The sequence below is a fragment of the uncultured Intestinimonas sp. genome (genome assembly GCF_944387725.1).
GTDB lineage: Bacteria > Bacillota > Clostridia > Oscillospirales > Oscillospiraceae > Intestinimonas.
This window is the reverse complement of record NZ_CALXGA010000009.1, coordinates 1-46,664: the sequence shown is the minus strand read 5'-3', so window position 1 is coordinate 46,664 and position 46,664 is coordinate 1. Positions and strand designations below refer to the sequence as shown.

At 64.4% G+C, this 46,664-nt stretch carries 47 protein-coding genes and 2 pseudogenes; 31 read left to right on the top strand and 18 right to left on the bottom strand.

All coding sequences use genetic code 11. From position 1 onward, the window contains the following. A partial coding sequence (locus Q0K09_RS02700) for a transposase (protein WP_294472522.1) occupies positions 1–180 on the bottom strand: 180 nt, incomplete at its 3' end. A 340-nt stretch (positions 181–520) separates the two neighbouring features. Between Q0K09_RS02700 and Q0K09_RS02695 the strand changes: the two genes are divergently transcribed. The 3 genes from Q0K09_RS02695 (at position 521) to Q0K09_RS02685 (ending at position 5,062) form a co-directional block, all read left to right on the top strand. Further along, complete coding sequence (locus Q0K09_RS02695) at positions 521–1,672, top strand: DUF4317 domain-containing protein (protein WP_294472520.1); 1,152 nt, start codon at positions 521–523, stop codon at positions 1,670–1,672. 733 nt (positions 1,673–2,405) lie between these two features. After that, complete coding sequence (locus Q0K09_RS02690) at positions 2,406–3,335, top strand: phosphate acyltransferase (protein WP_294472515.1); 930 nt, start codon at positions 2,406–2,408, stop codon at positions 3,333–3,335. A 389-nt stretch (positions 3,336–3,724) separates the two neighbouring features. Continuing rightward, a complete protein-coding gene (locus Q0K09_RS02685) occupies positions 3,725–5,062 on the top strand; it encodes a methyl-accepting chemotaxis protein (RefSeq protein ID WP_294472513.1) in 1,338 nt (445 codons plus the stop codon). A 303-nt stretch (positions 5,063–5,365) separates the two neighbouring features. Here the strand turns inward: Q0K09_RS02685 and Q0K09_RS02680 are convergent, their stop codons facing one another. From Q0K09_RS02680 to Q0K09_RS02670, 3 genes are all read right to left on the bottom strand, one after another. Next, positions 5,366–5,548 (bottom strand): hypothetical protein, encoded by a 183-nt coding sequence (locus Q0K09_RS02680; protein ID WP_294472508.1) that lies wholly within the window; start codon positions 5,546–5,548, stop codon positions 5,366–5,368. Positions 5,549–5,637: 89 nt separating this feature from the next. Further along, positions 5,638–6,795 (bottom strand): hypothetical protein, encoded by a 1,158-nt coding sequence (locus Q0K09_RS02675; RefSeq protein ID WP_294472505.1) that lies wholly within the window; start codon positions 6,793–6,795, stop codon positions 5,638–5,640. Between the two features lie 15 nt (positions 6,796–6,810). Further along, positions 6,811–7,992 (bottom strand): iron-containing alcohol dehydrogenase, encoded by a 1,182-nt coding sequence (locus Q0K09_RS02670; protein ID WP_294472502.1) that lies wholly within the window; start codon positions 7,990–7,992, stop codon positions 6,811–6,813. A gap of 143 nt (positions 7,993–8,135) precedes the next feature. Between Q0K09_RS02670 and Q0K09_RS02665 the strand changes: the two genes are divergently transcribed. The 3 genes from Q0K09_RS02665 to Q0K09_RS02655 are packed head-to-tail and all read left to right on the top strand — an operon-like array spanning position 8,136 to position 10,373. Next, positions 8,136–8,525, top strand: a complete 390-nt coding sequence (locus Q0K09_RS02665; RefSeq protein WP_294472500.1) for a spore cortex-lytic protein — start codon at positions 8,136–8,138, stop codon at positions 8,523–8,525. Positions 8,526–8,538: 13 nt separating this feature from the next. Beyond that, positions 8,539–9,756, top strand: a complete 1,218-nt coding sequence (locus Q0K09_RS02660) for a peptidoglycan-binding protein (RefSeq protein ID WP_294472497.1) — start codon at positions 8,539–8,541, stop codon at positions 9,754–9,756. Beyond that, positions 9,756–10,373: a peptidoglycan-binding protein gene (locus Q0K09_RS02655; RefSeq protein WP_294472493.1), complete on the top strand. Its 618-nt coding sequence runs from the start codon at positions 9,756–9,758 to the stop codon at positions 10,371–10,373. The genes Q0K09_RS02660 and Q0K09_RS02655 overlap by 1 nt, the downstream gene beginning before the upstream one ends. A gap of 56 nt (positions 10,374–10,429) precedes the next feature. Here the strand turns inward: Q0K09_RS02655 and Q0K09_RS02650 are convergent, their stop codons facing one another. From Q0K09_RS02650 to Q0K09_RS02640, 3 genes are all read right to left on the bottom strand, one after another. Further along, entirely contained in the window at positions 10,430–11,098 is a 669-nt protein-coding gene (locus Q0K09_RS02650; RefSeq protein WP_294472489.1) for a TIGR03936 family radical SAM-associated protein, read from the bottom strand. Beyond that, the gene (locus Q0K09_RS02645) at positions 11,091–12,929 is read right to left on the bottom strand and encodes a TIGR03960 family B12-binding radical SAM protein (RefSeq protein ID WP_294472487.1); all 1,839 of its coding nucleotides are present in this window, start codon (positions 12,927–12,929) and stop codon (positions 11,091–11,093) included. Before Q0K09_RS02645 ends, Q0K09_RS02650 begins: the two co-directional genes overlap by 8 nt. A gap of 192 nt (positions 12,930–13,121) precedes the next feature. Next, a complete protein-coding gene (locus Q0K09_RS02640) occupies positions 13,122–13,337 on the bottom strand; it encodes a hypothetical protein (protein WP_294472485.1) in 216 nt (71 codons plus the stop codon). A gap of 382 nt (positions 13,338–13,719) precedes the next feature. Between Q0K09_RS02640 and Q0K09_RS02635 the strand changes: the two genes are divergently transcribed. The 5 genes from Q0K09_RS02635 (at position 13,720) to Q0K09_RS02615 (ending at position 20,415) form a co-directional block, all read left to right on the top strand. Continuing rightward, a complete protein-coding gene (locus tag Q0K09_RS02635; RefSeq protein WP_294472479.1) occupies positions 13,720–14,484 on the top strand; it encodes a helix-turn-helix domain-containing protein in 765 nt (254 codons plus the stop codon). A gap of 94 nt (positions 14,485–14,578) precedes the next feature. After that, positions 14,579–16,387 carry an FtsW/RodA/SpoVE family cell cycle protein gene (locus Q0K09_RS02630; RefSeq protein WP_365931262.1) on the top strand — a complete coding sequence of 603 codons (1,809 nt, stop codon included), beginning with the start codon at positions 14,579–14,581 and terminating at the stop codon, positions 16,385–16,387. Further along, entirely contained in the window at positions 16,380–17,753 is a 1,374-nt protein-coding gene (locus Q0K09_RS02625) for a penicillin-binding transpeptidase domain-containing protein (RefSeq protein ID WP_294472476.1), read from the top strand. The genes Q0K09_RS02630 and Q0K09_RS02625 overlap by 8 nt, the downstream gene beginning before the upstream one ends. A gap of 170 nt (positions 17,754–17,923) precedes the next feature. Further along, positions 17,924–18,916 carry a UDP-glucose 4-epimerase GalE gene (gene galE / locus Q0K09_RS02620; protein ID WP_294472474.1) on the top strand — a complete coding sequence of 331 codons (993 nt, stop codon included), beginning with the start codon at positions 17,924–17,926 and terminating at the stop codon, positions 18,914–18,916. 2 nt (positions 18,917–18,918) lie between these two features. Further along, positions 18,919–20,415 (top strand): UDP-glucose--hexose-1-phosphate uridylyltransferase, encoded by a 1,497-nt coding sequence (locus Q0K09_RS02615; protein WP_294472471.1) that lies wholly within the window; start codon positions 18,919–18,921, stop codon positions 20,413–20,415. Between the two features lie 160 nt (positions 20,416–20,575). Here Q0K09_RS02615 and Q0K09_RS02610 read toward each other — a convergent pair whose 3' ends face one another. The 3 genes from Q0K09_RS02610 to Q0K09_RS02600 form a co-directional block, all read right to left on the bottom strand. Further along, positions 20,576–20,875, bottom strand: a complete 300-nt coding sequence (locus Q0K09_RS02610; protein WP_294472469.1) for a hypothetical protein — start codon at positions 20,873–20,875, stop codon at positions 20,576–20,578. A gap of 2 nt (positions 20,876–20,877) precedes the next feature. Then, positions 20,878–21,957: a vWA domain-containing protein gene (locus Q0K09_RS02605; protein WP_294472467.1), complete on the bottom strand. Its 1,080-nt coding sequence runs from the start codon at positions 21,955–21,957 to the stop codon at positions 20,878–20,880. Between the two features lie 138 nt (positions 21,958–22,095). Beyond that, positions 22,096–23,028, bottom strand: coding sequence for a S1 RNA-binding domain-containing protein (locus Q0K09_RS02600; protein WP_294472465.1), 933 nt, complete (start codon positions 23,026–23,028; stop codon positions 22,096–22,098). Between the two features lie 157 nt (positions 23,029–23,185). Here Q0K09_RS02600 and Q0K09_RS02595 point away from each other — a divergent pair, with 157 nt between their 5' ends. From Q0K09_RS02595 to Q0K09_RS02585, 3 genes are read left to right on the top strand one after another with little or no spacing between them, the layout of a single operon-like run. After that, positions 23,186–23,380 carry a DUF951 domain-containing protein gene (locus Q0K09_RS02595; protein ID WP_294472462.1) on the top strand — a complete coding sequence of 65 codons (195 nt, stop codon included), beginning with the start codon at positions 23,186–23,188 and terminating at the stop codon, positions 23,378–23,380. Further along, positions 23,377–24,441 carry a histidinol-phosphate transaminase gene (gene hisC, locus Q0K09_RS02590; RefSeq protein ID WP_294472460.1) on the top strand — a complete coding sequence of 355 codons (1,065 nt, stop codon included), beginning with the start codon at positions 23,377–23,379 and terminating at the stop codon, positions 24,439–24,441. Before Q0K09_RS02595 ends, hisC begins: the two co-directional genes overlap by 4 nt. Position 24,442: 1 nt before the next feature. Beyond that, positions 24,443–25,318 (top strand): radical SAM protein, encoded by an 876-nt coding sequence (locus Q0K09_RS02585; protein WP_294472458.1) that lies wholly within the window; start codon positions 24,443–24,445, stop codon positions 25,316–25,318. A 287-nt stretch (positions 25,319–25,605) separates the two neighbouring features. Here Q0K09_RS02585 and Q0K09_RS02580 read toward each other — a convergent pair whose 3' ends face one another. From Q0K09_RS02580 to Q0K09_RS02565, 4 genes and pseudogenes are all read right to left on the bottom strand, one after another. Continuing rightward, positions 25,606–26,202: a hypothetical protein gene (locus Q0K09_RS02580; RefSeq protein WP_294472456.1), complete on the bottom strand. Its 597-nt coding sequence runs from the start codon at positions 26,200–26,202 to the stop codon at positions 25,606–25,608. A 187-nt stretch (positions 26,203–26,389) separates the two neighbouring features. Continuing rightward, complete coding sequence (locus Q0K09_RS02575) at positions 26,390–26,617, bottom strand: hypothetical protein (protein ID WP_294472453.1); 228 nt, start codon at positions 26,615–26,617, stop codon at positions 26,390–26,392. Positions 26,618–26,917: 300 nt separating this feature from the next. Continuing rightward, on the bottom strand, positions 26,918–27,397 hold the full coding sequence (locus Q0K09_RS02570; protein ID WP_294472529.1) for a recombinase family protein: 480 nt from the start codon (positions 27,395–27,397) through the stop codon (positions 26,918–26,920). 287 nt (positions 27,398–27,684) lie between these two features. Then, positions 27,685–27,891, bottom strand: a pseudogene (locus tag Q0K09_RS02565) (hypothetical protein); the annotation flags it as partial. A 53-nt stretch (positions 27,892–27,944) separates the two neighbouring features. On the opposite strand from Q0K09_RS02565, the pseudogene Q0K09_RS02560 reads away from it, so the two are divergent. The 14 genes and pseudogenes from Q0K09_RS02560 (at position 27,945) to Q0K09_RS02495 (ending at position 39,793) form a co-directional block, all read left to right on the top strand. Then, positions 27,945–28,439 (top strand): annotated as a pseudogene (locus Q0K09_RS02560) (acyl-CoA dehydrogenase family protein). A gap of 205 nt (positions 28,440–28,644) precedes the next feature. Further along, positions 28,645–29,712: an iron-containing alcohol dehydrogenase gene (locus Q0K09_RS02555; protein WP_294472451.1), complete on the top strand. Its 1,068-nt coding sequence runs from the start codon at positions 28,645–28,647 to the stop codon at positions 29,710–29,712. A 196-nt stretch (positions 29,713–29,908) separates the two neighbouring features. Next, a complete protein-coding gene (locus Q0K09_RS02550) occupies positions 29,909–31,294 on the top strand; it encodes an ethanolamine ammonia-lyase reactivating factor EutA (RefSeq protein WP_294472448.1) in 1,386 nt (461 codons plus the stop codon). An 11-nt stretch (positions 31,295–31,305) separates the two neighbouring features. Beyond that, positions 31,306–32,670 carry an ethanolamine ammonia-lyase subunit EutB gene (locus tag Q0K09_RS02545; RefSeq protein ID WP_294472445.1) on the top strand — a complete coding sequence of 455 codons (1,365 nt, stop codon included), beginning with the start codon at positions 31,306–31,308 and terminating at the stop codon, positions 32,668–32,670. Positions 32,671–32,889: 219 nt separating this feature from the next. Next, on the top strand, positions 32,890–33,789 hold the full coding sequence (eutC, locus tag Q0K09_RS02540) for an ethanolamine ammonia-lyase subunit EutC (protein WP_294472442.1): 900 nt from the start codon (positions 32,890–32,892) through the stop codon (positions 33,787–33,789). Then, complete coding sequence (gene eutL / locus Q0K09_RS02535) at positions 33,786–34,439, top strand: ethanolamine utilization microcompartment protein EutL (RefSeq protein ID WP_294472439.1); 654 nt, start codon at positions 33,786–33,788, stop codon at positions 34,437–34,439. The genes eutC and eutL overlap by 4 nt, the downstream gene beginning before the upstream one ends. A 10-nt stretch (positions 34,440–34,449) precedes the next feature. Further along, the gene (locus Q0K09_RS02530; RefSeq protein ID WP_294472434.1) at positions 34,450–35,916 is read left to right on the top strand and encodes an acetaldehyde dehydrogenase (acetylating); all 1,467 of its coding nucleotides are present in this window, start codon (positions 34,450–34,452) and stop codon (positions 35,914–35,916) included. 583 nt (positions 35,917–36,499) lie between these two features. Further along, a complete protein-coding gene (locus Q0K09_RS02525; protein WP_294472526.1) occupies positions 36,500–36,802 on the top strand; it encodes a BMC domain-containing protein in 303 nt (100 codons plus the stop codon). A 3-nt stretch (positions 36,803–36,805) separates the two neighbouring features. Then, entirely contained in the window at positions 36,806–37,555 is a 750-nt protein-coding gene (locus tag Q0K09_RS02520) for an ATP-binding protein (RefSeq protein WP_294472432.1), read from the top strand. Positions 37,556–37,571: 16 nt separating this feature from the next. Then, positions 37,572–37,844 carry a hypothetical protein gene (locus Q0K09_RS02515; protein ID WP_294472429.1) on the top strand — a complete coding sequence of 91 codons (273 nt, stop codon included), beginning with the start codon at positions 37,572–37,574 and terminating at the stop codon, positions 37,842–37,844. Then, positions 37,819–38,067: a EutN/CcmL family microcompartment protein gene (locus Q0K09_RS02510; RefSeq protein ID WP_294472427.1), complete on the top strand. Its 249-nt coding sequence runs from the start codon at positions 37,819–37,821 to the stop codon at positions 38,065–38,067. The genes Q0K09_RS02515 and Q0K09_RS02510 overlap by 26 nt, the downstream gene beginning before the upstream one ends. Before the next feature lie 13 nt (positions 38,068–38,080). Further along, complete coding sequence (locus Q0K09_RS02505; protein ID WP_294472425.1) at positions 38,081–38,533, top strand: cupin domain-containing protein; 453 nt, start codon at positions 38,081–38,083, stop codon at positions 38,531–38,533. 462 nt (positions 38,534–38,995) lie between these two features. Next, the gene (locus Q0K09_RS02500) at positions 38,996–39,364 is read left to right on the top strand and encodes a hypothetical protein (protein WP_294472422.1); all 369 of its coding nucleotides are present in this window, start codon (positions 38,996–38,998) and stop codon (positions 39,362–39,364) included. A gap of 147 nt (positions 39,365–39,511) precedes the next feature. Continuing rightward, complete coding sequence (locus Q0K09_RS02495; protein WP_294472419.1) at positions 39,512–39,793, top strand: hypothetical protein; 282 nt, start codon at positions 39,512–39,514, stop codon at positions 39,791–39,793. 113 nt (positions 39,794–39,906) lie between these two features. Here Q0K09_RS02495 and sleB read toward each other — a convergent pair whose 3' ends face one another. Next, positions 39,907–40,584: a spore cortex-lytic enzyme gene (sleB, locus tag Q0K09_RS02490; protein WP_294472417.1), complete on the bottom strand. Its 678-nt coding sequence runs from the start codon at positions 40,582–40,584 to the stop codon at positions 39,907–39,909. 132 nt (positions 40,585–40,716) lie between these two features. Between sleB and Q0K09_RS02485 the strand changes: the two genes are divergently transcribed. Further along, positions 40,717–40,986, top strand: coding sequence for a translation initiation factor 2 (locus tag Q0K09_RS02485; protein ID WP_294472414.1), 270 nt, complete (start codon positions 40,717–40,719; stop codon positions 40,984–40,986). Between the two features lie 333 nt (positions 40,987–41,319). Continuing rightward, complete coding sequence (locus tag Q0K09_RS02480; protein ID WP_294472411.1) at positions 41,320–42,183, top strand: DegV family protein; 864 nt, start codon at positions 41,320–41,322, stop codon at positions 42,181–42,183. Between the two features lie 558 nt (positions 42,184–42,741). On the opposite strand, the gene Q0K09_RS02475 is transcribed toward Q0K09_RS02480, so the two are convergent. From Q0K09_RS02475 to Q0K09_RS02465, 3 genes are read right to left on the bottom strand one after another with little or no spacing between them, the layout of a single operon-like run. Next, positions 42,742–44,547, bottom strand: a complete 1,806-nt coding sequence (locus Q0K09_RS02475) for a right-handed parallel beta-helix repeat-containing protein (protein ID WP_294472409.1) — start codon at positions 44,545–44,547, stop codon at positions 42,742–42,744. Positions 44,548–44,579: 32 nt separating this feature from the next. Then, positions 44,580–45,416: a hypothetical protein gene (locus tag Q0K09_RS02470; protein ID WP_294472407.1), complete on the bottom strand. Its 837-nt coding sequence runs from the start codon at positions 45,414–45,416 to the stop codon at positions 44,580–44,582. Positions 45,417–45,467: 51 nt separating this feature from the next. Further along, positions 45,468–46,220 carry a hypothetical protein gene (locus tag Q0K09_RS02465; protein ID WP_294472403.1) on the bottom strand — a complete coding sequence of 251 codons (753 nt, stop codon included), beginning with the start codon at positions 46,218–46,220 and terminating at the stop codon, positions 45,468–45,470. A gap of 199 nt (positions 46,221–46,419) precedes the next feature. Here Q0K09_RS02465 and Q0K09_RS02460 point away from each other — a divergent pair, with 199 nt between their 5' ends. Beyond that, on the top strand, positions 46,420–46,593 hold the full coding sequence (locus Q0K09_RS02460) for a hypothetical protein (protein ID WP_294472401.1): 174 nt from the start codon (positions 46,420–46,422) through the stop codon (positions 46,591–46,593). Positions 46,594–46,664: the final 71 nt, after the last annotated feature.

Genomic DNA, 46,664 nt, shown 5'->3' with positions numbered 1-46,664 from the left:
AAAATCATGGGGTAACTGCCTCCATTTGCACCCGGAATCCACCAAATACAGCACAGCGTTTGTCAATTCCCGCTTGCGCCATCTGCAATTTCGCATTTCCGTGTAGAGCGGCGCGATCTCCGCCCGCTGTTCATCCGTCAAGTCGCTCGGGTACGCCTTGCGTTTCTTTTCTTTTTTCATATCCGCATTCTACTACTTTTTCCCCATTTGTGAATACGGTTTCTTATTTGCGCTTCGTTTTGCTCATCGCTGCTATAACATCTTGACACCGTCCAGACCAGGCGGCGGGACTTGCATCCGAAAGAGATTTCCGTTACAATAATCCATACCAAACAAAGCCGTGAGTCTGGAAAGCCAAGGCGTTCCAGGCCCATCGGGTTTGTACAGGCGCAAGGTGTTTGGAACCTTCTGTCCAAAACCATTGTACCTCCTGCGGCAAGGTCGATTGCCGTCAGGCGTCTACCCACAAAAGCGTGCCGCCCTTTGGAAGGGCGGCGAAAATTGACAAGTGAGGTGCTCTATGAACCAAAAAGAACTCGGCGAGCTGCGCCGGCGCTTCCGCCCGGAGCGGAGCGCCGTCAGCCGCGTTTACGGCTGTTACGTCAACAGCGCTAGGGAGATCATCTCCGATCTGGACGAATCCCTGGGAACCATGCCCCAGGAGGAGGCTGAGAAATATCTGGGCCTTTTGAAGAAGGCCCTGTCCGGCACGCTGGGCCGGAATTTGATCGACATCGTCTTCACCACCCAGCAGGTGATGGACAGCCCGGAGCACCAGATCCTCACCGGCCTCCGGGACAGCGCCCTGAAGGACGGCGCCCTCCGCCGGACCTTCTACCAGAAAGTCATCGACGCCCTGGACATGGGGGATCGCAACTACCTGATCCTCCTGGCCTATGACGCCTATGACGTGCCCTACCGCTCCCGGGACGGCGGGGACCAGGCCGACGCCTCCGACCAGGTGTTTTCTTATGTGGTCTGCTGCGTCTGCCCGGTGAAGGAGGGCAAGCCGGAGCTGGGCTACTTCCCCGGCGAAAACGAGTTCCATAGCTGTTCCGCCGGACAGGTGGTCTCCCCGCCGGAGCTGGGCTTCCTCTTTCCCGCCTTCGACGACCGGGCCGCCAACCTCTATAACGCCCTCTTCTATGCCCGGAAGCCGGAGGAGCTCCACCAGGAGTTCATCGACGCCGTCTTCCATACCGAGCCCCCCATGTCCGCCGCCGAGCAGAAGGAGGCCTTCCAGACTGCCCTCACGGAGGCATTGGGAGACGCCTGCGGCATGGAGGTGGTTCAGGGCCTCCACGAACAGCTCCGGGACCGGATGGAGCGGCACAAGGAGAGCAAAGACCCGGAGCCCCTGGCCATCACCGCGAAGGAGATCGGCGGCATCCTCCTGGACTGCGGTGTGGAGGAGGACAAGGTGGCTGCCTTCCAGGAGAAATGCGGCCGGGAGTTTGGCGCCGCCGCCCTGAATCCGGCCAACCTCATCGACAGCAAGCGCTTCCAGGTTAAGACGGCGGAGGCCGATGTCCAGGTGGACCCGGAGCACAGCTACCTGGTGGAGATGCGGGTTATCGACGGCCGGAAGTACCTTCTGATTCCCGCCGACGGCGGGGTGGAGATCAACGGACTCCCCCTGGGCGGAGCGGCGGCTCCCGTCCGAGAGCCCTGATCTGCCGCCGGGCGGCGCGGGGGTCTGTGGCCGCTGCGCCGCCGCTGGAGACCTTTGGGAGCCTCTCCCAGCCAGTAAGGGCGCTCTGTTCCCCGGCAGGGGACAGGGCGCCCTTGTATTCGGCGGGTTCCGAGTCCGAACACTGTATTTTATCATTATGTAAACTAATTTGCGCGGTCAGCGGCGTACAGAGCCCCGTTTACAGGGCTGTGGAAAATCGGTGGAAACGTTGACACTTTTATGCAGCACAAGGGATAGAGCCTTGTGGAAAACCCTGTGGAAAATGTGTATAACTTTTTGTAAATCAACCTCCGGGAAGAGATTATGTCTACCTTCTTGCTTTCAGAAACCTGAAAAAAATATTTGATTTCCGAGTCAATATCCCTCCTGCCCGAACTTTTTTGGAAAGGGAATGATATCCAAAAGAATTTTTCTCCGCAGGCGGAGGCCGGACTGGTTTTGATATACAAAACGTAATACATCCCGCCACCCTTGGAAGCAGGGAAGGGGAGGGGGGACGCAGGGCTGCCCATGTGGTTCTTCTATAAAGCGGCTCTCGTTTGACCGCCTGCTTCTGCGCGGCGTGTCAAGGAACCGGACGCGCCCCAAAAAAGAATGCCGCCAGCGCGGACAACGTTGGTTTTTCTGCTTGTCATTGGGGTGGAAATCAGCTATACTGGAAGAGAACTGAGGCTGCGGCGGCAAATCAGAAATGAAGATTGGAGATGACGGCATGGAACTGAAAAATTTTGACGCCATTCTGGAACGCGTCCCCAAGATGTCCCGGCCCATGCGGGTGATCCTGGCCGGCTCCGACAACGAGAACATGCTCCAGGGCCTGTTCACCGCCCAGGAGAAGGGGCTGGCCCAGCCTGTGCTGGTGGGCGACCGGGCCCGGACCGTCACGGTGCTGGAGAAGCTGGGCCTGGAGAAGGAGCCCTACACCATGGTAGACACCCCGCCGGGGCACAACATCACCCAGGCCGCCATTGACATCATCAACTCCGGCGACGGCGACGTGCTCATGCGGGGCAACCTCCCCACCCGGGACTTCCTGATGCCGGTGCTGGACGGCAAAAACGGCCTGCGGACCGACCGGCTCATGAGCCATGTGTCCCTGTGCTCCCTGCCGGAGTACCCCAAGCTCCTGGCCCTGAGCGACATGACGGTCATCATCAAGCCCAACATGACCCAGAAGAAGGCCATCATCCGCAACACCGCCGACGCCCTGAAGGCCTTCGGCTACGAGGACCCCAAGCTGGCCCTGCTGGCCCTGGTGGAGCATGTGACCTTTCACATGCCCGACACCGTGGAGGCCCAGCGTCTGGTGGCTGAGCAGAAATCCCGGCCCTTCGCCGGCTGCGAGCTGTGGGGCCCCATCGCCTACGACCTCATCCTCAGCAAGGAGGCCGCCCGGCTGAAAAACTACGACTGCCCCTGGAGCGGCGGGGGATTTGACGGCATTATCGCCCCGGACCTCTCCACCGCCAACACCCTGGTAAAAAGCTGGCTTATCCACGCCCACGCCGTAACCTGCGGCGCGGTGGTGGGGGCCAAGGTGCCCATCGCCCTCACCAGCCGCAGCGCCGCCGCCCAGGAGACCTATCTCTCCCTGGTCTTCTGCGCCGTGCTGGACCACTGGCGGAAGCAGAACGGGGACTGAGGCGGTTAGGGCTTGTTTGAAAATTGTCAACATGCCCAACCGGCGGGTCTTTTGTCCCCTGGACGGCGCAATTTTTCCTTGAAATCCGCCAGGATTCCTGCGAAAAAATTGCTTGTCAGCGGCCCAAAATCCCTCGCTGCTGGACACATCGCCATTTTTCAAACAAGCCCTAGGGCTTGTTTAAACCTCGTCCATATGCCCAATCGTCGGGCCTTTTGCCCCTTGGACGGCGCGACGCGCCCTGGAAATCCGGCAGGATTCCTGCGGCCCCCATTGTGGGGGTTCAAACAAACCCAAAGCGGTGTCCCCGGCGCATGGGGCACTGGCGTCTGGCCGGCTTCGAGGAACCGACGCCGGCAAATCCTCAGACAGAGAATGGAGGAAATACATTGATTGATCAAAAAAAGGTTCTGAGCAGCTGCTCGCTCATCGTCACTGTCGCCATGGTGCTGTACGCGGTGATCTACGCCCTGTCCGGGAGCTGGATGCTGGTTTTCATGCTGCTGGCCATGGGGGCGGTGCTGCTGATCCCCTGCCGCTTCCTGGCCCGGCCGGAAACCATGAAGGCCCTGTGCACCTTTCTGGTGGTCTGGGTTGACTTCATCATCTTTATGACACAGATCTTCTCCCAGGAGCTGGCGCCGGGCGCGGCGCTGTACGTCTGCTCCATTGCCCTCTCGGCCCTCTTTATGTCGCGTCCACTGGTGCGGCTGTGCTGTGCCAGCAGTGCGGTGCTGTTTGTGGCCGAGTGCGTCATCCTCAGCATCCAGAACAACCAGATGGTGGACTCTCCCATGGTCCTGGGAGAGTGCCTGCTGGCCATTTTTGTGGCATATGTGCTGCTGGACCAGGCAGTTAAAAACAGCATCTATTACCTGTCCGAGGCCCACAAAGAGAAGGACGCCTCCGGCCATCTGCTGGCAGAGCTGGATGAGAAGCAGAAGCAAAATGAGCAGGTCCTCCATCGCCAGCATCAGCTGCTGACCCAGATTGCTCAGGTGTCGGAGCAGGTCTCCAACGAGGCCAACAGCCTGGCCGACCAGTCCGACAGCCTGGCCACGGGCTCCACCAGTCAGGCCGCTTCCATCTCCAGTGTATCGACAGCTGTGGAGAATATCTTTCAGCAGATTTCCGACACCGCCAGCCAGGCCTCCGAGGTCCGAAGCGCTTCAGAGACCATGCTCCGCAACGCCGGCGACGGCGACACCCAGATGCAGGTTCTGCTTTCCTCCATCAGCGACATCGAGTCCAGCGTTCAGTCCATCGAGGCCACCATCAACGCCATCCAATCTCTGGCATTCCAGACCAACATCCTCGCCCTGAACGCCGCCGTGGAGGCGGCCCGCGCCGGGACTGCCGGCAAGGGCTTCGCAGTGGTGGCCGATGAGGTCCGCTCCCTGGCCAGCCGCAGCGGCGAGGCTGCACAGCAGATCATCCAGGTCCTGGCCCGCTGCCGCGAGGCTGTCAACCGGGGCAGCAGTGTAGCCGCCGAGACATCCACCGCCATGGAGCGCATCAAAGAGAGCGTGGAGGATGTGGCCGCCCGGGCCGTCCACATCTCCGACCAGACTGACTCACAGCTGCGCGCGGTCAACGGAATCAAGGATGACCTGGAGCAGGTTTCCGGGATTGTGCAGTCCAACGCTGCGGCTTCGCAGGAGTGCTCGGCCATGGTCCGGGAGCTCTCGGCGCAGGCGCAGCGGCTGGACCTGCTGAGTAAAACCTGAAATCTTTCGCCGGCGCTGTCCGCAATTTTCCGGGCGGCAGGATAAGGGGCATTCTCTCTACATAATGATAATGTGCAGGAAAAAGCCAGTGGGCCTAAGTATACAAGGCCCATTGGCTTTGTTCGTGTGCAGGGGGAAGCCCGCCAACCCCCTGTACGTTCTGTGGGGCATGACAGATGACACAACTGGGCCGGACCGCTGCCGCCCGCAGATGGAATCGCCGGCCTGTTTTTGGAGCAAAAAGGGGAGGACGGGAATCCTCCCGCCCTCCCTGTGGAGCAGCACTGTCTTGTTCCGGCCGATTCAGCAGCAGCAGTTGTTGTTATTGCAGCCGCAGTTGTTGTCGTTGCAGCAGCAGTTGTTGTTGCAGCCGCCGAAGCTCCCGCCTCCGCAGCAGCAGCAGAGGATGATGATGATCAGCAGAATCCAAAGGCATCCGCCGCCGCCAAAGCCGCCGAAGCCACAGCTGTTATTGCACCCCATCATGAAGTACCTCCTGATTGAAAATGGTGGCAGGCTGATTGCCGGCCCCATTTCATCCTATGCGGAGGGGGCGAAGGGGTTCCAGCTGCTTTTCAGGGGAGGCGGGACACCGTCACGGTGGAGCGCACCACCCTGGCCACCGCCCCATCCAGGAGCCCGGCGGCGGTCAGACGGTCCAGAAGGCTCCCGCTGCCGTCCCGGCAGGGGGCGTCCAGGGCGAAGTAGGAGAGGTAGACCACCTGCGCCCTGAGGAAGGGCTCCCCGTTGAGCAGCGCCTCCTCGCCGGGGGTCAGGACCCCCAATTCCACCGCCCGGCTCAGGACGGTGTCCCAGGTAAAGTCCGGGTTTTCCCCGCTGTCCTGGTAGCCCAGGGCCCGGAGGAGGAAGGTCACATACTGCCTGGCGGTGAGGGTGTCATTGGTGCCAAAGATCTGGTTTTCCGCGTCCATCCCCCTGGTGTAGCCCTGCTGGTAGGCGTAGGCCGCATAGGACCGGCACCAGTCGGGCACATCGGTGAAGGGACATGCCGCTGTGGAGGCCAGAGCGGCTTCCTCCTCTCCAATGAGCCGGAGGAAGAGGATCAGGCCCTGGATGCGGGTGGGCGCCGCCTCCAGGTCAAAGCCGGAGCCGTATCCTGTGCCGCTGCCTTGGAAGAGCCCCATAGTCCGCAGCGCGGCAGCCAGGGTGTTGTAGTCGGTGCTGGCGCTTTCGGTGAGGGTGTGGTATCCCTCCAGGGAGAGGACCGCTGTGGGAGAGGTCACCGTCAGGGTGGCCACGGTGTCCTCAGCCACCAGGTAGCGCCGCCCTGCCTCCAGGGCCCCGGTCCCTTTCTCCCAGCCGCTGGTGAGGTCGATGGCCTTGTTTCCGGTGCAGGACAGGCCGGCCGTGCCCGCCAGCAGCAGAAAGCCGGACCCGGCACTCACCTGGATCTGGTCCCCCTCCTTTACCCGAAGGTCGGTGAAGGCGCTGTAGTAGGTCCCGGTCCCGGTCCCGGCGCCGCCCCCTGTCCCCACCCGGGAGGCCAGGGCGCCGTAGGCCGATTTCAGACCGGCGGCGGCCTCCTGGTAGAGGGCGTCGTGGCGCTGCTCGATTCGCTCTACGGCCTTGGTCAGGGTTTGGGTGGTATAGTCTCCGTCCACATAGGACTTGGAGATCAGGGGGTCCGCCGCGCCGCCCCCCGCCGCCAGGGCGGCGGAGCAGCACAGGAGGACCCCGGCGGCGCAGGCCGCCGCCGCGCGTTTGTACTTCATGACAGCCTCCCCGTATCAGCGGTTGGCGGCCTGGTAGACCTCCAAAATGCCCTGGTGGTCCAGGGGGCAGAAGGTTCCGATGGAGCGGCTCCGGCCTCGGGAGCAGCCCAGGGCCAGGGCCTCCAGCTCGGCCTGGGGCAGGAGGCCAATCTCGGAGCCTCCCAGGGTCACCGGCAGGCCCAGACGGCGAAAGAAGTCCTCTGCCGCCCCGATGCAGGCCAGGGAGGCAGCCTCCGGTGCCCCCTCGGTGACCCCGAAGACGGTCCGGCCCAGCCGGGCGAAGCGCTCCGGGTCGGTGGGCCGCACCCGCCGGGCCCAGGCCGGCCACATGATGGTGAGGCTGGCCCCGTGGGCGATGCCGTACCGGCCGGAGAGCTCGTGGCCCAGCTGGTGGACGGAGAAGTCCTTGCCCCGTCCCAGTCCGGTGAGGTCGTTGTGGGAGAGGCTCCCGCACCACATGAGCTCCGACCGGGCCTCGTAGTCGCCGGGCCGCTCCAGGGCCGCAGGGGAGAAGCGGATGACCGTGCGGAGAATGGCCTCGGCCAGGGCGTCGGTGGTCTCGTTACCCGGCACGTTGGAGAAGTAGCGGTCCAGGGTGTGCATCAGGATGTCGGCCGCCCCACAGGCCGTCTGCCAGGCCGGGAGGGTGCAGGTGAGCTCCGGGTTCATGATGGCGAAGCGGGGGCGGTTCAGGGGGGTGTTGCGCCCCCGCTTCTCCCGGGCGGCCTCGTTGGTGATGACGGCGGAGTCGCTGGTCTCACTGCCGGCGGCGGCGATGGTGAGCACGCTCCCCATAGGAACTGTGTCCGCCGGGTCCCGCCGGGCGGTGAAGAAGTCCCACACCCGGCCCTCTGGGTCCCGGAGGCCCAGGCCCACGGCCTTGGCGGTGTCCAGGACGCTGCCGCCCCCCACGGCCAGCAGGAAGTCCACCCCCCGGTCCCGGTATTCCGCGATGGTCTCCTCCACAAAGGCCAGGGCGGGGTTGGGGTGGATGCCCCCCTTGAGGAAATAGGTGAGCCCCGCCTCCTCCAGAGAGCGGGTCACCCGGTCCAGAAGGCCGCTGCGCTGGGCGCTGCCACCGCCGTAGAGCACCAGCACCCGGCGGCCGCCCTCCGCCCGGACCGCCGCTCCCGCCTGGGACTCCGTCCCCCGGCCGAAGAGAATTTTGGTGGGTACATAATAGGTAAAGCTCTGCATAGGACAGTCCTTCCTCCCATATCATATTGAGAAAAGTATATCAAATCGGAGCCCGGCTTGCAATCCCCTCTGCCGCCGGCAACAGCACAGAGCGTTCCGGTCTGCCGCCGGGCCGGAACACAGATCAAGAAGGAGGCATTTGAATGGAAGCACAGGGAACCATCTCCATCCGGGCCTTTACCTCCCGGGCGCAGATTCCCATTCCGGGGGCGGCCGCCGCCGTGACCCGCCCTGCCGGACAAGGGCGGCACCAGCTGGTGGCCCTTCGGATCACCGATGAAAACGGCCTCACTGAGCCTGTTCCCCTCCCAGCGCCCCTCCTCTCCCAGAGTGACCAGCCGGGGGGCGCACAGCCCTTTGCCGTCTGTGACGTGTGGGTGGAGCACCCAGACTACCGGCTCCTCCATGTGGAGAACGTGCAGCTCTTTCCGGGGGTGGAGACCCGCCAGGACGCCGAGCTGATGCCCCTCCCGGAGTACCCGGAGGAGGGGGACATGACCGTCGTGGTGGACGTGACCCCCCAGCCGCTGTAAAAAGGAGCCAGCTATGCCAGTCATCATCACGCCCTACATCCCCCGGACCATCACCGTCCACCTGGGCGCGCCCAGCCAGAGCGCCGAAAATGTGACGGTGAACTTCCCCGACTACATCAAGAACGTGGCCTCCAGCGAGATCTACCCCACTTGGGAGCCCGCCGCCCTCCGGGCCAACATCCTGGCTCAGATCTCCTTCGCCCTCAACCGGGTCTACACCGAGTTCTACCCCAGCCGGGGCTATGACTTCCAGATCACCTCCACCACCGCCATGGACCAGAAGTTCATCCAGGGCCGGAACATCTTCGAGAACATCTCCCGCCTGGTGGATGAGATTTTTGACGACTACCTCCGCCGCCAGGGCTTCACCGAGCCCCTGTCGGCCAAGTTCTGCAACGGCACCACCACCACCTGCGACGGCCTCTCCCAGTGGGGGAGCCAGGCCCTGGCCCAGGAGGGCCTGGACAGCATGTCCATCCTCCGGCAGTATTACGGCGACGACATCGAACTGGTGGTGAACGCACCGGTGCAGGACCTGCGCTCCTCCTACCCCGGCGTACCCCTGCGGCTGGGCGCCTCCGGGCCAGAGGTGGAGGCCGTCCAGGCCGAGCTCAACCGCATCAGCCAGAACTACCCCGCCATTCCAAAAATCAGCCCGGTGGACGGCATCTTCGGACCCCAGACCCAGCAGGCGGTCCGCCGTTTCCAGGAGATTTTCGGCCTCACCCCAGACGGCATCGTGGGCAAGTCCACCTGGTATAAGCTGGTCTTCCTCTATGTGGGGGTTCTGGACCTCTCCGAGCTGGTGAGCCAGGGCCAGCGGGTCTTCGGCCTCGTGGCCACCCAGTACCCCAGCTCCGACACCCCCACCCGGGAGGAGGTCCTGGCCATCCAGTACTTCCTCTCCGTGTACGCCCAGTTTGACCCCGCCGTCCCCGCCCCCAGGCTGGACGGCATCTACGGGCCAGCAACCCAGAAGGCAGTGCGGGCCTTCCAGAGCGCCCAGGGCCTCCCGGCCACCGGGCGGGTGGACGCTGCCACCTGGAACGCCCTCTACAGCGCCTATGAGGGCATTGATCTCACCGTCCTCTCCAGGGAGGTCCTGTTTCCCGCTGAGCTCCAGGGGCTGGAGAGCGCCCCGGAGATCTTTGAGATGAGCACCCGCCTCACCCAGTTCCAGGGCCGGGAGCTCTCCCTGGGGGACCGGGACAGGGAAGGGGGGGGCCAGTGATGCGCAGGGAAGAGGATTTCCTGGGACTGCCCGTCCGCAGCCTCCAGCTGATGCTGGGAACCCTCTCCCGGCGCACACCGGAGCTGCCCCGGCTGGCGCCGGACGGCATCTTCGGAGAGGCCACCCTGGAGGCGGTGATGCGCTTCCAGCGCACCCAAGGCCTCCCGGTCACCGGGCGGGTGGATGGCCGGACCTGGGAGGCCATCGCCGGGGCCTACCGCAGGGCAATCCTGGACCTGGCCCCGCCCCGGCCGGTCCGGGTGTCCCGGGACCGGGACCTCTCCATTCGGGCGGGGCAGAGCTGCCCCAGCATCTTTCTCATCCAGGCCATGTTCCTGGCTCTGGCCCAGGTGCTGGAGGAGGTGGAGGCCGCCCCGGTGAACGGACGGCACACCGGGGCCTCGGTCCGCAACGCCGCCTGGCTCCAGCGCCGGTCCGGGCTCCCGGAGACCGGGCGGATGGACCGGGACACCTGGAACATGCTCTCCCGGCTCTACGAGCTCTTCCTGGCCCGGGTCCCCGCGGGCGGGGTCTGCCCGCCGGAGTTCCCGGCGGGGCGCGGCCCCTCGCCGGCCCTGGAGCGCTTCCCCTGGGAGCCCCGGGACCGGAGCGTCTGAACAGCAAGCGGCGCACGGACGAAGATCCGTGCGCCGCTATCCGTTCCACACCGCCGTCACAGGAAGGGGTTTCCGTCCTGATCCAGGACCTGCTTGCGGTGACAGCTCACATAGTCCGGGGAGAGGCCGGGACACTCCCGGCGGATGGTCTCCACCAGCAGGGTGGGGTTGAGGCCAGGGTTCTGGGCCCGGAGCACCGTGTCCAGAACGATGGCGTCCCGCCGGCTCTCATAGTCCACCCGGCGGATGAGGGGAATGAGGTCCACCTGGACCTGGCCGCTTTTCGCCTTTTTGGACTTCTTGGACACCACCAGTCTCTCCTGGCCCAGCAGGGCCCGGACAGCGTTCTCCGCCCCCACCGGAGCCCCGGCGTCATACTCCAGGGTGATGATGTAGTTGACCCAGCACAGCTCCTTGAAGGGCCGCCCCCCGCTGTAGCAGCGGGAGACGGTAATGCCCTCCGGCAAAACCCGGGTCAGACGCCCCGGCACCTGGGACAGGTCCGCATCCTCTGGAAGGCCGAACTCCAGAATTTCGCACTGGCTGGAAAAGCCCACCGACAGGGGCAGAGCGATGGAGACATAGGCATGGGGGTTGAAGCCCTCGGTGTGGCGGACATGGAGGTCCGCCCGGAGAAAGGCCCGCTGGAAGGTCCGCATCAGGTCCAGGTGGGAGATATACCGGGCCCGGCCCGTTTTGGCGAATTGGATGCGCGTCTCACTCATCGCAGGACCTTCCCTTCTCCAGCAGGCAGTTTGCTCCACAGCCGGTGCACTGCTTCCGGCAGTCTGGGGTGATGACGGCGGTGTAGGCCAGCTCCCGCTCCCGCCACAAGAAATCGGTCCGCACGCCGGTAGACACCCGGATCCAGGGGAGGACTTCCTCCCGGCTCCGGGCCCGGTTGGCGTAAAAGGCCGGGTCCAGGCCGCAGGACTCGAAGGCCCGCAGCCAGCGCTCCAGGTCGAAATACTCGCTCCAGGCGTCGAACTTGGCCCCCTCCCGCCAGGCCGCCTCCAGTACGCCGGCCAGCCGCCGGTCCCCCCGGGCAAAGACAGCCTCCAGGAAGGAGGTGTCCGGGTCGTGCCAGTGGTAGGAGATGGACTTCTCCCGCAGGTTCTCCCGCAGGAGCTTCACCCGGCGCAGGTACTCCTCCCGGGTCACCTGGGGCTCCCACTGGAAGGCGGTGTGGGGCTTGGGCACGAAACAGGCGGTGGAGACTGTGATGCGGCAGCCCCGGCGCTTGTCCGGGGCGGTCTCCCGCCAGAGCTGGAGCACCTTTCTGGCCAGGTTGGCGATGCCCAGCACGTCCTCGTCGGTCTCGGTGGGCAGGCCCAGCATAAAGTAGAGCTTCACCGCGTTCCACCCGCCCAAAAAGGCGGTGCGGCAGGAGGTCATCAGGTCCTCCTCGGTGACGTTCTTGTTGATGGCGTCCCGGAGGCGCTGGGTGCCGGCCTCTGGGGCGAAGGTGAGGCCCGACTTGCGGACGTGCTGAAGCCGCTGCATCAGGCCCATGGAGAAGTTGTCCGCCCGCAGAGAGGGCAGGGAGAGGGAGACCTTGTTGGGCTCACACCAATCCAGCAGGCCGTCGCAGAGGGCCTCCAGGGGCCGGTAGTCGCTGGTGGACAGGCTGGAGAGGGTGATCTCCTGATAGCCCGAGTTTTTGCACGCGGCGATGCCCTGCTCCACCAGACGCCGGGGGTCCCGGGAGCGGACAGGCCGGTAGGCATATCCCGCCTGACAGAACCGGCAGCCCCGGATACAGCCCCGGAAGACCTCCAGCATTACCCGGTCGTGGACGATTTCGGTGGAGGGCACGATGGTCTTCACCGGGAAATAGGACTTGTCGAAGTCCTGGACGATGCGCTTGGTCACCAGTTCCGGAGCCCCCGGCTCGGGGGTGACGGCGGCCACGGTGCCGTCAGGGTGATAGGTCACCTCATAGAGGGAGGGGACGTAGAGCCCCGGGATGCCGGCCGCCGCCAGCAGCAGGTCCCGGCGGGGCCAGCCCTCCCGGCGGGCCCTCCGGCAGAGCTGGATGAGCTCCACCGTCACCTCCTCCCCCTCGCCCAGGGAGAACAGGTCGATGAAAGGGGCCAGGGGCTCCGGGTTGTAGGCGCAGGTGCCCCCGGCGATGACCAGGGGGTGGCTCTCGTCCCGGTCGGTCGAGCGCAGGGGCAGCCCCGCCAGATCCAGCAGGTTGAGCACATTGCTGTAGGCCATCTCATAGCCTAGGGAGAAGCCCAGAATGTCGAAATCCGACACCGGGTCCCCGCTCTCCAGGCCATAGAGGGGCAGGCCCTCCCGGCGCATCTCGGCCTCCATGTCTCCCCAGGGGGCGAAGACCCGCTCGCACCAGACGCCGGGCAGCTCGTTCATCAGGCCGTAGAGAATCCGCACCCCCAGATTGGACATGCCGATCTCATAGGTGTCCGGGAAGCACAGGGCTACCCTGGTATCCACCTTCTTGCGGTCCTTGACCACCGCGTTGTATTCGCCCCCGGTGTACCGGGCCGGCTTTTCCACCCGGGACAAAATGGCCTCCATCGTCTGGTCCATGCCTAACCTCCGCTCAACGTGCGCCCTTGCGCGCGATGTCTCACATGCGATAAAATAAACAGTATAGCAAATGTATATTTTACCCGCTATGCGCAGGATTGGCAAGTCCAAATTCTCACTTTTCCGCTTTTTCTCCTCCCTCCCATGTATTTTCTGACAACGGACTCAGCCGGACCCGGCACGCGGACCCCGTCAATCCGCCCCCCAGCCCTCTGGATTCTGAAGAAAATCCACCACGACATCCCAGAAGTGTTCCGCTGACAGCGCCCCCTCGTTGCAGGCCCTGACCAGCCGGTCCACCCGCCCGCCGTCGGTGGATAGCCGCTCCGCCCGGTGCCCGCTGGTACAGACGATCCCGAACATCACGGGCTTGGAGGTCTCGTCTACACTGCGGGCAAACTTTACCATTTCCTGTTCCATCCTTTCTCGTCTCTCCTTTACACCTCCCGCCGGAAGGCGGAAGGGCTCCTGTTTTTTGCGTCCTTGTGCTATAATGTAGCTGCCGCATCCGCCCCAGGGCGTCCGGCGTTGGGGCTTCCACGGCGGCATCCCGCGCCGGAGCGGGCCTTCCCGCCCGCGCCGCGCGGGCAATCTGGAGCGGCGGTATGGAAACGATACTCCCCCCTTTCTGCCATGAGCCTACCTCATCTTGTGCCGCCCGATTTTCTGGTGACAATATGATGTATTTTCCCATGGTTGTCAAGGGCAATGAAAAAATTGCCCTCTCCGGCTGTGATTTTTAACCGGATTTGGGCAACGGTTGTCGAAGGAAGGAGTGAATTGGTAAAACATGGCTATTTCAGAAAAACTGCTCTATGTCAAACAGAGGTCCGGCTGGAGCGCCGAGGAGCTCTCCCGGCGCTCCGGGGTTCCCCTGGGGACCCTCAACAAGCTCCTCACGGGCCAGACCCGGCAGCCCTCGGCCGCCGCCCTCTACCGCCTCTGTCAGGTGCTGGACATCTCCATGGACTACCTGCTGGACGACCGCGTCCCGGTCCAGGCCCCCAAGGAGGCCCTGGCCGAGGAGGGCGGCGTCCGCTACCTCTCCCAACGGGAGGCCGAGCTGCTGGATGGCTTTGCGGGCCTCACTGAGCACAGCCAGCAGGTGCTGGAGGCTGTGCTGGGCCTTCTGCTCTACCAGTCGCCAAAGGTCTTTTTTGACGGCCCCTCCAGAAAGCTCCTGTGCTTTCAGTCCGTGGCCCGGGGCCGCCGGGGCTCCTTCGGAGAGGGGTTTTATGTCCGTCCCATCCAGACCCTGCTGGACCCTGTCACCCGGGAGGCCGACTTCACCGTCCTCCTCACCAGCAGGGCCCTCTATCCGGCCTTCGGCCCCGGCACCATCCTGGGGGTCAGCCGGGTCCAGCCGGAGCACAACCAGCTCGGCCTCTTCCTGGTGAACCGGGAGGCATTCATCCGCAAGCTCCGCCGGAGCCGGAACAAAACCAAGCTGGTGGCCGTCAATCTGGACTACAAGGACATCTCCCTGGGGGAGCGGGACGAGCTTAAGTGCCTGGGCACCGTTTTAGGGGCGGTGCGGGACTACCGCTGGCTCTGAGGGTCCGGTTTCCTCTCCGGCCCGCCGGACGGAACTTCTCCTGCGTCCCGGGGCCGGAAAATCCACGCGACTGCTTTGGAAAGGAGGGTCCGCCTTGGACCAATACCTCAGCGCCCTGCGGGACTTTGCCGGCACGCTGGCCGCCCTGCTGGGGGACTATCCCCTGGTGGTGGCCTGGTACACCGCTGTGGTGCGCTTTCTCTTCCCCGTTTTGGCCCTGCTGATTTTGGTTCGGAGCATCCGCTCCCTGCTGACGGTGCCCCATCTGCCGGAGGTCTGGGCCTGTCTCACCCTGCCAAACGGCCTCTCCCAGCCGCTGACCCACTGGGAGAACATCCTGGGCCGGTCCGCCGCCTCTGACGTGGTGCTGGGCTATCCCACCGTCTCCCGGCAGCACGCCGCCCTCATCCGGGCCGAGGGCGACCGCTGGACAGTCTACGATCTGGACTCCAAGGGGGGCGTGGTCCTCAACGGCCGGGTGGTGGAGGGCTCCGCCCCGGTGGCCTACGGCGATGTGCTGAGCCTGGGAGGGGTAGAGACCGTCCTACTCCCGGTTCCGCCGGAGGAGCGGGAGCGCCGCCGCCGGAACCGCCGGGAGCGGGAGCGGCCCGTCTCCCCCTGGACGGGGCTCTTCTTCCTCACCGTCTTCCAGGTCCTCACCGCCGGGCAGCTCCTGGCCGCCGCCGGGACCGGCGCCCCTCTGACCATCCCTGCCGCCTTCTTCTGCCTGACGGCGGTGATGTGGGGCTACTTCCTGGCCATGCGGGCCATCCGGCGGGTGGGCTTTGAGATGGAGACCATCGCCTTCTTCCTCTCCACCCTCTCCCTGGCTGTCACCGCCTCCTCTGCCCCGGAGGACCTCTTCAAGCAGCTCATCGCCCTGCTGCTGGGACTCCTCCTCTTCGTGGTGCTGGGGGTCTTTCTCCGGGACCTGGACCGGGTGAAGGCCATCCGCTGGCTTATGGCCGGCGGGGCCATAGGGCTTTTGGGGATCACCCTGGTGCTGGGGGCCCTGGGCCTGGGCCAGAGCCGCTACGGCGCCATGAACTGGATTATCCTGGGCCCCCTGTCCTTCCAGCCCTCGGAGCTGGCTAAGATCTGCTATATCTTCGCCGGATCAGCCACCCTGGAGCGCCTCTTCCGCAAGCGGAACCTGGGGCTCTTCCTTCTGCTCACCCTGGTGTGCATCGGCTTTCTGGCCCTCATGAGCGACTTCGGCACCGCCGCCATCTTCTTTGTCACCTTCCTGGTCATCGCCTACCTGCGCTCCGGGGACTGGACCACCCTGGCCCTTATCACCGGGGCCTGCGTGGCGGGGGCGGGGGTGGTCTGCTCCATCAAGCCCTATATCCTCCAGCGCTTTGCCACCTGGGGACACGCCTGGGAGCAGGCCAGCTCCGGGGGCTACCAGCAGGTCCGCACCATGTCGGCCGCCGCCTCCGGCGGGCTGGTGGGGGTGGGGGCGGGGGAGGGCTGGCTCCAAAACGTGGCCGCCTCCGACACCGACTTGGTCTTCGGGATGCTCTGCGAGGAGTGGGGGCTGGTTATCGGGGTTCTGGCCGTCCTCTCCATCGTCACCCTGGCGGTCTTCGCCGTCCGGGCCTGCCGGGCGGGGCGGTCCAGCTTTTACACCATCGCCGCCTGCGCCGCAACCTCTCTGCTGGTCTTTCAGACCTGCCTGAACGTCTTCGGCTCGGTGGACCTGCTGCCCCTCACCGGAGTCACCTTTCCCTTTGTCTCCAACGGCGGCTCCTCCATGCTGGCCTCCTGGGGCCTGCTGGCCTTTTTGAAGGCCACCGACACCCGGCCCAACGCCAGCTTTGCCATCCGGCTGCCCTCCTGGCGGGAGCCCCCCGTCTTCCTGGGACAAAACCCGGAACAGGAGGTGGACCTGGATGCTTAGAATCGAACGGCGGGCCTCGGTCTGCCTGCTTCTGGCCGCCGCCCTGGCGCTGGGGCTGGCCGTCTTCTGCTTCCGCTTCTTCCAAAACGGGGGGCGGTGGGTCTCCTTCGCCGCCAACCGGCACCTCTACAACAGCAAGGGGGAGCTCTCCCTGGGCCGGGTGCTGGACCGGGACGGGGATGTCCTCTCCTGGGTGGACGAGGACGGCAGCCGGGTCTGGTATGCCAACCGAACCGTCCGGGAGGCCGCCCTCCATGTGGTGGGGGACGCCCAGGGGAAGATCGGCTCCGGGGCTCTGGTGGCCTTTGCCGACAAGCTCTCAGGCTATAACCTCCTCACCGGGGCCTATAGCCCCCTGGGGGCGGGCAACGACCTCTACCTCACCATCGACGCCCATCTCAACTATGTGGCCTACAACGCCATGAACGGCAAAAAGGGGGCGGTGGGGGTCTACAACTACCGGACGGGGGAACTTCTCTGCCTGCTCTCCACCCCCACCTACGACCCCGCCGACCCGCCGGACATCCAGGAGGACGACCCCAGGTATGAGGGGGTCTACGTCAACCGCTTCCTCTCCGGCCTCTTTACCCCCGGCTCGGTCTTCAAGACGGTGACCCTCTCCGCCGCCATGGAAAACCTCCCCGACCTCTTCCAGCGGACCTTCACCTGCACCGGCTCCTTCCAGGTGGGGGACCAGCTGGTGACCTGTCCCGCCGCCCACGGGGAGATGGATATCTACGGCGCCTACACCCAGTCCTGCAACGGGGTCTTCGCCCAGCTGGCCAACGAGGTGGGGGGCGGGGTCCTCCAGAACTACGCCCGGCAGGCCGGCCTCACCGGCAGCTACCGGGTCAGCGGCCTGCGGACAGCGGCGGGGAGCTTCTCCCTGGACGGCCTCACCCCCGGCCAGCTGGGCTGGGCCGCCGTGGGCCAGGCCGGCGACCTGATGAACCCCTGTGCCCTGATGGTCTACATGGGGGCCATCGCCAGCGGCGGGCGGGCGGCGGCGCCCCAGCTGGTCCTCAAAACCGAGACCCCCCTGGGCTTTCCCCCCTCGTTCTATTTCACCCGCCGGACGGAGCGGCTGATCGACAGCGGCACGGCGGAGATCCTGGCCGATATGATGGCCCGGAATGTGGTCGAGGGCTACGGTACCGGGCGCTTCCCCAACATGGACCTCTGCGCCAAGTCGGGCACCGCCGAGGTGGGGGGCGGCAAGTCCCCCACCGCCTGGTTCTCCGGATTCCTGCGGAATGAGGACGCCCCCTACGCCTTCGTGGTGGTGGTGGAGGAGGGGGGCAGCGGCTCCCAGACGGCGGGGAACGTGGCCGCCGCCGTCCTTAACGCCCTGGTGAATGGGGGCTGACCGGCCCCCAATTTATGTCCTCATCAAAAAGGACCGCGCCCCCTTGCAAAACAGCCGGGGAGAGGATACAATAGGGGAGAGATATTTGAGGCAGCACAGCACAAAGAGCGACAAACGGCTTTGCGCGGTGCCGTCCAAGTCATTTGGAAAAGCGGAAAGGAAGGGTTTTTATGGCGATTCTAGTGTTGGGCGGGGCCGGGTACATCGGCTCCCACACCGTGTACGAGCTCATCGATGCGGGCCGGGAGGTGGTGGTGGCCGACAACCTCCAGACCGGCTTCCGGGCCGCTGTCCACCCCAAGGCGAAATTTTACCAGCTGGACATCCGGGACCGGGGCGCTCTGGACACCCTCTTCCAGGCCGAGGAGATCCAGGGGGTCATCCACTTTGCCGCCTCCTCTCAGGTGGGGGAGAGCATGTCCGACCCTCTGAAATACTATGACAACAACCTCTACGGCACCATGGTGCTCCTCCAGTCCATGGTATGCCATGGGGTGAAGAAGATCGTCTTCTCCTCCACCGCCGCCACCTACGGCGAGCCGGAGCGGGTGCCCATTCTCGAGAGCGACCCCACGCACCCCACCAACTGCTACGGCGAGACCAAGCTGGCCATGGAGCACATGATGGGCTGGGTCTCCCAGGCCCACGGCCTGAAGTATGTGGCCCTGCGGTACTTCAACGCCTGCGGCGCCCACCCCTCCGGGGCCATCGGGGAGGCCCACGACCCAGAGACCCACCTGGTGCCCATCGTCCTCCAGGTGCCCAATGGCAAGCGGGACCACGTCTCCATCTACGGGGAGGACTACGCCACCAAGGACGGCACCTGCGTCCGGGACTACATCCATGTCAGCGACCTGGCCCAGGCCCATATTCTGGCCCTGGACTATCTCCTCAAGGGGGGTGAAAACAACGTCTTTAACCTGGGCAACGGCGTGGGTTTCACGGTGAAGGAGGTCATCGACACCGCCCGGGCCGTCACCGGCCACCCCATCCCCGCCCAGGCGGCCCCCCGCCGGGCCGGAGATCCCGCCCAGCTGGTGGCCTCCTCTCAGAAGGCCAAGGACATTTTGGGATGGAAGCCCCGGTACGACGACCTGGCCACCATTATTTCCACCGCCTGGGCCTGGCACAAGAGCCACCCAAACGGTTTTGAGGAGGGCTGAGCATGGAGCGCGACGCGGCCATTGCCCGGCTGGTCACTTACGCCCGGCGGACGGGACTCATTGAGGAGAGCGAGGCGATTTGGGCGGTAAACACCCTGCTGGAGGCCCTGGGGCTGGACAGCTATTCGGCGCCCCAGGAGCCTGTGGAGGGGGACATCGACCTGCCGGAGGTGCTCAAGGCCCTGATGGACGATGCTCACGCCCGGGGCGTGCTCCGGGAGGACTCCATCGTGTACCGGGACCTCTTCGACACCATGCTCATGGGCCGGCTGACCCCCCGGCCCGCCCAGGTCATCGGGACCTTCCGTGCCCTCTGCGCCGAGAGCCCCCGAAAGGCCACCGACTGGTACTATCAGTTCAGCCAGGACACCAACTACATCCGCCGGGACCGCATCGCCAAGGACCGGAAATGGGTGACCTCCACGGAGTATGGTGATCTGGATATCACCATCAACCTCTCCAAGCCGGAGAAGGACCCCAAGGCCATCGCCGCCGCCCGGAGCCTGCCGGCGGCGGACTACCCCCGGTGCCAGCTCTGCGCCGAGAACGAGGGCTATGCCGGGCGGGTGAACCACCCCGCCCGGGGGAACCACCGCATCGTCCCCATCACCATCCACGGCTCCCCCTGGTTTTTGCAGTACTCCCCCTATGTCTACTACAACGAGCACTGCATCTGCCTCAACAGCCGGCATGTGCCCATGAAGATCGACCGGGACTGCTTCGCCAAGCTCCTGGACTTTGTCCGGCAGTTCCCCCACTACTTTGTGGGCTCCAACGCCGACCTGCCCATTGTGGGGGGATCCATTCTGGCCCACGACCACTTCCAGGGAGGGCACTATACCTTTGCCATGGAGAAGGCCCCGGTGGAGACTCCGGTGACCTTCCCCGGCTATGTGGATGTGCGAGCCGGAATCGTCAAGTGGCCCATGTCGGTGGTCCGCCTCACCGCCGCAGACCCGGATCGGCTCATCAACCTGGCCGGCCGCATCCTCACAAGCTGGCGGGGCTACACCGACGAGGCGGCCTTCCTCCTGGCCGAGACCAATGGAGAGCCCCACAACACCATTACCCCCATCGCCCGGCGGCGGGGGGAGGACTACGAGCTGGACCTGGTGCTCCGCAACAACATCACCACCCCGGAGCACCCCCTGGGGGTCTACCACCCCCACGCCGAGCTCCACCACATCAAGAAGGAGAACATCGGCCTCATCGAGGTCATGGGTCTGGCGGTCCTTCCCGCCCGGCTGAAGGAGGAGCTCGCTGCGGTAGCCGGCGCCCTGGTGTCCGGAGACGATCTCCGGGTCAGCCCCCTCACCGAGAAGCACGCCGGCTGGGCCGAGGGCTTCCGGGACAAGTACGCCATCACCCCGGACAACGCCCTGGAGATTGTGGAGCGGGAGACCGGCCTAGTCTTTGCCCAGGTCCTGGAGCAGGCCGGTGTCTACAAGCGCACCGAGGAGGGCAAGGCGGCCTTTCTGCGGTTCCTGGACCAAGTCTGAGACACAGCCCGCCCGGGCCGTGCCCTTTGGGGGCGCGGCCCGGGCTTTTTCGCCGGGGAGAGGGCGCGGCATCACTCCTGCGGCTTGTCCGGCCCGGCGGGAGGACCGGGCAGGGGAGGGATATGTACCACCGCCCGGCGGGCGATGGGGGGGCGGGTCCTTACACGGGGGCCGCCGTATTGCAGCACTGGAAGCCGGCGTCGATGCTGTGGGCGATAAACCGTGCCTTGAAGCGCCGCCGGTCACAGGTGGACAGGGGGGAGCCGCCGGAGACGTCCAGGTCCTCCGGGACCACGAACTTGATGCACCGCACCTGGATATCCCGGCAGTGGGGGCCGCTGTGGGCGGGGATGGTCATGGTCTTCATGCCCCGGGGGTACTCGCTGCCCTGGGAGTCCACCTCGGTGAGAATGGCGGCCAGGGCGGTCCGCTTTCCAGGGCAGATGTTCTTCAGGGTCACGCTCAGCTGGAGGATGCGGCCCTGGGACTCCTGATAGACGTCCCCAGATCCACCAGAACGGTGTCGGCGCAGCCCTCGGCCTCCAGGTCCACGGGGATGGGACAGGGCTCGGTGTAGACCACCCCGCCGCAGTCCACCGTCACCGAGGGGTCGGGGAAGGCGGCCTGGTTCCCCTCCGCATCGGAATAGGTGATGGACTGGTTCACCGGCTTGACCCCGGAGCTCTGGGCCACATGCCGGATGTCAAAGGACAGGGTGGCGCTCTCGCTGGCCGTCACCCCCAGCTCGGAGATGGTCCACCGCAGGGAGCGGCTGTCCAGCTGGGTGGCCGTCCCCTTGCTGGGGGTCAGGATGTTGGCGAGGACGAAGTCGGGCTGGAGCCGCTCGTCGATGACGATGTCGGTGGCCCCCGCTTTGGAGATGTTGGCGGCCAGGGCGGCAAAGAGGGCCTCCAGGTCTGCCGCGTCCGGTGTCACGGCCACATGGGAGGCGTCGGGGTCGGTGGCCCACTCGTTCAGGGCGCTCACGTCCAGGCCGTCCGCCCCCACCAGGCCAATGCAGTAGATAACGATGCCCTGGGCCCGGGCCGCGGCGGCCACAGGGGCGGGAGGCGCACCGGTGGTGGTGTTGCCGTCGGTGAACATGACCATGACCTTAGCGTTGGCCGAGGCCGGGTCAAAGAGCTGGGCGGCGGTGGAGAAGGCGTCGGCGTGGTTGGTGTTCCCGCCGGCGGTGAGCCCGTCCACGGCGGCTTTCAGGCCGGCCACCGAGGTGATAAGCTGGGTGTCATCCGCGGCGTTTCCGGCAAAGCTGACAATGCCGATGCGGCTGCCGGAGCCAATCTGGCCGCTGGGCGCACCGCCGGTGGCCTCGGCGATGATGTCGATGAACTGCTTGGCCCCAGCCTTCATGCTGGCCAAGGGCGCTCCGGCCATGCTGCCGGAGCGGTCCAGAATCAGCACGATGTCGGTGGGGTTGGTGAGGATATCCGGCGTGGCCGTCAGGGCCAGGGTCACCCGCAGGGTCCCGTCGCAGCCGATGCGGTCTGTGCTGAGAACCTTATTAGAATTTGTAACACCCATTCGTGTTACCTCCTTTCGGGGGAAGGACCCCCCAGGGCATCCTATGCGCGGGCGGCGGGATTCGACACAGCTTCCCCTTTTCAGAACATCTGAAGCCACTGTGGGTTCATGGGAACCTCAGGTTTTGGGCCGGTGTGCTCAGACAAATGCCGTCTCCGCCCCGGTCCGGCGGCAGCCCTCGGGGGCGTAGCGCCAGTGGGCCAGGCGGCCGCCGGTGATGAAATAGGTCAGGGGCGGCGGGCCCGGATCCGGGGGCAGGCGGTCGATGACCAGCAGCTTGATCTTCATCCGTTCGGGCAGAATGGCCTTGAGGAAGACCGAGACCCGGTCCCCTTCCCGGAGGTCCTCCCGGGGCTCGGCCAGGCCGGAGAGGTTGGGGAAGAGCTCCACAAAGGCCCCGTACTCCTTGATGCCCCGGACCCAGCCCACCGCCGTCATCCCGGGGGAGATCCGCCGGGCGTTTTCCTCCCAGGTGCCCAGCAGCTCCCGGTGGGTGAGCCGCACGCGGCCCGCCGCCGGGTCGGTGTCCAGCACGGCGGCGAAGATCTCCTGCCCCGGAGTGAAGCGGCAGGCCGGATGGGGAATGCGGGAGACCGAAATGTGCTCGATGCCGATCATGGACGCCAGGCCGCAGCCCATGTCCACGAAGGCCCCAAAGGGCTCTAAGTGGGTGACGGTGCAGGGAATGACCATCCCCGGCCGGAGCCGGGCCATCAGTGCATCCCGGGCCAGGATCTGGGCCCGGCGGCGGGAGAGGCGGACGCGGGGGCCCTCCGGCCCCTCCTCCGCCTCCTCCACCAGGAAGCACACCGGCTTGCCCACCCGGGAGAGGATGGCGATGTCCCGGACGGTCCCCTCAGCCACCCCCAGGGCGGCCTCCTCCCGGGGGATCACCCCTGTGAAGGGGCCCAGGGAGACCGTCAGGTGGTGCTCCGGGCTGCAGGAGAGGGCCTGACCCTCCAAGATGACGCCCCGGTCCCGGGCGGAGCGCAGAGCCTCCAGACTGGCGCAGGCCCCACGGTTTTCCGGCGTGTTCAGGCGCCGGCCCTCGGGGAGAAAGCGGCTGAGCATCCCGCATCATTCCTTTCCGTCGCTGTGTTTTTTCTGGATAGGTCACTATATGCGGCGGGAAACCGGGAATTGACAGGGAGGGCTTGGGAACTTATAATGATATCCGTTCGGTTCCCGAACCAAGGGGAACCCATGCGGAGACGGGAGGCGGTCAGAGATGGATGTGCGTCTGGACGATGTGCTGGAGATGAAGAAGGCCCACCCCTGCGGGAGCAAGCGGTGGCTTGTGCTCCGGGTGGGCATGGACTTCCGCCTTCGGTGCCAGGGCTGCGGCCATGAGGTCATGCTGCCCCGGAGCAAGGCGGAAAAGAGCATCCGCAAGATCTTTCGGGAGGGAGAGGAAGCCACATGAAAAAGCATTGGAGCCGGCGCATCCGGGACATGGTCCCTTATGTACCCGGGGAGCAGCCCCGGGACCGGCAGTTCATCAAGCTCAACACCAACGAGAACCCCTATCCACCCTCTCCAAAGGCCCTGGAGGCCCTTCGGGCCGCCGCCGGGGACAGCCTGCGGCTCTACCCAGACCCGGAGTGCATCGAGCTGCGCACCGCCGCCGCCGCCGTCCATGGCCTCTCCCCGGAGCAGGTCTTTCCCGGCAACGGTTCCGACGAGGTGCTGGCCTTCTGCTTCCAGGCCTTCTTCGACCCGGACCGGCCGGTGCGCTTTGCCGACATCACCTACACCTTCTATGCCGTCTATGCCCGCTATTTCGGCCTGCCGGTGGAGCTGGTCCCCTTGGCGGAGGACTTTACCCTGCCGGTGGAGGATTTTCTCCCTCCTGGCTGCGGCGGGGTGGTGGTGGCCAACCCCAACGCCCCCACCGGTCTGGCGGTGGAGCTGGCCGGCATCCGGCGCATCCTAGAGGCCCACCGGGACCAGGTGGTGCTGGTGGACGAGGCATACATCGACTTCGGCGGCGCTTCAGCCGACGCCCTGGTGGGGGAGTACGACAATCTGGTGGTGGTGCGCACCCTGTCCAAGGGCCACGCCCTGGCGGGACTCCGGGTGGGCTATGCCTTGGCCTGTCCCGAACTCATCGCCGCCCTGCGGTGCGTCCGGGACTCCATCAACTCCTACACCGTGGACCGGGCCGCCCAGGCTGCGGCGGCGGCCTCCATCGCGGACACGGCCTACTTCCAGGAGCGGACCGCCCAGGTGGTTCGGACACGGGACCAGACGGCCCTGGCTCTGCGGGATATGGGCTTTACCGTCACCGACTCCCAGGCCAACTTCCTCTTTGTCCGCCACCCGGAGGTCCCGGCCAAGGTATTGCTGGACGGTCTGCGGGAGCGGGGCATTCTGGTGCGATGGTTCGACCGGCCCCGCATTCGGGACTGCCTGCGGATTACAGTGGGCGCCGACGGGGAGATGTCCGCCCTGACGGCCGCCCTGAAAGAACTCACGGAGGTTTGACATGCGATACGAAGGCGATATCTACCGGCCCCCCGGGGAGTGGAAGAGCTACCTGCTCCAGGCCACGGTGGGCTGCTCCAACAACACCTGCACCTTCTGCAATATGTACCGGGACAAGAAGTTCCACATCCGGCCCATGGAGGACATCCTGGAGGACATCCGCATGGCCAAGGCCTATTACGGCGACGTGCGGCGGGTCTTCCTCTGCGACGGGGACGCCATCATTATGAAGACCCAGGACCTGCTGACCATCCTGGACGCCCTCTACGCCGCCTTTCCCTCCCTGGAAAAGGTCACCACCTACGCCGGCCCCAGGAGCACCCTCACCAAGTCCCCGGAGGACTTAAAACTCCTGCGGGAGCACGGCCTGGCCCGGGCCTATCTGGGGGTGGAGACCGGCTGTGACGCCCTCTTGAAGAAGGTGAAGAAGGGGGTGGACGCCCAGCAGATGCTGGAGGCCGGCCTCCGGCTCCGGGAGGCGGGCATGGACCTGTGGGTGATGATCCTCCTGGGCCTGGCGGGCCGGGGGGAGGAGGCGGAAGAGCGCCACATCCTGGATACCGCCGCTATGATGAACCAGATGAAGCCCCGACACCTCTCCGCCCTGACCCTGAGCCTCTATCCGGGCACCGAGCTCTATGAGGACTGCCAGGCGGGCAGATTCCAGCCCGTGACCCCCATGGACACCCTCAGGGAGGCCCGGCTCCTCATCGAAAAGCTGGAGGTGGACCCCCTCCACTTCACCTGCGACCACGCCTCCAACTATGTGCCTTTGAAGGGAAGCCTACCGGAGGACCGGGAGCGGTTCCTGGCCCAGCTGGACCGGGCCCTGGAGAGCGGCGCGGGGATGCGCCCCGAGTGGACCCGGGGGTTCTGACCGGCGGAAAAACATAGAGGGCGTTGCTCTGGCCCATCTCCGGGAGAAGAGAAGTCTGCCGCTCATCCACCACAGCGTTGACCGCGTCCATTTGGAAGGCTTGGTGGAGTACTCGTACTCCACCAAGCCAGAGACCTGCATTTGCCTTCCGGCGGAATTTCCGCATCACTTCGTTATCGTCCTTGGTGGACGACTGCCTGCCGGCGTCCTCTGCCTTGTTTCGCAAAAATTCCGCTCGAAATCCAATCTCCAATTTCTAACTGGGTGAAGTACCAGTTTCACGGCAATCACGCCTTATTGTACAGGATATAGATGGCCAGCAGCGGCCCTTGGCCCAGGTTTTCTTCCGGGAATTCCTTCTGTAGGCGCTGGTATTCCGCCAGCAGCAGAGGAAGGGTATCCTCTTGTTTTTGGATCCCAAACACCAGGCAGGTCATACTTTGTGCATAAGGGTCCCGAATTTTCGGGTACAGGGTCTTCAGCTGCTCCACATAGGACTGTTCCGCATGGGCCAGGATATATACTGCGGTCTCGATAAACATATCCTGCATACTGGTACAAAATCTGTGCAGCATGGGCGGGATGACGATCTGCTGCATAGTCAGCGCCCGCTTACATAGCATGTGACGGTTTACGATATCGTAGTCGCTCCGCATAAACCGAACAAAGTCCTCGCCGGTCTCAAGATGGGGGATTTCCTCCCGCTCCCGATTGATTTTATCCAAGCGCTGGGCATCCATTTTCTTTCTTGCCAAATCAAACACTTCATTCTCCAGATCCTCATCAAACCCGGCAGTTATGGAAAAATAGGCAATATTGGCAGCGGATAATTGGTCGAGCGGATTCTTTTTGAAAAAACCCTTAGGAAGCTGATTGTATTCCATTTCTTTCCCCTCACTCTAATTTTAATAATATGGTTATCCCTTTGCATCAGCGAATTGCAACTCCTTGCAGCAGAAGGCGTTGGAGCTAATTTATCTATGGTGATATCGCCCTGGAAATACGCAAACTTTACTCTGTTGTATTCGGAATGATTCTTTTTTCTTTGACTCACAGCTATATCAAGAAATTTCAAGCCGGTCGAAAGGGATAACCATATTTTAATAATTTTAATTCAACGCCATGGTCCCGCAGGATGGAGTAGGCGTTGGCCATGGCGGCATCGTCGGCAACGCTGTCACGGGAGATGATGATTTTAGCCGGGGCATATTCCGTCATCTGCTCTATGTCCTCCGGCTGCACATCCCCGGCCAGATAGGCCAGCAGCAGGTAGCCGTCGCCCACGGCATATTTTACCACAGGATAAAGGTCACTGTGGACGTTTCTTTTCGGTGATCAACTTGATTTTACAATCAACTTTTATTTTACAACAAACATTTCCTTTTATCCACCTTTTTTGCAGGGACGGTCAAAAAGGGTATCATATCTGGGAATTTACAGCAATCCTTCTGCTTTTGCGCGGATTGCGTAAAATATTTGGAATGGGTCTGGCTCTTCCGCTATGGTTTCGTTCATCAAAGCCAATCTCCGCTGACCAACCCTTCTATCTAAATACAGCAAACTATTTTTTGCAAGGGCATAATGCCAAGTGAAAAGGTTTTAGATTTTCCAGTGGATTGTAACACTCTCACTGGTAGCGTCAATCTGTGATATGAGTATATCAACCGCCTTGCGCTTATCGTCAAAGCTCACGGACTCCCAGTCATCAAAGACAATGCAGATATTGAGCATCGCCCGGCCCATTGGCGTGGAAGTGTCAAACTTTTCTGTGCAGGACACAAACTCCACATTGTACTGCTTGAACAGTTCCATGAGCTTTGCGAAGTCCACGATGGAACGGCTAATCCGATCCAGCTTGTAGACGATCACCCGCTTAATCAAGCCCAGCTTGATGTCCTGCAGAAGCCGCTGGAAGTCGGGGCGCTCAATGTTCTTGCCAGAGTAGCCCTTGTCTTTGTATTCCTTACCCTCACCGCCTTTAAGCTCATAGCGGCAAAATTCAAATTGACGTTCAATGCTGATTCTGTCCTTTTTGTCAATCGACTGCCGCCCGTAAATTGCATCTATTCTACTATCCATAATTAGGGCTTGTTTGAAACATGTCAACATGCCCAACCGGCGGGTCTTTTGCCCCCTGGACGGCGCAATTTTTCCTTGAAATCCGCCAGGATTCCTGCGAAAAAATTGCTTGCCAGCGGCCCAAAACCCCTCGCTGCTGGACACATCGCCAATTTTCAAACAAGCCCTAAGTACATGAAACCTTAAAATAGAATTTTTTTGCTTTTTATTTCCCTGTCTACTTGACGGGGTGCAGTCCAAAGTGTCCAGAAGTCCAGGCGCAAGCGCCTGTTGTCTGCGTCCCGGAGCTATCGCTCCTGGGCCTTATTTTCCCGCCCGTCCGTATGGCCGAGCAGATGGTCAATGTTCGCCTTGACCGCAACAGCCTGCCACATATCCGCCTGGGCCTTGCGGTATTCAGCATAGAGAGCCTTTTTCTTTTCGGAGCGCTCCCGGCGCTCCTTTTTCAGCGTGTCCATTTTCGGGAGTTACGCGCCACCCAGGAGATCGCTCATAGTACCCTGTCCCGGGCAAGAGGGGCATCCGAGGAGCCGCTGTATCCGAGCTGGTGCTGGAGGATGTGCGCTTACCCAAGACGGCCATCCTGGGCCATCTTGGCGAGGGCTTCAAGATCGCCATGATGGGCCTGGACGGGGGCCGGATCGGCATCGCGGCTCAGGCCTGCGGGGCCGGCGCGGAGGCGGTGAAGTACTCCGGGGAGCGGGTGCGGTTCGGCAAGCCCATCAACGCCAACCAGGGGCTCCAGTGGTACCTGGTGGACATGGATATCCGGGCCGGCGCGGCCTGGCTGCTGACCCTCCGGGCCGCCGGCCTGCGGCAGGAGGGGAAGCCCTGCACCACTGAGGCCGCCATGGCCAAGTGGTACGCCGGCGAGGCCGCCTGATTCTGCTGCGATCTGGCCCTCCAGATTCACGGCGGCTACGGCGACATGAAGGACTACGCCATCGAGCGCATGTACCGGGACGCCCGGATTCTCCGCATCTACGAGGGCGCCTCCGAGGTCCAGAAGATGGTCATCTCCCGGAATCTGCTCAAGGGGTAAGGCTGCGGGAACCAGCCGCTTTGCCTTTGATTCTGCGGGCATGATTTCGGAACAGAAGGACAGTCGAGAAAATCGGCTGTCCTTTTTTATACCCACAGGCGGAGCGCGGCGGCACGAAAGCGAGGGGAGAAATTTTTCTGTACCTGCGATATTTTTCTGCCCTCCTGCCATACTAAGGCCATCAAGGAAAAAGCAGGGGTGGAGCATGGAACGATTTGCGGTCAAGCCCAAAATTTATTTCGGGCCGGAGCCCATGAAGGCCCTGGACGCCCTGGCGGGGAAGCGGGTGCTGGTGGTCACCGACGCCTTTCTGGCCTCCTCCGGACTCCTGGACCGGGTGAAGGCCCGGCTCACCGGGCCGGTGGAGGTTTTCGACCGGGTGGAGCCAGACCCGTCCCTCCGGCTGGTGGCGGAGGGGGTGGCCGCCCTCCGGGCCTTCCGGCCCGACGCGGTGGTGGCCTTTGGCGGCGGCTCCCCCATGGACTGCGCCAAGGCCATGTGTTGGTGCGGGAAGGAGCGCCCGCCCCTCTGGTGCATCCCCACCACGGCGGGCACCGGCAGCGAGGTCACCTCCTTCGCCGTCCTCACCGACACCGACCGGGGGGTGAAAATCCCCCTGGTGGATGACGGCCTGCTGGCGGAGGCCGCAGTTCTGGACCCCGGCCTCCTGGACGGGGTGCCCCCCCAGGTCACCGCCGACACCGGCATGGACGTCCTCACCCACGCCGCCGAGGCCGCCGTGGCCCGGGGGGCCAGTCCCTTCTCCGGGGCCCTGGCGGAACGGGCCTTCGCCCTGGCCGATCAGCGCCTCCCCGCCGCCTACACCGGGGACCGGACTGCCAAGGGGGACATGCTCTACGCCTCCTGTATGGCGGGTATGGCCTTCAACGCCGCCGGGCTGGGGGTGTGTCACGCCCTGGCCCACGCTCTGGGCGGACGGTTCCACCTTCCACATGGGCGGCTCAACGCCCTGCTGCTGCCCCAGGTAATTCTCTTCAACGCCCAGGACCCCCGGGCGGCGGAGGGATACAGCCGGCTGGCCAGGCTCTGCGGCCTGGCTGGGAATCCCCGGGCGCTGGCCGCTGCCCTGACCCGGCTGCGGACCCGGCTGAAGATCGCCCCCCGGCTCCCGGTATCCGCCGGAGACCTCCGGGAGGCCCTGCCCGGCCTTATCCAGGCCGCCCTGGCCGACGCCTGCATCCCCGCCAACCCCCGGGAGGTCCGGGCAGGGGACCTCCAGGCCATGCTGCTGGAAATCGGGGGCGGGGCATGACAGAGACACGAAAATCAGCCGGCATCGACATTGGAACATCCTCCCCACAGGCTGGCAGGCAGCCCGTGGGGAGCCCGATGGATTTTGAAGTACTCGGGGCAAGTGAATTGCCCCTGCGGAAAATCTCCGCTTTGCTCCGATTTTACGCTCTGGCGAGCGCCCCGCGTTGCGGGGCCCCGGTGGTGGAGGTGCCGATATGACAGAAACCCTAAAATCGGTAGGCATCGACATCGGCACCTCCACCACGCAATTTGTGGTGTCCGATCTGACGCTGGAGAATCGGGCCAACCCTTTTTCGGTGCCCCAGGTGGCCATCACCAACCGAGCAGTCACTTACCGCAGCGGTATTCACTTCACTCCCCTGCGCTCCGACACCGTCATCGACGCTGCCGGCGTCCGGGACATCGTAGCGGAGGAGTATGAAAAGGCGGGGCTCCGCCGGGAGGAGGTCCAGACCGGGGCGGTCATCATCACCGGAGAGACCGCCCGGAAGGAGAACGCCCGGGAGGTACTGGCCGCCCTGTCAGACTTCGCCGGGGACTTTGTGGTGGCCACCGCCGGCCCCGATTTGGAGTCCATCCTGGCCGCACGGGGGGCGGGGGCCGACCAGATCTCCAGGGAGCGCCGCTGCCGGCTGCTCCACCTGGACATCGGCGGGGGAACCTCCAACCTGGCCCTTTTTGAAAACGGGGAACTCCGGGACACCGGCTGCCTCAACATCGGCGGGCGGCTCTTGAAGCTGGACCCGGCGGGCCGAATCATTTACTGCTCCCCGGCCCTGGAGGAGTGGACCGGGGGCGGAGCGGTGCCGGCGCCCGCCCTGGGGGACCACCCCGGCCCGGAGGACCTCCAGCCCCTGCTGGAGGCCATGGGGACGGGACTGGAGGGGGCCATCCCGCCAGGGGTGCGGGTGCTCTCCTTTTCCGGGGGCGTGGCCGACTGTATGTGGGACCCGCCGGCGGACTGGCGGGCCTTTGGCGACATCGGGCCCCTGCTGGGCCCCGCCCTCCGGCGGCGGCTGGAGGCCCGGGGCTTCGACCTCCTCCGGGGGGCGGAGACCATCCGGGCCACTGTCATCGGGGCGGGGGCCCACTCGGTGGAGGTCTCAGGCTCCACCATCTACTACCAGGGGGTGGACTTCCCCCTGAAGAACCTGCCGGTGCTCTGGCTGGAGGATCGGGACGCGGCCCTGCCGCCGGAGGCTCTGGGGGAGGCCATCCGCCGAAAACTCGCCTGGTACGCCGACCAGGAGGGCCTCTCCCAGGTGGCCCTGGCCCTGGCGGGGGAGCCCTCGCCTCCCTACCGCCGGGTGACCCAGCTGGCCGAAGGCATCCGGGCGGGGCTGGCCCCTCTGGTCCAGCGGGGCTTTCTCCCCGTGGTGGTGGTGGAGCGGGATTTGGCCAAGGTCCTGGGCCAGGCCATGGGCGGGACGGGTCCCCTGCTGTGCCTGGACGGGGTTTCCGTCCGGGACGGGGACTACATCGACATCGGCGCTCCCGTGGCGGGAGGCGCCGTCCTGCCGGTGGTAGTGAAGACCCTGGCCTTTCAACAAAGCCCCGGACAGTCCGCCGGGGTGCGATAGGAGGAACACTGATGATCTTAAAGACCAAGCTGCTGGGCCATGTCTACGACTTCCACACGGTCCGGGAGGTCATGGCCAAGGCCAATGAGGAGAAGTCCGGCGACCGCCTGGCGGGCATCGCCGCTGAGAACGCCGAAGAGCGGGTGGCCGCCAAGGTGGTGCTGGCCAACCTGACCCTGGCCGACCTGCGGAACCATCCCGCCGTCCCCTATGAGGACGACGAGGTCACCCGGATCATCCAGGACGGGGTCAACGAGAAAATCTATGGGGAGATTCAAAACTGGACCGTCTCCGAGCTGCGGGAGTGGCTCCTGGACGACAGGAACGACGGCGCCGCCGTTCGGCGGCTCTCCCGGGGCCTCACCAGCGAGATGGTGGCGGCAGCTGCCAAGCTCATGAGCAACTTGGACCTCATCTACGCCGCCAAGAAGCTCCGGGTCACCGCCACCTGCAACACCACCATCGGGGAGCCGGGGACCCTCTCGGCCCGGCTCCAGCCCAACCACCCCACCGACGACCCAGATGGCATCATGGCCTCCCTGCTGGAGGGCCTCACCTTCGGGGTGGGGGACGCGGTGCTGGGCCTCAACCCGGTGGACGACTCGGTGGAGAGCGTCACCCGGGTGCTGGAGCGGTTCCAGGCCATCAAGACCCGCTGGGAGATTCCCACCCAGACCTGCGTTCTGGCCCATGTCACCACCCAGATGGAGTGCATCCGCCGGGGGGCCCCCGCCGACCTGATCTTCCAGTCCATCGCCGGCAGCCAGAAGGGCAACGAGGCCTTTGGCTTCACCGCCGAGACCATTGCCGAGGCCCGGGAGCTGGCCCTCCGGGAGGGCACCGCCACCGGCCCCAACGTCCTCTACTTCGAGACTGGCCAGGGCTCCGAGCTCTCCAGCGAGGCCCACAATGGCTGGGACCAGGTGACCATGGAGGCCCGGTGCTACGGCTTTGCCCGGCATTTTCAGCCCTTCCTGGTGAACACGGTGGTGGGGTTCATCGGCCCGGAGTACCTCTATAACTCCAAGCAGGTCATCCGGGCGGGGCTGGAGGACCACTTCATGGGCAAGCTCACCGGTATCCCCATGGGCTGTGACGCCTGCTACACCAACCACATGAAGGCCGATCAGAACGACATCGAGGACCTGGCTGTCCTCCTCACCGCCGCCGGGTGCAACTACTTTATGGGCATCCCCCACGGGGACGACGTGATGCTCAACTACCAGACCACCGGCTACCACGAGACGGCCGCCCTCCGGGAGCTCTTCGGCCTGACGGCCATTCGGCCCTTCCAGGAGTGGCTGGAGAGGATGGGCTTTGTGGAGAACGGGAAGCTCACCCCCCTGGCGGGGGACGGATCCGTTCTGCTGGGGTAGGTAGGGCCCCCGGCGGGGCCGGCAAGCCCGGGCCCGCCGGGGAGAGGACGAACAACGGAATGAATGAGCCCTGCCCGAAGGGCGGGGCAAAGGAATGGAGTTTGAAACGGGCCCCCGGCGGGGCCGGCAAGCCCGGGCCCGCCGGGGAGAGGACGAACAACGGAATGAATGAGCCCTGCCCGAAGGGCGGGGCGAAGGAATGGAGTTTGTGAGGACGACATGAACGAGAAAGAACTGCGCGCTCTGGTGGAGCGAATGGTGGCCGAACGCATGGGGCAGGCCCCCACCCCCCAGGTGAAGGCGGCGGACTACCGCCCCATGGAGCCCGGCCCGGAGGGGGACGGGGGGGAGCTCCCCGACATTGCCCAGGTGGATTTGCGGGCGCTCTACCTGGTCCCCAATCCCCGCAACGGCCCCGCCTTCCTGGACCTGAAGCGCAAAACCCCCGCCAGATTGGGGGTGTACCGGGCCGGGGCCCGGTACAAGACCCAGACCATGCTGCGGATGCGCTGCGACCACGCGGCGGCCCAGGACTCGGTCTTCTCCCATGTCAGCGAGGATTTTATCCAGCGGGGCGGTTATGTCGCGGTCCAGACCCTGTGTCGGGACAAGGACGAATATCTGACCCGCCCCGACAAGGGCCGCCGCTTTGACGAGGCCGCTCAGGCCGTCATCCGGGAGGCCCTGGGCCAGAAGCCCAAGGTGGCCCTGGTGGTGGGGGACGGCCTCTCCTCCGCCGCCATCGAGGCCAACGCCGCCGACTGTATGGAGGCCATCCAGGCCGGACTGAAGAGCTACGGCATTGCGGCCGGGCCCATTCTCTTTGTAAAGTACTGCCGGGTGGGGGCCTCCGACCACATCGGGGCGCTCACCGGGGCCGAGGTGGTCTGTATGCTGGTGGGGGAGCGCCCCGGCCTGGTCACCGCCGAGTCCATGTCGGCCTATCTGACCTACGGGGCCCGCATCGGCATCCCCGAGTCCAAGCGGACGGTGATCTCCAACATCCACCGGCAGGGGACAACTGCGGTAGAAGCAGGGGCTCACATTGCGGAATTGGTGAAAACCATGCTGGAAAGGAAGGCCAGCGGGATCGAGCTGGCAAGGGGGGCGGGGGCATGACGGGAGACCTCATCAAGTGCCATGTCCTCTCCACCCATACCATCGCCAACGTGTCGGAGTCCCTGGCGGAGAAGCTGGGGCTCCCGGAGGGACACCGATCCATCGGCCTCATCACCGCCGACAGCGATGATGTGACCTACTGCGCCCTGGATGAGGCCACCAAGGCCGCCGCCGTAGAGGTAGTCTATGGCCGGAGCCTCTACGCCGGGGCGGCCAACGCCAGCACCAAGCTGGCGGGGGAGGTCATCGGCATCCTGGCCGGGCCCAGCCCCTCGGAGGTCAAGAGCGGCCTCAAGGCGGCGGTGGCCTTTCTGGACAGCGGGGTGGGCTTCCGCTCGGCCAATGCGGACGACTCCATCGTCTACTTTGCCCACACCGTTTCCCGGACGGGGACCTACCTCTCCAAAACCGCCGGGGTGCGGGAGGGGGAGGCCCTGGCCTACCTCATCGCCCCGCCCCTGGAGTCCATGGTGGGCCTGGACGAGGCCATGAAGGCCGCCGACGTGCGCATGGCCGCCCTCTTCGAGCCCCCCAGCGAGACCAACTTCGGCGGCGGCCTCCTCACCGGCACCCAGAGCGCCTGCAAAGCCGCGTGCGAAGCCTTTGCCCAGGCGGTGCTGGGCATTGCGTCCAGTCCACGGGAAGAATAGGAGGAACCACATGCAAATCGACAAAGACCTGCGCTCGGTGCAGGAGGTCCGGGATTTGGTCCACCGGGCCCGGGAGGCCCAGCGGGTCCTCGCCCGCATGAACCAGGAGGAGCTGGACCGAATCACGGCGGCCATCTCCCGGGCTGCGGCGGCGGAGGCCGGACGGCTGGCCGGCCTGGCGGTGGAGGAGACGGGCTTTGGCATCCGGGCCGACAAGGAGCTCAAAAACCGCTTTGCCGCCACCACCCTCTACGACGCCATCAAGGACCAGAAGACCCACGGCATCCTGGCCCAGGACCGGGAGAGGAAGACCATCGACATCGGGGTGCCTGTGGGACTGGTGGCGGGACTGGTGCCCTCCACCAACCCCACCTCCACCGTCATCTATAAGGCTATGATCTGCATGAAGGCGGGCAACCCCATCATCTTTTCCCCACATCCCAGCGCGGCGGGGTGCATCGCCGAGACGGTGCAGGTGGTGGAGCGGGCAGCCCGGGAGGCCGGGGCCCCGGAGGGGGCCATCGCCAGCCTCCCCACCCCCACCATGGAGGCCACCAGCGCCCTGATGAAGCATGACCACACCCGGCTCATCCTGGCCACCGGCGGCGGGGCCATGGTGAAGGCGGCCTACTCCTCCGGCACCCCTGCCATCGGTGTGGGGGCTGGCAACGGTCCGGCCTATATCCACAAGAGCGCCGACGTCCGTCTGGCGGTGAAGCGCATCCTGGACTCCAAGACCTTCGACAACGGCACCATCTGCGCCAGCGAGCAGTCCGTTGTGGTCACCCGGGCCCAGGAGGAGGCCGTCACCGGAGAGCTCCGGCGTCAGGGGGCCTATCTCCTCAGCGACGAGGAGCACAAGCGGCTGTCCAAATTTATCCTCCGGCCCAACGGCACCATGAACCCCGCCATTGTGGGCAAGAGCGTGGAGACGGTGGCCAAGCTGGCCGGACTCACCCAGGTGCCCGCCAGCGCCCGGGTGCTGGTGGCCCGGGAGACAGGGGTGGGCCCCGGCTACCCCTACTCCAACGAGAAGCTGGGCCTCATCCTGGCCTTCTATGTGGAGCCCGACGAGGAGGCCGTCCTCCGGAGGTGCGTGGAGATTCTGGAGTGGGAGGGGGCAGGCCACACCTTTTCCATCCACTGTGAGGACGAGGCCGTGGTGAAGCGCTTCGCCCAAGCCGTCCCCGCCAGCCGGGTGCTGGTGAACACCCCCTCCGCCCTGGGGGGCATCGGGGCCACCACCTGCCTTTTCCCCGCCCTGACCCTGGGCTGCGGGGCGGTGGGGGGCTCCTCCTCCTCCAACAACATCGGCCCCCTGGACCTCATCAACATCAAGCGGGTGGCCTGGGGGGTTCGGGAGCTGGAGGAGATCAGGGGCGGCGGATCTGCCCCCTGGCAGGGCGAGGGCGCCCCCCAGGTGGACGACGCCCTCCTCCGGGAGCTGGTGGACCAGATCGTCAGGAGGCTGACCTGAGATGGGCAGGAAGCGCCGTGACGCCATTCCGTCGGAGCGGGCGGCCCTGGCCCCGGAGGGCCTTGCCCCAGCCGCCGCAGCGGACAACGCCCTGAACGAGGTCCAGGCCGAGGGGACCATGCGCAACCCCTACACCAACCTGATCCAGCAGATGGGGCGGTTCACCGCCGACATGGAGGCCGCCTCCGCCGACGTGCCGCCCCCCTCCGGGGACGAGGTCAAGCCCTTCTCGGCCTCCAAGCGCATCTCGGCCGCCGGGGGCCCCACCGCCTGGGACCCGCCGGCAGCGGAGGGCGCCGGGGACCAGGGGGCGAAGGATGGCTCGAATGCCTCGGACGCCCTGGATGCCCCCGAACAGCCCCCCGGCCCGGCGGCGGAGCCGCCCCCCAAGCAGAAGAAGCCACCCGCCGCCGGGCGGGGCCGGAAGAAGCCCGTCCAGGAGGACATGGCCTCCCTGGCCGCCGCCGTCCTGGGGGGCGGGGGAGGAGGTCCCGCCGCCGTCCCCGAACGGGCGGACCGGGAAACGAAGCAGACAACGGCCCTCCCCAACCGGGAGGCCCATACGGAAAGGAGCACGCAGAACATGGCAAACACAAACGCCCTGGGCATGGTAGAGACAAGAGGACTGGTGGGGGCCATTGAGGCCGCCGACGCCATGGTGAAGGCCGCCAACGTCCAGTTGGTGGGTAAGGAGCAGGTGGGCGGCGGCCTGGTGACCGTCATGGTCCGGGGGGACGTGGGGGCGGTGAAGGCCGCCACCGACGCCGGAGCCGCCGCCGCCGAGAAGGTGGGGGAGCTCATCTCGGTCCACGTCATCCCCCGCCCCCACGCCGAGGTGGACGGCATCCTGCCCCACAAGGCCGGGGAATTTGACCACGAGGGCTAAGGGATGGCCCTCCTGACCGAGGAGCGGGTCCGGCGGATGTCGGACAACGGGACCCGGGGGCCGGTGGTAGTGCGCCGGGAGGACGTCCTCACACCCTCGGCCCGGTCCTGGCTCCGGGAGCACCGGGTGGAGGTGGTCTACCCCCAGGGGGAGACCGGGCGGGAAGCGGGGGCCCCCGCCAGCCCCAAATACCGCACCCTCTTCGGGGCTTCTCTGGAGGAGAAGCCGGAGCACATGACCCACCTGCGGGGCAATCTCCTGGTCTTCAAGGACCACCCCCGCATTGCCTTCCGGGGTATGATCGACCTATTAGAGGGGGAGATCGCCCTGTGCCAGCAGGCCTGCGTCCGGGCGGGGGTCCCCGCCCTGGCGGAGGAGCTGGAGGAGGTGCTGGACTTCGTCCGGCGGTTCATCCGCTTCGACGTGCTGGAGGAGCCCGTGGGGGAGGTGCGGCTGTGCGGCCTGGGGCCCGGGGAGCTGCGGGAGCGCTCCCACTACCCGGAGAAATACTACGGCCAGGGCCACTTCCTCCTCCACTACACCGACTCCCCCGCTCTTCTGGCGGTGAACAAGGTGCGGACCGTGGTGCGCCAGACCGAGCTGGCGGCCTACCGGGCCTTCCGGGACGAGAACGGGGCGGTGACCCGGGAGGACATCCTCCTGGGTCTCAACCGCCTGTCCTCCCTGATGTGGATTTTCATGATCCGCCTCAAGGCCGGGGCTTACGGTCCCCCGGCGGGGGGCGCACAGTGAGAAAGGAGGTCCTCCCATGGACCTGGAGGAGCGGGACGGGGCCCTGGTCATCACCCGCCTGCCGGTGGAGCAGATGGGGGCCCTGGCCCTGGGTCTAGCCCTGACGGACCAGGAGGAGCAGGTGCTCCGGGCCCTCCTGGAGGGGCGGAAGGTGAAGGCCCTGGAGACCGGCCTGGAGTACAAGGAGTACCGAAAGACGGCCCCCCTGGGGGTCTACCAAAAATTCACCTCCCTGGAACGGGAGCTGCGGGAGATGGGTGTCTGTGTGGTTAGGAACCGTCATTGGTAATGTGTGGTGCACGAAAAAGGACCCGGCCCTGACGGGGCAGACCTTCCTGCTGGTGGCCCCGGAGGGGCACCAGGGGCCCGCCTTGGTCTGTTCCGACCTGGCGGGGGCGGGGCCGGGGGACCGGGTCCTCATCACCCGGGGCGGCGGGGCCCGGGTGGCCGCCGGAGCGGCCGTCCCGGTGGACGCCGCCGTGGTGGGCATTGTGGACCGGGTGGAGGCGTGAAAGGAGTGCGGATATGGCAGTGGTAAACAAGGCCGCCCTGGAGGCTCTGGTGCGGCAGGTGCTGCTGGAGAAGCTGGGGGAGGCTCCGGCGGGAAAGCCGGCGGTGCGGACCGGAGGGGTCCGAGCGGTGCCGGCGCCGCAGATCGAGGTCACGGAGGCCGACCGGCTGGACACCGGCCGCAGCGGGGACCGGGTCTGGACGAAGGACCTCTTTTCCCTGGCCGAGGCCCCCCGGCTGGGCTGCGGCCTCATGGTGATGGAGGACACCACCTTCCCCTGGACGCTGACCTACGACGAGATGGACTATATTGTCGAGGGCCGGCTGGATGTGCTCACCGGCGGGGAGACCGTCTCCGCCGGGCCGGGGGAGATCCTCCACATCCCCAGGGGCAGCGAGATACAGTTCTCCGTCCAGGGGCGGGCGCGGTTTTTGTACTTTGTCTACCCCGCCGACTGGCAGAAATAGGACGGCTTCAAAGGGCGTCAAAAGAAAGCAATCGTGTTTTGGGGAAACGGCATGGCCTTTGGGGGTCATGCCGTTTCCCTATTTCAAGTTATTGAAAGCAAGCAAATTTCCCCGCCTCCAGCTTTCTCATCACATCTATGCGTTCCGCCCTGGCCTTTTTCATAAAAGCCTCCTCAACTCCATATTCGCCATGTTATCATGGATGCTGTATGGCTCCGTGAGAAAACCTTTTTGATACAAAATACCTGTTACGGCAGCGCTTCAAATGGCCGCGTCGTCACTGTTGATGTAAATGGCGGAAAGGAGCGCATAGGCCCTCCGGTCCGGCTTGCAGCCTGACAGCATCGCCACATATGACACCTGCCCCGGCGCTTTCTCTATATTTTCTTGTATGACATCCAAATAGCGTGCGTCGCCTAGGGCTTGTTTGAAAATTGGCGATGTGTCCAGCAGGGAGGGATTTTGGACCGCTGGCAAGCAATTTTTTCGCAGGAATCCTGGCGGATTTCAAGGAAAAATTGCGCCGTCCAGGGGGCAAAAGACCCGCCGGTTGGGCATGTTGACATGTTTCAAACAAGCCCTAATTTCTGGTACAGCACGAACGCGATGGCCGCGCTGTTGCTGCTGGGAATCCTGCTGTTCCGCAGCGCGTGTTTCAGCGCTGTGAGTCCGTCATACATCCGCAGCTTTGGTAAAAACCGCGCCAGGCCGGCATTCCCTGATGGAAGCGATTCCATATCACGGTCTCTACATGGGCTCTTTCGCAACGGTATATTTCTTCCATCATTTTGGGGTAATTGCCATCCATCTTTTTTGAGCCAGCCGCATTGATTTGCTCCATCAAATAATGATAGGCTTTCCTGTGTTTCATCCTCACCTCTTGATATTCGCCTCTGGGCTGGCGGTTTTCCGCCTGCTGGCCGGAGAAGGCGTTCCAGCCGGATCGAGCGGTGGGAGTATGAAGGAGGCTGTCATATAATGTTTGTGTATAATCTGAAAAATAAATTGGATGAAATCGGTGTCCCTCCAGATTTATATTCCATTCTGACTGGGGGACTGCTCAATGAGAGATTATGTATCGTGAGAGAGGGGCTGTGGCAGGTATATTACAGTGAACATGGTAAAAAAGCCGGACAAAAGTTTTTTGAAGCGGAAGAAGAAGCGTGTGAATATTTTTGTGACAAGATGAAGCGATATGCGGACGCAAATCGCAATCACAAATGGAATCTTTCCAGGCAGCAGTGGGGGAAAGGCCGGTAGTCAGACCGCAAGGACGGCATCCAGGAAGGCCGTAAAGCGGCCCGGCGGCGTGCGCGTACTCACACCGCCGGGCCGCTGGATATCCTGCGGCGCGGGGGCCGGGGAACGCCGGTTCAGGCGCAGAAGCGATGGCTGCCGATAACCTTGATGAGGGGCCGGGACCAGATCCAGCCGCTGGTGGCGGTGCTGGGGTTGAAGTAGTAGATGGCCCCGCCGCTGGGGTCGGCGCCGTTGAGGGCGTCCTGGGCGGCCCGGACGGCCGACTCTGCCACAGGCTGGTCGATCTGCCCGTCCACCATACAGGTAAAGGCCCCGGGCTGGTAGACCACCCCGGCGATGGTGTTGGGGAAGGAGGGGTGGCTCACCCGGTTGAGGATCACCGCCCCCACGGCCACCTGGCCGCTGTAGGGCTCTCCCCGGGCCTCCGCTGAGATGACCCGGGCCAGCAGGGCCACGTTGTTGTCCTGGGTGGGGGAGGCGCTCTCCCCGCTGCCGCCGCTCATGCCCAGGGCCGCCAGGGTGGCGGGCCCCACAATGCCGTCTGCGGTCAGGCCGTTTTTCTCCTGAAAGAACCGGACCGCCGCCTCCGTCTTGGAACCGAATATGCCGTCCACCGGCCCGTCGAAATAGCCCCAGCGTACCAGCTTCTCCTGAATGGTCCGCACTGCCTGGCCGGAGGAGCCCTGGCGGTAGGCGGCCGCCTGGGCTGACTGGGCCAGCAGAATCACCGCGATGTTGAGCAGAAAGACCAGCGCCAAGGCCCATAGGAGCCGTTTTTTGCTTGTTTCCACGTTTCCGCCTCCCGGAAAAGGTTCTGCCCCTAGTGTACGGAAGAGCGGGAAGGCTTATGCCAGGCGAATAATGGCAGGAAAAGCGGGCCATACTGGAAGGGAAGAACTGGAAAAACCAGAGGAGGGGCACACATGGTAAAAGGTGTCAGCAAACGGGTGATCCTGGTGAAGGAGCCAGACCCGAAATATTTTGAGGAGGCCATCTTCGTCCTGCGGGAGGAGGCCTTCGGCCAGGGGGTCAGCGCCGAGCAGGTCCTGCGGGAGGCCAGGCAGGCGGCCAAGAGCTACCTTCGGGGCAGTACCAGGCCGGGAAAGTGGTTCCGGCAGATTCCGGCCCCGGCCTACGCCGCCGCCGGGGCGCTGGCGGCCACCGCAGCCTGGAGCCTGGCCCTTTTCCTCTGACCGGGCCCTCCGGCCCGGAACAGGGCGGGAGGAGCGGATTTTCCGCCTCTTTTCCGGTCATTGACATTCCTGATGGCATCCCCTATAATGACAATAGATAACCGAACCGTGTTATGTGGCATTAGGGCTTGTTTGAAAATTGGCGATGTGTCCAGCAGCGAGGGATTTTGGGCCGCTGGCAAGCAATTTTTTTGCAGGAATCCTGGCGGATTTCAAGGAAAAATTGCGCCGTCCAGGGGGCAAAAGACCCGCTGATTGGGCATGTTGACATTTTTCAAACAAGCCCTAGGATACGTCAGGGCTCCGGCCCTGTCAAGGGAGGAGATGGGTCGGATGGCCCCCCGAAAGATTGCCCTGCTCACCGATTCCTGCGCAGACCTTGCCCCCAAGCTGGCGGAGGAGCACCACATCCATGTGGTCCCCCTGCGGATTCGCTGTGCCGACGGGGAGTACCGGGACGGCGTGGACATCACCGCCGCCGACGTCTACCAGCGGCTCCGGGCTGGGGAGCTGCCCAAGACCTCCCTGCCCACCGGGGAGGACATCGAGGCCCTGTTCGACCGCCTGGCGGCGGAGGGCTACGACGGGGTCATCGCCGTGATGCTCTCCGGGGGCCTGTCAGGGACCTACAATCTCACCCGCCTCCTGGCCCAGGAGCGCCGGGACCTGGAGATTGCGGTCTACGACTCGGCCAGCGGCTCCCTGGGGGTGGGCATGACCATGCTCCAGCTGGCCGAGGACCTGCGAAATGGGGCCTCCTGGCGGGAGCTCACCAAAAAGCGGGTACCCCAGCTCATCGGGAATACCTACCCCTTCTTCTCGGTGGACACCCTGGAGTATCTCCAAAAAGGGGGGCGCATCGGCAGGGTCGCGGCCCTGGCGGGGACCGCGCTCCAGATCAAGCCCCTCATCAGCTTTGCCCCGGACGGGCAGCTCCAGTCGGTGGCCAAGGTCCGGGGCCGCCGGCAGGTCCAGGACAAGCTCATCGACCTGACGGTGAAGGCCTGCGGGAGCCACCGGAGATACAATCTGGCGGTGGCCAACGGAGGCGCGCCGGAGGAGATGGCCGTCCTCAAGGGGAAGCTGGTCCAGGCCCTGCCCAACTACGACCACCTCCTGGAGGGGGAGCTGGACGGCACCCTCAGCGTCTACATCGGCGACGGCGTTCTGGGCGCCGGAGTTCAGGTGCTGGACTGAAAAAGGGCACGGCTCCATTCGGAGGACCGCCGGGCGGCGGAAGGGACGCCGAAGGGGAGGGGACCGATAGGCGTCTATGCCATTTGTCAAATCAGGGAAGTTTGCGTTTGAAATTCACAAGGATGGGTACTGGCTGGCAAGTGAGGACCGGAACGACAGCGCCTTGGGCTCACCGCCCATCCAGGACGACAATGCACACAGGCGCTCAGCCTGCCTGGGAGCAAATGCGGGATTCTGACCGGATGGAGCACTATTATGACGGCTTGAAGTTTCGGGTCTCCCGCATCACTGACGACAAGATTGTGCTGAATTTCTGCATATGCCGCCCCCAATAGAGGTTTGCCCTGTTCGCGCTGAATTTTACAGGATGCAAAATTTGAGTGAAGCCCCAGGCATTAGGGCTTGTTTGAAAATTGGCAATGTGCCCAGCGGCGAGGGATTTGGGCCGCTGGCAAGCAATTTTTTCGCAGGAATCCTGGCGGATTGCAAGGAAAAATTGCGCCGTCCAGGGGGCAAAAGACCCGCCGGTTGGACATGTTGACATTTTTCAAACAAGCCCTAGAAACTTTCTGCCGCAAAATCCGCCCAGCGGGCCAGAGAGGCGGCGCCGGTCAGGTCAGCACTGTCCGCATAGGCTTCCACGGTGACAGTGTATGCACTGCTTCCGCTGATATAGGCCGTGCCGTCCGTCCCTACGATGGAAACCGGATTGCCCTGCCCATCCACGATAGTCCCCACACAGGACAAGCTGGTCAGCGCGCTGTCGCCGGTCACCACCCAGGTGCTGTCCGCGCTGAGATACAGGTTGGCGTAACCGCCGCCGCCGTTCCCGGCATTGGACTCATCCTGGACAAAGGCCCCGGTGAGGGTGCTCCCGTCGGTGAGGTAGAGGTCCAGCTGGCTGATGGAGTCCCAGATCACATCGCCCTCCAGCACCTGATCCAGAGCGGTAAAGTGGCAGTCCGCCCCATTGGCCCCGGCGGCGCCCCAGCCCCGCTGGCTGCCGTTTCCCGTACATTTCAGCAGAAATTCACTGTCCGCCGCATGGGTGATTTCCACCCCGGAGAGGACAAAGGTGGACTCGGTGTTGGTGGTATAGAACATCCCGCCGTTTTGGGCGGTGAGGGAGCCGCCCACCATCTCAAAGGTGCTGTTGCCCACCTCTGAATCCCCGGACATGCTCTGGTACAAAATCACATTCCAGGTGCAGTCGTTCTGGCTGAGGTCGCCCATATTGCCTGTGAGAGTACAGTCGAACAGGCGGATGGTGTTCAGCCCCTCGATACAGATGGCCTCGGGGCCGTTGGCGGTGAGCTGGGCGTTGTGGACCGTGATATCCGCAGTGCTGTAGACCGCTGGGGAGCCCGTACCATTGGAGGTATAGCTGCCCCCGTCCACCACCATGACGCCGCTGCCCCGGTCAGAGCGGATTGCCGCTGAGGATTCGCCCTGGGTCTCCACCGTCAGATCCCAGGCATAGAGGGCGCCCCCTCCGGCCACATGGATGCCGCCGGAGGTGTCCTGTTGGGTGGAGATGGTGGTATCGGACACATAGGCCGTGCCGCCGCCGTAGGCAAAGACACCAGCCCCGCCCGGGGCGTTGCTGGTAATGGTGCTGTCCGCAATGGACAGCACGCCGCCGGTCACCAGAGCGGCCGTGCCCACGCCATAAAAGCTGGAAGCATCCCCGCCGGAGCTGTTCTCCGAAATTCGGGAGATGGTTACATCCTCCAGGGAGACAGTAATCCCCTCTGTCCCCACCAGAACCGCGTTTTCATCCACGCCGGTGGAGGACAGCGCCTCCCCGGTCACCTCCGTATCGGCGGTGTATGCGTTGGCGGCGTCGTACGCCTCCGGGGCTGAGGATGTGCCGCCCCCCATGCCTCCGCCGGACAGGGTGATGGTCTCGGCTATGCCGTCACGGCCCACAACGGCGGTGACTTCGTTGTTTAAGGAGACATCCTCATAAGAGGAGGCCTGCTGCCCCGGCCCGCCCATGGCCGGGGAGCCGCCGCTGTTGTCCGGCCCGGCCGGAGGCTCTCCCACATCTTCGGGGGCCGCGCCGCCGGCGTCCGGCTCGGCCGGAGCGCCGCCCATCTCCGGCGGGGTTCCGCCCCCAAGGCCACCCGGCTGTCCGGCCATGCCGCCAAAACCCACAAATTCCGTGTCTTCGGTGTAAGGAATCCGAATCTCTCCCTCCTCTGTGGCCAGGGTGAGGTGGTCAAGCCCCATCTCCGTCACAGTCCCGGTATAGGTCTCGCCCGCCTCAGCCGTTGCTGTGGTATCTTCTTCCCCAGTGCCGGTGCAGGCTGCCAGGGATACAACCAGCGCAGCCGTAGTCAACAGGCCCAATAAACGCTTCATTGTTTTTGTCCTCCATATTCTGGTTTAGCTGTTCATGCGCCGCTGCCCCCGTTGAACAGCGGCGCGAGCACGTCGGCGTAAGTCTCATAGAGCTCCAGCAGATAGGCGTCCCAGTGTCGGGCGTCCTGTTCCCGGTCGCCGAACGCATAGTCCTCCTGGCCGTAGTCGATGACGTCAAAGCCGCGCATAGCCTTGCTGGCCCCGCTGGTGCGGTAGGCGGCGATGTCCGCCAGGGTGAAGGACGCCGCGCCGCTGCTGTCCAGCGTGACCCAAGCGGTGATGTCCCTCCCCGCAGCCTCAGACGCGGTGCCATTGGCGGTCTGCGGTTCGGCCTCCGGCTTTACAATGGCCGTTTCGCCGACCACATATGCGCCGTACATCTGATCCACATTCAGGCTGAAGAAATCCCCCAGAATCTCGGAGGGTACATGTCCGCCGTTCCACTGCCATTCGATGTCGGCGTCCACTCCGGCACTGAGCCACGCCAGCTGCAAATCGAGGGAACTGAACAGGGACATGCCCCCCTCGGACGCGCCCATGACGATTCTCGTCCAGGTGGGGTCGTCAGTCTCCCCGTCGCCGATATCGTTCAGCGGATTGTAGAGGGCGACGATGTTGTTGCCGTACCGGTCGCCGGCTTCGACGCCCGTGATGTCCGCCTGATAGGCCGCAACCATCTCTTCGTAAGTCTTATCATTGGCGGAGTCCATGCTGCCCGTGTTGGACTGGGTGGCGCCGCTGTCCGGCGCTCCCACAATCAGCTCCGTACTCCCGCCGGGCTGTCCGCCGCCGGGCATCCCGCCCATGCCGCCGCTGCCGTCGGCATACCGGCCCTCCAGAACGGCTTGGACCTTGTCGGCGCTGGTCATGGCGCCGACTTCCGCCTCGGTGAGGGCGCTGCCGTCTTCATCAAACCACGTTCAGTCCTCCGCATGATTTAGGTTGTCCAGGTACCACTGGAGATTTTCGGTGAACTCGGCCAGGTAGAGGTCCAGATGTGCGGCGTAATACCCGTTGATCTCCGGGTGGGCCTCCGGGTCGTATGCAATGGCGTCATCCAGGCCGCCGTCGCCGTTCAGATCAAAGCCCACATCGCTCTCTAAGACGGAGAGGTACTGAGCGTTGATATAGTCCATATAAGCTGCGGACAGATACTCCGCCAGCTGCGCCTGGAAGGGGGGGCTGAAGGAGTAGCCGGTGTCCAGATAATACTCAAAGGCCAGGGCCATGTCTGCCTCGTACAGCGGAGTGATGGCGCTGCACGCAATGCAGCCCCAGTTGCAGTCTGAGAGGTCGTAGTCCGTCCCGTCGATGGTAACAGTGGTGGTATAGGCGCCGTCCTCATACTGATAGATCCCCACCGCGCCCGCTTCGATGAGATAATCGTAGTAATCGGAGTGGCTGCCTGTGGCTGTCAGCATGACCGCGTAGGCGCCGCCGCCCGAGCCGCCGGTGGACACAAAGTAATCTACATTGCCCGGCAGGTTGCCCAGCAAAATGTTGTATTTCACATAGTGGGTGGCCGCTTTCTGGTCCACCAGGCAGGAGGGGGCGCCGCCGGTATAGTAAGGGTTCCCCTCCTCGTCGGTAGTGGTGTCCTGCTTGCACCGGTTGCCGCAGTGTTTTCTTCCTGGGCTTGGCCGCAGGCGCAGAGGCCGGCAGCCAAAGAACACACCAGAAATGCGGAAATCATTTTTTACCTGGCAACATCGGTATCCTCCTGTCCATAAAACGTTTTCAGACTGCGGCAAAGCGGTCCTGCGCCAGATCCCCCTTTGGCAATGTGTACTGAACAGAGCCGAAAGCCTTGGCTTTCGGCTCTGTTCAGTACACATTAAAATAGAGATAAGAAAAAATAAGGAGGCGTTCTCTATGAGCAAGGTCCTGATTGTCTACTACTCCCGCAAGGGGGAGAACTATGTGAACGGCAGCATTCAGGACCTGCCCAAGGGAAACACAGAGGTGGTGGCCGAGAAGATCGCCGGCCTCACCGGCGGAGACCTGTTTCAGGTGGAGACCGTCCAGCCCTACCCCGCAGATTACTAGGGCTTGTTTGAAAAATAAAAGTTGCACAAAAGGAGCAAATATGCGAAACTAAAAGGTATGAAACGCTATGA

Coding starts and splice junctions, on each gene's coding strand:
- Q0K09_RS02695 (WP_294472520.1), top strand. CDS start 521: ATGAACCAAAAAGAACTCGGCGAGCTGCGCCGGCGCTTCCGCCCGGAG.
- Q0K09_RS02690 (WP_294472515.1), top strand. CDS start 2,406: ATGGAACTGAAAAATTTTGACGCCATTCTGGAACGCGTCCCCAAGATG.
- Q0K09_RS02680 (WP_294472508.1), bottom strand. CDS start 5,548: ATGATGGGGTGCAATAACAGCTGTGGCTTCGGCGGCTTTGGCGGCGGC.
- Q0K09_RS02675 (WP_294472505.1), bottom strand. CDS start 6,795: ATGAAGTACAAACGCGCGGCGGCGGCCTGCGCCGCCGGGGTCCTCCTG.
- Q0K09_RS02670 (WP_294472502.1), bottom strand. CDS start 7,992: ATGCAGAGCTTTACCTATTATGTACCCACCAAAATTCTCTTCGGCCGG.
- Q0K09_RS02665 (WP_294472500.1), top strand. CDS start 8,136: ATGGAAGCACAGGGAACCATCTCCATCCGGGCCTTTACCTCCCGGGCG.
- Q0K09_RS02660 (WP_294472497.1), top strand. CDS start 8,539: ATGCCAGTCATCATCACGCCCTACATCCCCCGGACCATCACCGTCCAC.
- Q0K09_RS02655 (WP_294472493.1), top strand. CDS start 9,756: ATGCGCAGGGAAGAGGATTTCCTGGGACTGCCCGTCCGCAGCCTCCAG.
- Q0K09_RS02650 (WP_294472489.1), bottom strand. CDS start 11,098: ATGAGTGAGACGCGCATCCAATTCGCCAAAACGGGCCGGGCCCGGTAT.
- Q0K09_RS02645 (WP_294472487.1), bottom strand. CDS start 12,929: ATGGACCAGACGATGGAGGCCATTTTGTCCCGGGTGGAAAAGCCGGCC.
- Q0K09_RS02640 (WP_294472485.1), bottom strand. CDS start 13,337: ATGGTAAAGTTTGCCCGCAGTGTAGACGAGACCTCCAAGCCCGTGATG.
- Q0K09_RS02635 (WP_294472479.1), top strand. CDS start 13,720: ATGGCTATTTCAGAAAAACTGCTCTATGTCAAACAGAGGTCCGGCTGG.
- Q0K09_RS02625 (WP_294472476.1), top strand. CDS start 16,380: ATGCTTAGAATCGAACGGCGGGCCTCGGTCTGCCTGCTTCTGGCCGCC.
- galE (WP_294472474.1), top strand. CDS start 17,924: ATGGCGATTCTAGTGTTGGGCGGGGCCGGGTACATCGGCTCCCACACC.
- Q0K09_RS02615 (WP_294472471.1), top strand. CDS start 18,919: ATGGAGCGCGACGCGGCCATTGCCCGGCTGGTCACTTACGCCCGGCGG.
- Q0K09_RS02605 (WP_294472467.1), bottom strand. CDS start 21,957: ATGGGTGTTACAAATTCTAATAAGGTTCTCAGCACAGACCGCATCGGC.
- Q0K09_RS02600 (WP_294472465.1), bottom strand. CDS start 23,028: ATGCTCAGCCGCTTTCTCCCCGAGGGCCGGCGCCTGAACACGCCGGAA.
- Q0K09_RS02595 (WP_294472462.1), top strand. CDS start 23,186: ATGGATGTGCGTCTGGACGATGTGCTGGAGATGAAGAAGGCCCACCCC.
- hisC (WP_294472460.1), top strand. CDS start 23,377: ATGAAAAAGCATTGGAGCCGGCGCATCCGGGACATGGTCCCTTATGTA.
- Q0K09_RS02585 (WP_294472458.1), top strand. CDS start 24,443: ATGCGATACGAAGGCGATATCTACCGGCCCCCCGGGGAGTGGAAGAGC.
- Q0K09_RS02580 (WP_294472456.1), bottom strand. CDS start 26,202: ATGGAATACAATCAGCTTCCTAAGGGTTTTTTCAAAAAGAATCCGCTC.
- Q0K09_RS02570 (WP_294472529.1), bottom strand. CDS start 27,397: ATGGATAGTAGAATAGATGCAATTTACGGGCGGCAGTCGATTGACAAA.
- Q0K09_RS02555 (WP_294472451.1), top strand. CDS start 28,645: ATGGAACGATTTGCGGTCAAGCCCAAAATTTATTTCGGGCCGGAGCCC.
- Q0K09_RS02550 (WP_294472448.1), top strand. CDS start 29,909: ATGACAGAAACCCTAAAATCGGTAGGCATCGACATCGGCACCTCCACC.
- Q0K09_RS02545 (WP_294472445.1), top strand. CDS start 31,306: ATGATCTTAAAGACCAAGCTGCTGGGCCATGTCTACGACTTCCACACG.
- eutC (WP_294472442.1), top strand. CDS start 32,890: ATGAACGAGAAAGAACTGCGCGCTCTGGTGGAGCGAATGGTGGCCGAA.
- eutL (WP_294472439.1), top strand. CDS start 33,786: ATGACGGGAGACCTCATCAAGTGCCATGTCCTCTCCACCCATACCATC.
- Q0K09_RS02530 (WP_294472434.1), top strand. CDS start 34,450: ATGCAAATCGACAAAGACCTGCGCTCGGTGCAGGAGGTCCGGGATTTG.
- Q0K09_RS02525 (WP_294472526.1), top strand. CDS start 36,500: ATGGCAAACACAAACGCCCTGGGCATGGTAGAGACAAGAGGACTGGTG.
- Q0K09_RS02520 (WP_294472432.1), top strand. CDS start 36,806: ATGGCCCTCCTGACCGAGGAGCGGGTCCGGCGGATGTCGGACAACGGG.
- Q0K09_RS02515 (WP_294472429.1), top strand. CDS start 37,572: ATGGACCTGGAGGAGCGGGACGGGGCCCTGGTCATCACCCGCCTGCCG.
- Q0K09_RS02505 (WP_294472425.1), top strand. CDS start 38,081: ATGGCAGTGGTAAACAAGGCCGCCCTGGAGGCTCTGGTGCGGCAGGTG.
- Q0K09_RS02495 (WP_294472419.1), top strand. CDS start 39,512: ATGTTTGTGTATAATCTGAAAAATAAATTGGATGAAATCGGTGTCCCT.
- Q0K09_RS02485 (WP_294472414.1), top strand. CDS start 40,717: ATGGTAAAAGGTGTCAGCAAACGGGTGATCCTGGTGAAGGAGCCAGAC.
- Q0K09_RS02480 (WP_294472411.1), top strand. CDS start 41,320: ATGGCCCCCCGAAAGATTGCCCTGCTCACCGATTCCTGCGCAGACCTT.
- Q0K09_RS02475 (WP_294472409.1), bottom strand. CDS start 44,547: ATGAAGCGTTTATTGGGCCTGTTGACTACGGCTGCGCTGGTTGTATCC.
- Q0K09_RS02470 (WP_294472407.1), bottom strand. CDS start 45,416: ATGACCAGCGCCGACAAGGTCCAAGCCGTTCTGGAGGGCCGGTATGCC.
- Q0K09_RS02460 (WP_294472401.1), top strand. CDS start 46,420: ATGAGCAAGGTCCTGATTGTCTACTACTCCCGCAAGGGGGAGAACTAT.